46 protein-coding genes (2 of these 46 running past the window's edge) are annotated in these 57,275 nt (G+C 73.4%); 13 read left to right on the forward strand and 33 right to left on the reverse strand.

Translation table 11 applies throughout. The annotated features are described in order from the left end of the window. The 3 genes from ACZ501_RS24500 to ACZ501_RS24510 form a co-directional block, all read left to right on the forward strand. Window positions 1-360, forward strand: the 3' portion of a protein-coding gene (locus ACZ501_RS24500; RefSeq protein WP_468798056.1) for a citrate synthase. It extends 954 nt beyond the left edge of the window; the window shows 360 of its 1,314 coding nt (coding positions 955-1,314); its start codon lies beyond the left edge, outside the window; the stop codon is at window positions 358-360. 141 nt (window positions 361-501) lie between these two features. Next, on the forward strand, window positions 502-2,118 hold the full coding sequence (locus tag ACZ501_RS24505; protein ID WP_468798059.1) for a sensor histidine kinase: 1,617 nt from the start codon (window positions 502-504) through the stop codon (window positions 2,116-2,118). Continuing rightward, window positions 2,115-2,813, forward strand: a complete 699-nt coding sequence (locus ACZ501_RS24510; protein ID WP_361598811.1) for a response regulator — start codon at window positions 2,115-2,117, stop codon at window positions 2,811-2,813. Before ACZ501_RS24505 ends, ACZ501_RS24510 begins: the two co-directional genes overlap by 4 nt. Window positions 2,814-2,835: 22 nt before the next feature. Here the strand turns inward: ACZ501_RS24510 and ACZ501_RS24515 are convergent, their stop codons facing one another. The 3 genes from ACZ501_RS24515 to ACZ501_RS24525 form a co-directional block, all read right to left on the reverse strand. Next, a complete protein-coding gene (locus ACZ501_RS24515) occupies window positions 2,836-4,428 on the reverse strand; it encodes a solute symporter family protein (protein WP_361598808.1) in 1,593 nt (530 codons plus the stop codon). Beyond that, a complete protein-coding gene (locus ACZ501_RS24520; protein ID WP_361598805.1) occupies window positions 4,425-4,985 on the reverse strand; it encodes a DUF485 domain-containing protein in 561 nt (186 codons plus the stop codon). Before ACZ501_RS24520 ends, ACZ501_RS24515 begins: the two co-directional genes overlap by 4 nt. 208 nt (window positions 4,986-5,193) lie before the next feature. Next, window positions 5,194-7,314, reverse strand: coding sequence for a DNA gyrase/topoisomerase IV subunit B (locus ACZ501_RS24525; RefSeq protein WP_361598802.1), 2,121 nt, complete (start codon window positions 7,312-7,314; stop codon window positions 5,194-5,196). A gap of 446 nt (window positions 7,315-7,760) precedes the next feature. Between ACZ501_RS24525 and ACZ501_RS24530 the strand changes: the two genes are divergently transcribed. Further along, window positions 7,761-7,994 carry a DUF7455 domain-containing protein gene (locus ACZ501_RS24530; RefSeq protein WP_361598799.1) on the forward strand — a complete coding sequence of 78 codons (234 nt, stop codon included), beginning with the start codon at window positions 7,761-7,763 and terminating at the stop codon, window positions 7,992-7,994. 200 nt (window positions 7,995-8,194) lie between these two features. Here ACZ501_RS24530 and ACZ501_RS24535 read toward each other — a convergent pair whose 3' ends face one another. From ACZ501_RS24535 to ACZ501_RS24565, 7 genes are all read right to left on the reverse strand, one after another. Further along, complete coding sequence (locus ACZ501_RS24535) at window positions 8,195-9,049, reverse strand: serine protease (protein WP_361598796.1); 855 nt, start codon at window positions 9,047-9,049, stop codon at window positions 8,195-8,197. Between the two features lie 178 nt (window positions 9,050-9,227). Next, window positions 9,228-10,799, reverse strand: a complete 1,572-nt coding sequence (locus tag ACZ501_RS24540; RefSeq protein WP_361598793.1) for an RNA polymerase sigma factor — start codon at window positions 10,797-10,799, stop codon at window positions 9,228-9,230. Window positions 10,800-11,177: 378 nt separating this feature from the next. Next, window positions 11,178-12,119: a FadR/GntR family transcriptional regulator gene (locus ACZ501_RS24545; protein ID WP_361598790.1), complete on the reverse strand. Its 942-nt coding sequence runs from the start codon at window positions 12,117-12,119 to the stop codon at window positions 11,178-11,180. A 147-nt stretch (window positions 12,120-12,266) separates the two neighbouring features. Continuing rightward, window positions 12,267-14,258, reverse strand: a complete 1,992-nt coding sequence (locus ACZ501_RS24550; protein WP_468798062.1) for an ATP-binding cassette domain-containing protein — start codon at window positions 14,256-14,258, stop codon at window positions 12,267-12,269. Between the two features lie 164 nt (window positions 14,259-14,422). Continuing rightward, a complete protein-coding gene (locus ACZ501_RS24555) occupies window positions 14,423-15,169 on the reverse strand; it encodes an NUDIX hydrolase (RefSeq protein WP_361598784.1) in 747 nt (248 codons plus the stop codon). Between the two features lie 117 nt (window positions 15,170-15,286). Further along, complete coding sequence (locus ACZ501_RS24560) at window positions 15,287-17,194, reverse strand: glycogen debranching N-terminal domain-containing protein (protein ID WP_468798172.1); 1,908 nt, start codon at window positions 17,192-17,194, stop codon at window positions 15,287-15,289. Between the two features lie 503 nt (window positions 17,195-17,697). Further along, window positions 17,698-18,957: a DUF4192 domain-containing protein gene (locus ACZ501_RS24565; protein WP_361598778.1), complete on the reverse strand. Its 1,260-nt coding sequence runs from the start codon at window positions 18,955-18,957 to the stop codon at window positions 17,698-17,700. Between the two features lie 134 nt (window positions 18,958-19,091). Between ACZ501_RS24565 and ACZ501_RS24570 the strand changes: the two genes are divergently transcribed. Next, window positions 19,092-21,251 (forward strand): RecQ family ATP-dependent DNA helicase, encoded by a 2,160-nt coding sequence (locus ACZ501_RS24570; protein ID WP_468798065.1) that lies wholly within the window; start codon window positions 19,092-19,094, stop codon window positions 21,249-21,251. A 215-nt stretch (window positions 21,252-21,466) separates the two neighbouring features. Then, complete coding sequence (locus ACZ501_RS24575; protein WP_362466152.1) at window positions 21,467-22,096, forward strand: hypothetical protein; 630 nt, start codon at window positions 21,467-21,469, stop codon at window positions 22,094-22,096. A gap of 65 nt (window positions 22,097-22,161) precedes the next feature. Here ACZ501_RS24575 and ACZ501_RS24580 read toward each other — a convergent pair whose 3' ends face one another. From ACZ501_RS24580 to ACZ501_RS24590, 3 genes are all read right to left on the reverse strand, one after another. After that, a complete protein-coding gene (locus ACZ501_RS24580) occupies window positions 22,162-22,848 on the reverse strand; it encodes a hypothetical protein (protein WP_468798068.1) in 687 nt (228 codons plus the stop codon). 38 nt (window positions 22,849-22,886) lie between these two features. Then, window positions 22,887-23,597 carry a ribonuclease HII gene (locus ACZ501_RS24585; protein ID WP_468798071.1) on the reverse strand — a complete coding sequence of 237 codons (711 nt, stop codon included), beginning with the start codon at window positions 23,595-23,597 and terminating at the stop codon, window positions 22,887-22,889. A gap of 126 nt (window positions 23,598-23,723) precedes the next feature. Further along, window positions 23,724-24,329, reverse strand: a complete 606-nt coding sequence (locus tag ACZ501_RS24590; RefSeq protein ID WP_361598763.1) for a TetR/AcrR family transcriptional regulator — start codon at window positions 24,327-24,329, stop codon at window positions 23,724-23,726. A 139-nt stretch (window positions 24,330-24,468) separates the two neighbouring features. Here ACZ501_RS24590 and ACZ501_RS24595 point away from each other — a divergent pair, with 139 nt between their 5' ends. Next, window positions 24,469-26,022, forward strand: coding sequence for an MFS transporter (locus ACZ501_RS24595; protein ID WP_468798074.1), 1,554 nt, complete (start codon window positions 24,469-24,471; stop codon window positions 26,020-26,022). Between the two features lie 128 nt (window positions 26,023-26,150). Here ACZ501_RS24595 and ACZ501_RS24600 read toward each other — a convergent pair whose 3' ends face one another. The 4 genes from ACZ501_RS24600 to ACZ501_RS24615 all read right to left on the reverse strand — a co-directional run bounded on the left by ACZ501_RS24600 (window position 26,151) and on the right by ACZ501_RS24615 (window position 29,331). Continuing rightward, complete coding sequence (locus ACZ501_RS24600; protein WP_361598757.1) at window positions 26,151-27,065, reverse strand: ADP-ribosylglycohydrolase family protein; 915 nt, start codon at window positions 27,063-27,065, stop codon at window positions 26,151-26,153. 11 nt (window positions 27,066-27,076) lie between these two features. Continuing rightward, window positions 27,077-27,736: a histidine phosphatase family protein gene (locus ACZ501_RS24605; protein WP_468798077.1), complete on the reverse strand. Its 660-nt coding sequence runs from the start codon at window positions 27,734-27,736 to the stop codon at window positions 27,077-27,079. Window positions 27,737-27,808: 72 nt separating this feature from the next. Further along, the gene (locus tag ACZ501_RS24610) at window positions 27,809-28,414 is read right to left on the reverse strand and encodes a YdbC family protein (protein ID WP_361598751.1); all 606 of its coding nucleotides are present in this window, start codon (window positions 28,412-28,414) and stop codon (window positions 27,809-27,811) included. A 32-nt stretch (window positions 28,415-28,446) separates the two neighbouring features. Then, window positions 28,447-29,331: an arylamine N-acetyltransferase family protein gene (locus ACZ501_RS24615; protein ID WP_468798080.1), complete on the reverse strand. Its 885-nt coding sequence runs from the start codon at window positions 29,329-29,331 to the stop codon at window positions 28,447-28,449. A gap of 66 nt (window positions 29,332-29,397) precedes the next feature. Here ACZ501_RS24615 and ACZ501_RS24620 point away from each other — a divergent pair, with 66 nt between their 5' ends. Further along, window positions 29,398-30,357 carry a DUF1152 domain-containing protein gene (locus ACZ501_RS24620; protein WP_362466131.1) on the forward strand — a complete coding sequence of 320 codons (960 nt, stop codon included), beginning with the start codon at window positions 29,398-29,400 and terminating at the stop codon, window positions 30,355-30,357. Here the strand turns inward: ACZ501_RS24620 and ACZ501_RS24625 are convergent. From ACZ501_RS24625 to nrdR, 3 genes are all read right to left on the reverse strand, one after another. Beyond that, window positions 30,326-31,309 carry a hypothetical protein gene (locus tag ACZ501_RS24625; protein WP_468798083.1) on the reverse strand — a complete coding sequence of 328 codons (984 nt, stop codon included), beginning with the start codon at window positions 31,307-31,309 and terminating at the stop codon, window positions 30,326-30,328. The genes ACZ501_RS24620 and ACZ501_RS24625 overlap by 32 nt on opposite strands. 387 nt (window positions 31,310-31,696) lie before the next feature. After that, entirely contained in the window at window positions 31,697-34,594 is a 2,898-nt protein-coding gene (locus ACZ501_RS24630) for a vitamin B12-dependent ribonucleotide reductase (RefSeq protein ID WP_468798086.1), read from the reverse strand. A 137-nt stretch (window positions 34,595-34,731) separates the two neighbouring features. Continuing rightward, entirely contained in the window at window positions 34,732-35,247 is a 516-nt protein-coding gene (nrdR, locus tag ACZ501_RS24635) for a transcriptional regulator NrdR (RefSeq protein ID WP_079431988.1), read from the reverse strand. Window positions 35,248-35,774: 527 nt separating this feature from the next. Between nrdR and lexA the strand changes: the two genes are divergently transcribed. Continuing rightward, entirely contained in the window at window positions 35,775-36,566 is a 792-nt protein-coding gene (lexA, locus tag ACZ501_RS24640) for a transcriptional repressor LexA (protein WP_125602045.1), read from the forward strand. Between the two features lie 78 nt (window positions 36,567-36,644). On the opposite strand, the gene ACZ501_RS24645 is transcribed toward lexA, so the two are convergent. The 4 genes from ACZ501_RS24645 to ACZ501_RS24660 all read right to left on the reverse strand — a co-directional run bounded on the left by ACZ501_RS24645 (window position 36,645) and on the right by ACZ501_RS24660 (window position 43,283). Then, window positions 36,645-38,615 carry an ATP-dependent DNA helicase gene (locus tag ACZ501_RS24645; protein ID WP_468798089.1) on the reverse strand — a complete coding sequence of 657 codons (1,971 nt, stop codon included), beginning with the start codon at window positions 38,613-38,615 and terminating at the stop codon, window positions 36,645-36,647. Window positions 38,616-38,699: 84 nt separating this feature from the next. Next, window positions 38,700-39,374: a GNAT family N-acetyltransferase gene (locus tag ACZ501_RS24650; RefSeq protein WP_468798092.1), complete on the reverse strand. Its 675-nt coding sequence runs from the start codon at window positions 39,372-39,374 to the stop codon at window positions 38,700-38,702. A gap of 31 nt (window positions 39,375-39,405) precedes the next feature. Next, on the reverse strand, window positions 39,406-41,322 hold the full coding sequence (locus ACZ501_RS24655) for an IucA/IucC family protein (protein ID WP_468798095.1): 1,917 nt from the start codon (window positions 41,320-41,322) through the stop codon (window positions 39,406-39,408). Window positions 41,323-42,005: 683 nt separating this feature from the next. Beyond that, the gene (locus ACZ501_RS24660; RefSeq protein WP_361603817.1) at window positions 42,006-43,283 is read right to left on the reverse strand and encodes a diaminobutyrate--2-oxoglutarate transaminase family protein; all 1,278 of its coding nucleotides are present in this window, start codon (window positions 43,281-43,283) and stop codon (window positions 42,006-42,008) included. 394 nt (window positions 43,284-43,677) lie between these two features. Here ACZ501_RS24660 and ACZ501_RS24665 point away from each other — a divergent pair, with 394 nt between their 5' ends. Next, window positions 43,678-44,853 carry a trypsin-like serine peptidase gene (locus ACZ501_RS24665; protein ID WP_361603778.1) on the forward strand — a complete coding sequence of 392 codons (1,176 nt, stop codon included), beginning with the start codon at window positions 43,678-43,680 and terminating at the stop codon, window positions 44,851-44,853. An 85-nt stretch (window positions 44,854-44,938) separates the two neighbouring features. On the opposite strand, the gene hflX is transcribed toward ACZ501_RS24665, so the two are convergent. The 6 genes from hflX to miaA form a co-directional block, all read right to left on the reverse strand. Next, the gene (hflX, locus tag ACZ501_RS24670) at window positions 44,939-46,444 is read right to left on the reverse strand and encodes a GTPase HflX (RefSeq protein WP_361603781.1); all 1,506 of its coding nucleotides are present in this window, start codon (window positions 46,442-46,444) and stop codon (window positions 44,939-44,941) included. Between the two features lie 230 nt (window positions 46,445-46,674). Next, on the reverse strand, window positions 46,675-48,183 hold the full coding sequence (locus ACZ501_RS24675) for a M1 family metallopeptidase (RefSeq protein WP_468798098.1): 1,509 nt from the start codon (window positions 48,181-48,183) through the stop codon (window positions 46,675-46,677). A gap of 165 nt (window positions 48,184-48,348) precedes the next feature. Continuing rightward, a complete protein-coding gene (locus tag ACZ501_RS24680; protein WP_361603787.1) occupies window positions 48,349-50,421 on the reverse strand; it encodes a RelA/SpoT family protein in 2,073 nt (690 codons plus the stop codon). A gap of 140 nt (window positions 50,422-50,561) precedes the next feature. Then, window positions 50,562-51,437: a diaminopimelate epimerase gene (gene dapF, locus ACZ501_RS24685; RefSeq protein ID WP_361603790.1), complete on the reverse strand. Its 876-nt coding sequence runs from the start codon at window positions 51,435-51,437 to the stop codon at window positions 50,562-50,564. A gap of 94 nt (window positions 51,438-51,531) precedes the next feature. After that, window positions 51,532-52,134 (reverse strand): hypothetical protein, encoded by a 603-nt coding sequence (locus ACZ501_RS24690; protein WP_468798175.1) that lies wholly within the window; start codon window positions 52,132-52,134, stop codon window positions 51,532-51,534. 111 nt (window positions 52,135-52,245) lie between these two features. Continuing rightward, window positions 52,246-53,184 carry a tRNA (adenosine(37)-N6)-dimethylallyltransferase MiaA gene (gene miaA, locus ACZ501_RS24695; RefSeq protein WP_361603796.1) on the reverse strand — a complete coding sequence of 313 codons (939 nt, stop codon included), beginning with the start codon at window positions 53,182-53,184 and terminating at the stop codon, window positions 52,246-52,248. A 185-nt stretch (window positions 53,185-53,369) separates the two neighbouring features. Between miaA and ACZ501_RS24700 the strand changes: the two genes are divergently transcribed. Then, a complete protein-coding gene (locus tag ACZ501_RS24700) occupies window positions 53,370-53,612 on the forward strand; it encodes a hypothetical protein (RefSeq protein WP_361603799.1) in 243 nt (80 codons plus the stop codon). A 22-nt stretch (window positions 53,613-53,634) separates the two neighbouring features. After that, on the forward strand, window positions 53,635-53,880 hold the full coding sequence (locus ACZ501_RS24705) for an antitoxin (protein WP_361603802.1): 246 nt from the start codon (window positions 53,635-53,637) through the stop codon (window positions 53,878-53,880). A gap of 88 nt (window positions 53,881-53,968) precedes the next feature. Here the strand turns inward: ACZ501_RS24705 and ACZ501_RS24710 are convergent, their stop codons facing one another. From ACZ501_RS24710 to ACZ501_RS24720, 3 genes are all read right to left on the reverse strand, one after another. Beyond that, window positions 53,969-54,676, reverse strand: coding sequence for a class III extradiol dioxygenase subunit B-like domain-containing protein (locus ACZ501_RS24710; RefSeq protein WP_468798101.1), 708 nt, complete (start codon window positions 54,674-54,676; stop codon window positions 53,969-53,971). A gap of 34 nt (window positions 54,677-54,710) precedes the next feature. Next, entirely contained in the window at window positions 54,711-56,213 is a 1,503-nt protein-coding gene (gene miaB, locus ACZ501_RS24715) for a tRNA (N6-isopentenyl adenosine(37)-C2)-methylthiotransferase MiaB (protein ID WP_468798178.1), read from the reverse strand. A 248-nt stretch (window positions 56,214-56,461) separates the two neighbouring features. Then, window positions 56,462-57,109 carry a maleylpyruvate isomerase family mycothiol-dependent enzyme gene (locus tag ACZ501_RS24720; protein ID WP_361603811.1) on the reverse strand — a complete coding sequence of 216 codons (648 nt, stop codon included), beginning with the start codon at window positions 57,107-57,109 and terminating at the stop codon, window positions 56,462-56,464. A 70-nt stretch (window positions 57,110-57,179) separates the two neighbouring features. Here ACZ501_RS24720 and ACZ501_RS24725 point away from each other — a divergent pair, with 70 nt between their 5' ends. Continuing rightward, a protein-coding gene (locus tag ACZ501_RS24725; RefSeq protein ID WP_468798104.1) for a LysR family transcriptional regulator crosses the window boundary here: on the forward strand, window positions 57,180-57,275 show its 5' portion. The gene runs 831 nt beyond the window's last position; only the first 96 of its 927 coding nucleotides appear in the window; it begins with the start codon at window positions 57,180-57,182; its stop codon lies off the right edge, out of view.

Raw genomic sequence — 57,275 nt, forward strand, 5'->3', positions numbered from 1 at the left:
CTGCGCGCGGGGCGCCGGGTCCCCGGGCTCGGCCACCGGCTGTACCGGGGGGAGGATCCGAGGGCGCGGGCGCTGTTCGGGAGGCTGGAGGCGCTCCCGCAGGCCGCCGCGGCGCTCGGCGCGGCGCGGGACGTGGCCGCGGTGACGGCCCGGCACGGGCTGCACGCCAACGTCGACCTGGCGCTGGCGGTGCTCACGGTGTCCTGCGGGATGACCGCCGAGGCCGGGGAGACGGTCTTCGCGGTGGCCCGGACGGCGGGCTGGATCGCGCACGCGCTGGAGGAGTACCGGGAGCGCCCCCTGCGCATGCGCCCGAGCGGCCACTACACGGGCCCCCGCCCTCCCCGCCCGCTGCCCTGACGGGCGGGTCAGGGCCCGGGGCCGCGCCACCGCTCCTCGATGGCCCGGGCGCAGGCGAAGTGCTCCGCGGGCCCTGGGGGTGGGCCTTCTCATAGACCGGAGAAATTCCGCTTCGGTCCCGGCCGCCCTACGGTGCTGGACATGCGGTTCCTCCCCACGAGCGCTCGGCGCCTCGGGCTGCCCCGACGGGCCGTCTCGCAGATCCTGCTCACCCAGCTGGCCATCGCGGCGGGGGTCGCCGTGCTGGCCACCGGCCTCTTCCTGGCGCCCCTGAGCGGCCAGCTGGACGACCAGGCGATGCGGCGGGCCCTCGCGATCGCCCAGAGCGCGGCGGCGGACCCGTCCCTGGCCGCCGGCCTCCTGCGGTCGGGGCCGACGCCGGACAGCCCCGTCCAGTCGGCTGCCGAGCGGATCCGCCGGGCGACCGGGGCCGAGTACGTGGTCGTCGTCGACCTCGACGGCATACGCCGCTCCCACCCGAGCGCCGAAAGGATCGGGCGGCCGGTCTCCACCGACCCGGGTGACGCACTCGCCGGCCACGAGGTGATGGAGATCGACGAGGGCACCCTGGGCCGCTCCGCCCGCGGCAAGGTCCCCCTGGTCGCCGCCGACGGGGAGATCGTCGGCGCCGTCTCGGTCGGCATCGCCTACGACAGCGTGCGCGACCGGCTACTCGGCGCCATCCCCGGGCTGCTCGCCTACGCGGGCGGCGCCCTCGCGGCCGGGGCGCTCGCCGCCTGGCTCCTCTCCCGCCGGATCCACCGGCAGACCCGCGACCTGGCCTTCTCCGATATCGCGGGCCTCCTCGCGGAGCGCGAGGCGATGCTCCACTCCATCCGCGAGGGCGTGATCGCCCTCGACCGGAATGACCGGGTGCGGCTCGTCAACGACGAGGCCGTCCGGCTGCTGGGCCTCGCCCCGGCCGGCGCGGGCACCCTCGCGGGGCGGCCCCTGGACGAGGTCCTCGGCGCGGGCCGCACCACCGACGTCCTCACCGGGCGCGTCACGGGGCGCGACCTGCTCACCGTCCAGGGCCCGCGGGTGCTGGTCGCCAACCGGGCCCCCACCGCGGACGGCGGAGCCGTCGCCACCCTGCGCGACCGCACCGAGGTGGAGCACCTGAGCCGCGAGCTGGACTCCACCAAGGGGCTGATCGACGCCCTGCGCGCCCAGGACCACGAGCACGCCAACCGCCTCCACACCCTCCTCGGCCTCCTCGAACTGGGCCTGCACGAGGAAGCCACGGCCTTCGTCACCGAGGTCGTCGGCGTCCACCGCACCACCGCCGAGCAGGTCACGGAGAAGGTCCACGACCCGCTGGTGGCGGCCCTCCTGGTGGGCAAGGCCACTGTCGCCGCCGAACGCGGCGTCGCGCTGCGCCTCGCCCCGCCCACCCTCCTGCCCGACCGTCTCGTGGACCCGGGCGGTCTCGTCACGATCCTCGGCAACCTCGTCGACAACGCCCTGGACGCGGCGGCCGGCTCGGCCGCGCCCCTGGTCGAGGTCGACATCCGCGCGCAGGGGCGCACCGCCGTCCTGCGGGTGCGCGACAGCGGACCCGGGATCCCCGCCGGGCGGAGCGAGGAGATCTTCACCGAGGGCTGGTCGACCAAGCAGCCCGCGGCCCACCGCGAGCGAGGGCTGGGCCTGGCCCTCGTACGCCGCCTCGCGGAGCGGCAGGGCGGCAGCGCCCGGGCCGGTGCAGCAGAGGACGGAGGGGCGGAGTTCTCCGTCGTACTCCCGGAGGCCCTGCGATGAACGAGACCCCGATGCACGTATTGGTCGTCGACGACGACATGCGTGTTGCCAGGATCAACGCGGCGTACGTGGCGAAGGTTCCCGGTTTCCAGGTCGTCGGCGAAGTCCACTCGGCGGCCGCGGCCCTGGACTTCCTCACCACCCGCCCGGTGGACCTCGTCCTCCTCGACCACTACCTCCCGGACGGCAACGGCCTGGACCTGGTCCGCCGCCTGCGCCAGCTGGGCCGGCACACCGACGTGATCATGGTCACCGCCGCCCGGGACCTGGCCACCGTCCAGGCGGCCATGCGGCTCGGCGCCCTCCAGTACCTGGTCAAACCGTTCACCTTCGCCGGTCTGCGCGCCAAGCTGGAGGCCTACGCCTCCCTGCGCCGCTCCCTCTCCGGCGGCGGCGAGGCCGAACAGGCCGAGGTCGACCGCATCTTCGGCGCCCTCGCCGCGGCCGGAACCCCGAACGAGCTGCCCAAGGGCCACTCCCCCACCACCGCCGAACTGGTCCGCCGGGTGCTGCGCGCGGCCGAAGGCCCCCTGTCCACCCAGCAGATCGCCGACCGCGCCGGAATCAGCCGCCAGACCGCCCAGCGCTACCTGAAGCTCCTGGACCGGGCGGGGCGCGTCACGCTCGCCCTGCGCTACGGGGAGACCGGCCGCCCGGAACACCGCTACGCCTGGCGCCCCCCGGACGGCGGCTGAACGGCCCGCCGTCCACCCGGGCTCACACCGCGCCGGCCCCCGTCAGGGAGCGGACCTCCGTCTCGGCGTGCTTGCGCTCGTCCGGCTCCTCGGCGGAGGTGACCGTACCCAGCCAGCCCGCCAGGAAGCCGAGCGGGATCGAGACGATCCCCGGGTTCTGCAACGGGAAGTACTGGAAGTCCACGCCGGGGAAGAGCGCTTCGGGACTCCCGGAGACCACGGGAGACAGGACGACCAGCAGCACCGCCGGGAGCAGCCCCCCGTACACGGACCACACCGCCCCCCGCGTCGTGAAGCCCCGCCAGAACAGCGAGTACAGCAGCACCGGCAGGTTGGCCGAGGCCGCCACGGCGAAGGCGAGCCCCACCAGGAAGGCCACGTTCAGGTCCTGGGCGAGCAGCCCGAGGGCGATGGCCACCGCCCCGATGCCCACGGCCGCGGCCCGGGCCACCGCCACCTCGCTGCGCTGACGGGCGTGGCGGCGCTTGAGGGAGGCGTACAGGTCGTGCGCGACGGAGGCCGACGAGGCCAGGGTGATCCCGGCGACCACGGCGAGGATGGTGGCGAAGGCGATGGCGGCCACCACGGCGAACAGCACCGCGCCGCCGGTGGACTCGGCGCCCCCGCCGAGGAAGGCCGCCAGCAGCGGTACGGCCGTGTTCCCCGAGGCGTTCGAGGCCCGCACTTCGTCGGGCCCGACCAGCGCGGCCGCGCCGAAGCCGAGGACGACGGTCATCAGGTAGAAGCCCCCGATCAGCGCGATCGCCCACACCACCGACCGGCGGGCCGCCCGTGCGGTCGGCACGGTGTAGAAGCGCGACAGGATGTGGGGCAGGCCCGCGGTGCCGAGGACCAGCGCGAGGCCGAGGCTCATGAAGTCGGCCCGGGCGGTCCAGCCCCCGCCGTACTTGAGGCCTGGGCCCAGGAAACGGGTCCCGTGCCCGCTGCGCTCGGCGGCGCCGGTGAGGAGCTGGTCGAGGTTCCCGTGGAAGCGGAGGAGGACGAGCACGGTCAGGGTGACGGCCCCGCCCATCAGCAGCACCGCTTTGACGATCTGGATCCAGGTGGTGGCCCGCATCCCGCCGAAGGTCACGTAGACCACCATCAGCGCGCCCACCCCGACCACGGTCAGGGTCCGGGCGGCGGGGCCCGAGTCCGCGAGCAGCAGCCCCACCAGGCTGCCCGCCCCGACCATCTGCGCGACCAGGTAGAGCACGGAGACGACCACCGAGGAGGTCCCGGCGGCGATCCGGACGGGCCGTTCGCTCATCCGGGCGGCCACCACGTCGGCGAGGGTGAACCGCCCGCAGTTGCGCACCAGTTCGGCGACCAGGAACAGGACCACCAGCCAGGCGACGAGGAAGCCGACCGAGTAGAGCAGGCCGTCGTAGCCGAAGAGGGCGATCAGCCCGGAGATCCCCAGGAAGGAGGCGGCGGACATGTAGTCGCCGGCGATGGCGAAACCGTTCTCCATGGGGGAGAAGAGCCGCCCGCCGGCGTAGAACTCCTCGGCCGAGCCGTGCCGGTTGCGGCTGACCCAGGTCGTGATGCCGAGGGTGACCGCGATGAAGGCGCTGAAGAGGATCAGCGCGAGCGTCTGGTGCTCGTGGGTCACGCCCCCTCCCCCCGGACCGTGCGCGGACGCTGCCGGCCGGGCTCCTGCCCGCCCTGGTGCACCCGCTCCTGCTCGCGTTCCTGCGCCCGCTCCTGCTCGCGTTCCTGCTCGAAGACCGTCCAGCGCAGGTCGAGCGCGGCACGGTCCCGGCGCAGCCGCGCGTGCCGGGCGTACGCCCAGGTCAGCAGGAAGGTGCTGAGGAACTGTCCGAGGCCCGCCAGCAGGGCCACGTTGACCGCTCCGGCCACGGGGCGGGCCATGAACCCGGGCGCCGCGGTGGCGGCGGCCACGTAGGCGACGTACCAGAGGAAGAAGCCGGCGGTCGCGGGGACGACGAACCGCCGGTAGCGCCCGCGGACCTCCTGGAAGGCGGCGCTGCGCTGCACTTCGAGGTAGATGTCGGATGCGCGGGGCGCCGGCCGGCCTCCGGGGGACGAGGGGGCCGGGACCGGGTCCGCGCCCTCCCCCTCACCTTCGCCCCAGCCCACGGCCAGTGCGTCGTACCAGGGGTCGTCCAGCCGGATCGTTCCGGCATCACGGCCTTCGTGCTTGTCCACCGAACTCTCCTTGTCCGCTGCCGCATTGGCCGCGTGCCCACAAGGATGTGCCGGATGGTCGGTTTCCGGACTGATGTCCCGGTGCTCTTCACCCCTTCAGGTGATGGAGCACGGGGTACCGGTGTGCCGGGGCACCGTTTCCGGGCGTCCCGTACCGGCGGGTCCGGGCGCGCGGTACCGGCCGCCCCGGCCGGTACCGCCCCCCGGATCAGGCGTCGATGCGCGAGCGGTCCAGGGTCGCCGCGGAGCCGGTGATGAACTCCTTGCGCGGGGCCACCTCGTTGCCCATGAGCAGATCGAAGACCTGCTCGGCGGAGTCCAGGTCGCCGATGTTGATCCGCCGCAGGGTGCGGTGGCGCGGGTCCATGGTGGTCTCCGCCAGCTGGTCCGCGTCCATCTCGCCGAGGCCCTTGTAGCGCTGGATGGCGTCCTTGTACCGGATGTTCTTGCGCTGGTACTCCAGCAGGGTCTGGCGCAGCTCGTTGTCCGAATACGTGTAGACGTACTTGTCCTGGCCCTTCTTCGGCTGGACCAGCTCGATCCGGTGGAGCGGCGGCACGGCCGCGAAGACCCGGCCGGCCTCCACCATCGGGCGCATGTACCGCTGGAAGAGCGTGAGCAGCAGGCAGCGGATGTGGGCGCCGTCGACGTCGGCGTCGACGAGCAGGACGATCTTCCCGTAGCGGGCGGCGTCGATGTCGAAGGTACGGCCCGAGCCGGCTCCTATGACCTGGATGATCGCGCCGCACTCGGCGTTCTTCAGCATGTCCGAGACCGAGGACTTCTGGACGTTGAGGATCTTGCCCCGGATCGGCAGCAGCGCCTGGAACTCGGAGTTCCGCGCGAGCTTGGCCGTACCGAGCGCGGAGTCGCCCTCGACGATGAAGAGCTCGCTGCGGTCCACGTCGTCGCTGCGGCAGTCGGCCAGCTTGGCCGGCAGCGAGGAGGACTCCAGCGCGGTCTTGCGGCGCTGCGCCTCCTTGTGCTGCCGGGCCGCGATGCGGGTCCGGGCGGCCGCGACGATCTTCTCCATCACGGCGCGGGCCTGCTGCTTGTCGTCGCGCTTGGTGGAGGTCAGGAAGGCCTTGAGCTCCTTGGCGACGACGGCGGCCACGATCCGGGTGGCCGCGGAGGTGCCGAGGACCTCCTTGGTCTGGCCCTCGAACTGCGGCTCGGCGAGGCGGACGGTGACGACCGCCGTCATTCCCTCCATCGCGTCGTCCTTGACCACGTCGTCCTCGGCGACGCGCAGGAGCTTCGCCGAGCGCAGCACCTCGTTCACGGTCTTGGTGACCGAACGCTCGAAGCCGGAGACGTGGGTGCCGCCCTTGGGGGTGGCGATGATGTTCACGAAGGACTTGACGCTGCTCTCGTACCCCGTGCCCCAGCGCAGGGCGATGTCCACGCCCAGCTCGCGGGTGACCTCGGTGGGGGTCATGTGGCCGCGGTCGTCGAGGACCGGGACGGTCTCCTTGAAGGTGCCCGTGCCGGTCAGGCGCAGCACGTCGCAGACGGCCTTGTCCTGGGCGAGGTAGTCGCAGAACTCGCTGATGCCCCCGTCGAAGCGGAAGGTCTCCTCGGTCTTGCCGGCGCCGTCGATGCCCCGCTCGTCACGGACGACGATGGTCAGGCCCGGGACGAGGAAGGCGGTCTGGCGGGCGCGCTGGTAGAGGTTCTCCAGGGAGAGCCGGGCGTCCTTGAGGAAGATCTGGCGGTCGGCCCAGTAGCGGATCCGGGTGCCGGTCTTGCCCTTGGCGATGCGCTTGACCTTGCGCAGCCCGCTCGACGGGTCGAAGGGGCTGTCGGGCCCCTGCTCGGTGAACATTCCGGGCACGCCGCGGCGGAAGCTGACGGCGTGCGTGGAGCTGCCGCGGTCCACCTCGACGTCCAGGCGGGCGGAGAGGGCGTTGACGACCGAGGCGCCGACGCCGTGCAGACCGCCGGAGGCGGCGTAGGATCCCCCGCCGAACTTGCCGCCGGCGTGCAGCTTGGTCATGACGACCTCGACGCCGGACAGGCCGGTCTTGGGCTCGACGTCGACCGGGATGCCGCGGCCGTTGTCGCGGACCTCGACCGAGGCGTCCTCGTGGAGGATCACCTCGATGTGGTCGCAGTAGCCGCCCAGGGCCTCGTCGACGGAATTGTCGATGATCTCCCAGAGGCAGTGCATCAGGCCCCGGCTGTCGGTGGAGCCGATATACATGCCGGGGCGCTTGCGAACGGCCTCGAGGCCTTCGAGGACGAGCAGGTGCCGCGCGGTGTAGTTGGAACCGTCCCGGTCTGCTCCGGACAGCAGCGCGCTGGAAGGCACGGACGTGTCGGCGGTCACGCAGTTCGCTCCTCGCTGAATTTCTTTTCTGGCCCGGTAGGGCGCAGGGGTGGCTGGGTCGCCGGTCGAAGGGTACCGAGGCCTGGTAGAGCGGATGCAACGCCACCCTCGCGGCTTCCTCAGCGTAGTGCAGATCCGCACGGATGTTCGATCCCCCGTGGGGGTGAAGCAAACATCACGTTCCCTTCGACGCATGAACCATTTAGGGTTCGGGCACGTCCTCATGAACACCGGCACTCACGCCGGCGAGGACGAGAACTGCTACAAGCGAACGACTGACAACGCGAAACCGTAAAGCAACGCAATACGGCTCCTTCGCCGCCAACCGGCAGCAGCCGGCCAGCTTCGGAAGGAAGTTTCGAGGAAAAGCCGCGAGCGGGAACGTTTTCGGCCTGGTTGGATGTTGACCCTGGTACGACAGCTCGTCGAGCTAGAGAAGAGGCGACGTGACTACTGTTCTGACACCCGCGACCCCGCTGACGGCCGCTGACCGATGCGACCGTTGCGGCGCCCAGGCATATCTGCGCGTCGTCCTCCTGAGCGGTGGTGAACTGCTCTTCTGCGCCCACCACGGGCGCAAGTTCGAGCCGGAACTCAAGAAGATCGCCGCGGAGATACAGGATGAGACCGAGCGGCTCACGTCCGCTCCGGCCGCCGGCGCGGCCGACGAGGACCGCTGACACAAGGCCTGCACCTCGCATCCGACGAGCCAGGACCGGCAAGGCCGGTCGACGGGCGGCATCTCTGAGACCCAGGGACGCCGCCCGTCCTCATGTCCGAGGCACTTCCCGCTCCAGCGCCCCGCCCCCTTCCGGCCCCCGCACCCCTCGCAGGGCCGTACGGGGCACCTGGAGCCCCTCCGGGCGCCCCGCCCACCCCTTTAGACCCCGCCCGGCTCCCCGCCCGTCTCGGAGCCGCTCACGAACCCGACCAACGGGGCGATCCGGGTGTACACCCCCGGGCTGTCGGCCCGCCCGCAGCCGCGGCCCCAGGACACCACCCCGATGAGCCGCCCCTTGGCCACGAGCGGTCCGCCGCTGTCGCCCTGGCAGGCGTCCTTCCCACCCGTGCCGTCGCCCGCGCACACCATGGATTCCTGGCGGTACTGTCCGTCGGCGTCCCCGGGGTACGCGCGGCGGCAGACGTCGTCCGCCAGCACCGTGACCTGCGCCGCCCGGAGCCCGTACGCGTAGTCGCCGAAGCCGCTGGTGTCGCCCCACCCGTAGACCGCCGCCTCGGTGCCCGCCGCGTAGGCCGTGTGGCCGGCCGCCGCCATCGGGAGCACGTGGTCGGCCGGCACCGTTTCGGCCAGCTCCAGTACGGCGAGGTCCCCGGCGTTGGTCTCGGGGTCGTAGGCCGGGTTCACCCGGGCCGCGCGCACCGCGATCTCGCGGCCGTCGGGCGCGCGGAGCTCCGTACGCCCGGTGATCACGCGGAAGTCGGGGACCGATTCGACCGGCCCACCCAGGACCTGCCGGCCGAGGCAGTGGGCCGCCGTCACCACCGTGCTCGGTCCGACGACGACCCCGCCGCAGAACTGGCCGTCCCTGGTACCCCCGAACCGGTCACGACTGGCGAGGGCCACGACCCAGGGACTGTCGGCGACCTTGACCGGCTTCCCGCCTATGACGACGCTGTCCGCGGCTGCCGTGGGCGCCTGGGCGAGCGGCGCCGCGGCCGCTCCCGCCACCAGGGTCAGAGCGCCCGCCAGGGCTCGGGCGAAGGGACGACTCATGAGGCCTCCTGACTCTGAGTGTGCTCGATTACACCCAGAGTGGGATGACCGGGGACCGACCGCACCTGCGGGGCCGGTCGCGGAGCCCTCGACGTCGCGTCGAAGGTCCTTCGGCGGCCGGTGGAGGGCCGGCCGGGAGGGGGAGCCCCGCCCGGGCCGGCTCAGCCGTCGTGCCCGCTCAGTCGAGGTAGTCGCGCAGCACCTGGGACCGCGAGGGGTGGCGCAGCTTCGACATGGTCTTGGACTCGATCTGGCGGATGCGCTCACGGGTGACCCCGTAGACCTTGCCGATCTCGTCGAGGGTCTTGGGCTGTCCGTCGGTCAGTCCGAAGCGCATCGACACGACGCCCGCCTCGCGCTCGCTCAGGGTGTCGAGCACCGAGTGGAGCTGCTCCTGCAGGAGCGTGAAGCTCACGGCGTCGGCCGGGACGACCGCCTCGGAGTCCTCGATGAGGTCACCGAACTCGCTGTCGCCGTCCTCGCCGAGCGGGGTGTGCAGGGAGATCGGCTCGCGGCCGTACTTCTGCACCTCGATGACCTTCTCGGGGGTCATGTCGAGTTCCTTGGCCAGTTCCTCCGGGGTGGGCTCGCGGCCCAGGTCCTGGAGCATCTGGCGCTGCACGCGGGCGAGCTTGTTGATCACTTCGACCATGTGCACCGGGATGCGGATCGTGCGGGCCTGGTCGGCCATGGCACGCGTGATCGCCTGCCGGATCCACCACGTCGCGTACGTGGAGAACTTGTAGCCCTTGGTGTAGTCGAACTTCTCGACCGCGCGGATCAGACCCAGGTTGCCCTCCTGGATCAGGTCGAGGAAGAGCATGCCGCGGCCGGTGTAGCGCTTGGCCAGGGAGACGACGAGGCGGAGGTTGGCCTCCAGCAGGTGGTTCTTGGCGCGGCGGCCGTCCTCGGCGATGATCTCCAGCTCGCGCTTGAGCTTGGGCGCCAGCTTGTCGGAGTTGGCCAGCTTGTCCTCGGCGAACAGGCCCGCCTCGATGCGCTTGGCGAGCTCGACCTCCTGCTCGGCGTTGAGCAGGGGCACCTTGCCGATCTGCTTGAGGTAGTCCTTGACGGGGTCGGCGGTGGCGCCGGCCACGACGACCTGCTGCGCCGGGGCGTCGTCCTCGTCGTCCGAGATGACGAAGCCCTTGTTCTCGCCGCTCTCGTCCTCTTCCTCGGCCTCCGCCTTCACGGCGTCGGGGGCCTCGTCGACGGTCTCCTCGTCGCCCTCGTCGGCGGCCTTCTTGGCGGCGGTCTTCTTCGCCGCCGTCTTCTTCGCGGCGGCCTTCTTGGCGGGGGCGGCCTTCTTGGCCGCGGTCTTCTTCGCCGCCGTCTTCTTCGCGGCGGGCTCGGCTGCGGGCTCCCCGGCCAGCGCGTCGGTGGTCTCCGGGTCCGGCGTCCCCGCCTCCGCGGCGGGGTCGGCCGCCGCCGGGGCGGCCGCCGTCTTGGCCGCGACGGTCTTCGTCGCCGTCCGCTTCGCGGGAGTCTTCGCTGCGACGCTCTTGCGTGGGGTGCGCTTGGGCGACTCCGCGGCACTGACCATCAGCGTCACACCCTCTTCCTCGAGGATCTGGTTGAGGCTGCGCAGGACATTCTTCCACTGGGTCGCCGGAATCTGGTCAGCCTCGAAGGCCCGACGCACGTCATCGCCGGCGATCTGCCCCTCGGCCTTGCCCCGCTCGATGAGCGCCATCACGGACTCGGAATCGGCGATCTCCGGCGGGAGCGTACGGGATGTGCTGGCCGACACGAACAACCTCTCGGAACGATGGGAACGGCTTCCGACCCCGGCCTGGTGCTGGACCGGAGCCGACGACCACCGACTGGGGATGGGCCGGGGGCGCGGGCAGGGGCCGGGGAGCTGCACAGCACCCCAAGGGCTGCTGTCTTCCCTCCGTCGGCCATCACCTCTTAGGTCATCGCGTGACGTCGCGGAGCGTTACGCCCAATCTTCGTGTCCGGAGCACGCCTCCTGGTGGCCTGCGTCACACCGAGTGCTCACTCGCGGTGTTTTTGTAACGGTACGTACCCGTTCGGCCTCGGGTGGGGGCCCTCACGCCGCTGTCGCCGGGCCCGTGAGGGACCCGACGACCGGTGGTGCGCTCCCACGCCCCCGCGCGCCGGAGCGTCAGTGCTCGCGCGGGGCGGGGACCACGCGCTCGACCTCCGGCTGCACCGTCAGGAGCTGGCGCATGGCGCTCTCCGCGCCCGCGGCGTCGCCGGCGGCCAGGGCCTCGGCCATCCGCGCGTGGTGTGCCACGCAGGTTTCGCTGGGGCGGTCGCAGGAGGTGATGGGGCTGCCGGAGACCTGGAGGGCGGCGGAGACGATGCCGGAGAGGTGCTCCAGCATGCGGTTGCCCGCGACCTGGATCAGGAGGGCGTGGAACTCGTTGTCGGCGCGCGCGAAGGTGATCGCGTCGCCCTGGCCGAGGGCGTGGCCCATGATCTCGACCATGTCGGAGAGGCGCTGCTGGACTTCCGGGCGGCCGTGGCCGGCGGCGAGGCGGGCGGCCAGGGGCTCGATCGTCCAGCGGAGCTCGTTGAGCTCGCGGCGCTGGTCGTCGCGCTGGGGGCCGAAGGCGCGCCACTCGATGATGTCGGGGTCGAGCAGGTTCCAGTCGGCGACCGGCCGGACCCGGGTGCCCACGTTGGGGCGGGCGCTGACGAGGCCCTTGGCCTCCAGGACCCGCAGCGATTCGCGGACGACGGTGCGGGAGACCTCGAAGCGCTGGCCGATCTCCTCGGGGACCAGCGGCCGGTCGGCACCGAGGTCGCCCGAGACGATCATCTGGCCGAGCTGCTGGACGAGTTGGCCGTGCAGCCCGCGGCCGCGGCTGCCGGCCGCACGGCGGCCGACGCGGCTCAACTCGACGTCGGCGCCGTCCCAGTGGGGTGGTCCGACCCGGTCGGAGCCGGAGGCCTCCGCGTAGGGGTAGCGGTCGAGGTCGCCCGGGCCGGCGAGGCCGGAGTCGGCATGGCGGGCGGCGGTCATCATGGTGCGCGCAAGGGTACTCACGAATCCTTTGTCGGTCGTGCCTCCATCACCCTTGAGGTCTTTGGTGAAAAGCACACGAAAGGGTGATCGCCGCCACCTACGCAATTGACGCCTTATCGTAAGGAACCGGGCCTTTTGCGGGGAGTTGCGGTCCGCTTCGCGTGATTTCGCGCGAAGCGGACTTCTACGGTCGCTCCAGGGTCGCGTCCCGCCTCGGAACGATCACCAACGGACGCGGGTGCGCAGTCCTGTGAACGCATAGGCGCACAACAGGACCATCAACGACAACAGCAGCGCCGCGCCCACGGGTTGGGCCATCACCCGAAGCGCTCCCAGTACGAAGCGGTCCGCCTCCGGCGGCAAGGGGGCGGAGGCCAGGGCGCGCAGCCGGGAGGCGACCCCGCTCGCGGGGTGGGCCGACGGGCCCTCCAGCACCTTGCGCACCAGCGGTACGACCGCCACCGGTACGGCGAGCACGGCGGCCAGGCCCAGGACGGCGGACCGGAAGGCCCCGGAGGCGAGCACACCGGCCCAGGCGCACCCGACCAGCAGCCCGGCCCAACTCGCGGCCGGGGCCGCCCACTCCGCCGGGGCGCGCAGCGGCGCCGGCCCGAAGACCAGGTGGAGCGCGGCGGCGTCGGCGGTGACCGCGAGGGCCCCGAGCAGGAGGGCGAGGGCGGCGCACACGCCGAGCTTGGCGGTGAGCAGCCCCAGCCGTCGCGGCACGGTGCCCCGGTCGGCCGCGAGGGCGGGGTAGCGGTACTCCTCGCCGAAGGCCAGGGCGCCCAGCAGTCCGGCGCCCAGCGCGGCGGGAGGCAGCGGGAACGGCTCCGGCCAGGCGGCGAGCATCCGGTTCTGCGAGGTGTGGCCGGCCCGGGCGAGGACGAGGGCGGTGGCGGCCGAGACGACGGCGACGAGGACGGCCGTCAGGTAGGGGGTGGCGGTGCCGAAGACGCGGCGCAGCTCGTAGCGCACCGGTCGCAGGGGACCGCCGACGCGGCGCACCGCCGGGGCGGGGCGCACGGCGCGGGCGTCGCGGGCGGGCCGGGCCCGCCGGGGGAAGGCACCGGCGGGAGCGGCCGGCCCCGCGGCGGGGGCGGGCGGGGTGGCCGCGGCGCTGCGGACTCCGGTGGCGGCGGGGCGCGGGTCGGTGATCGCGGGGTCGGTGGCACCGGAGCCGGGGTCGGCGCTACCGGAGCCGGTGGCGCCGGGGCGGGGGCCGGAGGCGGCGGTGCCCGGGTGCGGGCCGGTGCGGACCTGGGCCGCGGCTTCGAGGCGGGCTTCGAGCCGGACCCCGGAGCCGGCCCCGGTGCGCGCCTGCGGCACGGGCGGTACGGGCAGGGCGGTGTCGCCGGTCTCGTCCGCGAGCTGGTGGACCAGTACGCCGTGCCGGAACGCGGCCTCCCCGATCTCGGCGCAGCTGCTCCCGTACACCGAGAGCCGGCTGCCGCTCTCCTCCACGATCTCCACCCCCCGGTGTGCGGCCCTGGCCTCGCGACCCAGTACGTCGGCCAGCCGGGCGGCGTGCGGGGTGCGCACGGCGACCCGCGGACGCAGCCGGGTGCGCGCGAAGTCTGCGGCGTCCTGGTCGGCTACGAGCCGGCCCGAGGCGATGGAGACGACCCGGTCCGCGCTGCGCGCCGCCTCCTTCGCGTCGTCGGTGGTGAACAGCACGGTTCCGCCCAGCGAGGCGTGGCCCCGCAGCAGCCCGTGCAGCCAGGCGCGCTCGCGGGGGGCGAGCCCGGCCGTGGGTTCGTCGAGGAGCAGGGCGCAGGGGTCGGCGAGCATGGCCGCCGCCAGCCCGAGCCGGCGGTCCATGCCGGCCGAGAGCGAGCCGAGCCGCTGGTCGCGCAGGCCGCCGATACCGACGACCTCCATCATCGTGTCGGCCCGGGAGGCCGGGACTCCGACGGCGGCGCAGAGCATCCGCAGCTGGTTGCGGACCGTCCGCGAGGGGTGCCCGGGGACGTCTCCGAGGAGGACCCCGACCTCGCGGGCGGGATGCGGGATCCGGTGCAGCGGCCGGCCGCGGAAGTAGGTGACGCCGCGGCCCGGTGCGAGTTCGAGCATGAGCCGCAGTGCGGTGGTCTTGCCCGAACCCGGCTCTCCGAGCAGGGCGGTCACGCACCCCGGGCGGGCCTCGAAGGTGAGGTCGTCCACGAGGGGCGGGAGATCTCGACGGGGTGTGCTGGTGAGTCCGATGGCCTGGATCATCGCTTCTCTCGCGGGGTGTGAGACCGCTCTGCGGCAGCGTGAGTACCGCATGCAAGGTAACGCGATATGTCCGATTTTCTACGCAACCGGCCCGGGTCCGCACCGATATTGCCGCCGGCCGTGCCCCGGAAGGCGGAGGCCGCGGTCGCAGCGGTTCCCGCGGATCAGACCTCGGGCCGCAGCATCGGCGGGTTGAGCAGGGTCGCCCCGCCGGCCCTGAACAGCTGCGCGGGCCTCCCGCCCTGACGGGTGGTCGTGCCCCCGGCGGGCACCAGGAACCCCGGGGTGCCGGTGACCTTGCGGTGGAAGTTGCGCGGGTCGAGCGCCACGCCCCACACGGCCTCGTACACCCGGCGCAGCTCGCCGACGGTGAACTCGGGCGGGCAGAAGGCGGTGGCCAGGGAGGAGTACTCGATCTTCGAACGGGCCCGCTCGACACCGTCGGCGAGGATCCGCGCGTGGTCGAAGGCGAGCCCGGCAGAGTCCTGCCCGGTGCCTTCCAGGAGTTCGTCGACGGGGGCCCAGCGGGCGCTGTTGGCGTCGCCGCCGGCCCGCGGAGCGGGCAGGTCCGGAGCGAGGACCAGGTGCGCCACGCTGACCACGCGCATCCGCGGGTCGCGCTGCGGGTCCCCGTACGTGGCGAGCTGTTCGAGGTGCGCGCCGTTGTCCACGCCGGGCGCGGCCGGGTCGTGCGCGCACAGCCCCGTCTCCTCGGAGAGTTCCCTGGCCGCGGCACCCGCCAGGTCCTCGTCCCCGCGGACGAAGCCGCCGGGCAACGCCCAGCGCCCCTGGAACGGCTGCTCACCCCGCCGCACGACGAGCGCGCAGAGCGCATGGCGCCGCACGGTGAGGACGACCAGGTCGACGGTGACGGCGAAGGGCGGAAAGGCCGACGGGTCGTAGGGCGACATGCAGCGATCATAGTCGTCTGCCTGACGATAAACAGTCCTTTGGTGATCCCGGAGACGGTGATCTGGACCCCAGTCAGGACCTTCCCGAGCACCCGGACCGGCCAAGTGCCCTTCACCTCAGCCGCCCAGTTGCAGCCCATCGGCCGCCTCCTCCACCATGCCCACGCCGAGGCGGCTGATCCGGACGGTGAACGGTTCCCCCGACACCCGCAGGCCGGAGAGGCGCAGCGCGCCGAGGGGCGCGCCCGCCGGGGGCGCCACGGCGACGGTGCCCGCCGGGGCGTCCGGACGGATGCCGGCGAGGGCGGTGAGCGCGTGGATCCCGGCGGCCGCGGCCACCGCGGCCGGCCGGCAGGCCGCCGGATGCGGCAGGGGGGCGCTGCCCGCGGTGCGCTGCTCGGCAGCGTACATCTCCGGCAGCCGGTATCCGAAGGCCTCCGCCGCGTCGAGCAGGCCCCGCAGCAGACCGGCGGCCTCCTTCTCGAAGCCCGCCTGGGCGAGGCCGGCCACCGCGACGGCGCTCTCATGGGCCCGGACCGCTCCCGACCGGTGGCCGAAGGGGTTGTGTCCCGGCTCGCGGGCCGCCATGCTCCGCAGCCCCCACCCCGAGTCCATGGCGGGGGTTCCCAGCAGCCGGGCGAGCTGTTCCGTGCGGACCGGGTCCAGCAGGCCGGGCGCGAGCCGGCCCCCGCCCAGCAGCCCCGTGTCCAGCAGGTGCGCGGCGGCTCCGGTCAACCGGGGCAGCGGCCGGCCGTCGGGATGCAGGGCGGCGGCGGGGCGGCCCCCGTCGGGGCCGTCGATCCAGAACCGGGCCCGGAACCTCTCCGCCAGGCCGGCCGCCCACTCCCGCCACTCCCCGGCTCCGCTGCGCCCGCACCCGTCCAGCAGGTCGGCGCCGAGCAGCGCGGCCCGGTGCGCGTGGGCCTGGGTCTCGCAGCGCCGCGGCCCCGGATCGGGGTCGGCCAGGAAACCGTCCTGCCCCAGCGCTCCGCGCAGCCAGTCCAGGCAGCGCTCGGCGGCGGGCAGCAGCCGGGCCACGTCCTCCTCGGGCAGGCCCCACCGCCGGGCCTCGGCGAGCACCGCCGGGAAGCCGAGGGTGGCCTCGGTCCCGGTGCACCCCGGCGGCAGCTGCGGTCCGGCGGCGCGCAACGGTCCCGGGATCATGCCCGCGGCGGCGCCCCGCCCCCCGGTCTGGCTGCGGGCCAGGGTCCGCAGCGTGGCGGCGGCCAGTCCGGTGCCGAGCGGCAGCGCCATGCGCGCGGCCCACAGCGACTCCGCCGGTGCCAGCCCGAGCCGCCACGGCACTCCGGCCGCCGCGAAGGCGTCGCCCGGTCCGTCCGGGTCCCGCAGGAGCAGCGCCCGGAGGTCTTCGACGCTGGTGCGGAACCAGGCGTCGGCCCTCGGGTCGTCGCCCTCGGCCCGGGCTGCGGCCAGCGGGTTCGCCACCTGCCCGGCCGCGGCTCTGGCGGCGCGGTCCCGGGTGGTCCGCAGCTCGATGCTGCGGGACTCGCCCGGCTCCAGCCGCAGTTCCCAGCGGAGCAGTCCGGCCGAGGCGAGGGCGTCGTCGGGGGCCGGTTCGGCGGTGGTGACGGCCAGGGCGTCCCCGGTGCTCCAGCGCAGCCCCGCCGCGTGCACCCCGGCGGCGAGCTCCGGCCCGGCGCGGCCCGCGGCCACCGCCGCCAGGTCGGCCAGGTCGGTGCCGAGGGAGACCTCCACGGGCAGGCGCAGGGGGCGGGCGGCGAAGCTGCGCACGGTGATGCGCTCGGTGCCGTCGGCGTGCCGGACGCGTTCCACCCCGACGTCGGGGTCCGGCCCGGCCTCGACGCCGGTGCGGACGGTGGCGGTGAAGGCGGCCCGGTCTGCGCCGAGGCTGCGGCCCTGGACGGCGACCGGTTCCCGCCCGGCGACGCGCAGGACACAGCGGGACAGCAGCCGCCGCCCCGAGCGGTAGATCCCGTCGATCCCCCGCCCGGTCAGCTGGCCGTGCTCGGGCGAGATGACCACGCAGGGCGCGGCGACACAGATCACGGCCCCGTGCACCGGCGGCAACTCGGTGCGCCCGGCCCCGGGGGCGGCCCCGGCCGCGCCACCGGTCCCACCGCCGGCGCCACCGCCACCCACGGGCCCCTGCCCAGGCACCCCTGCCCCGGGCACCCGCCCGGTCGCCTCCGCCCCGCGAGGAGGGCCGGCCGGACGGTCCGCGAGGCCTGCCGCCGGGAGGCCCTCCGCCGGGCGCCCGCGGACGGGTTCGGGCGGACCGGGCGCAGGGGCGGGAGGGGGTCCGGGCGGGCCGGTTTCGGGTACGGGGGGAGCCATGTGCCGCCTTGTCTGCGCGCCGGCCGGTTCTGCGGGGCGGCGGCGCGGCCGGGCCCCCACCACCCCCCAGCTGAACGCCCCCACCCCCGCCAGGGTCACGCACCCCGGGGGCGGCTGCCCCCGCCCCGCGGCGCACCCGCGGCGCAGGGCGGTGCCGTGCGGGCTCAGGAGCCGCCGCAGGCGGGCAGCCGGGCCGCGGGCCTGGCCGGGGCTCACTGCCCGCTCCCTTCGGTGCGTCGGGCGGCGCGGCGGCGCTGTCCGGTGCGGCGGCCGGGCGGACGGGCGGCCCCGGCGGGCCGCTTGCGGCCCGGTTCGCGGCGCCTGCGTTCCTCCCGCAGGCACTGTCGCAGGCCCTCGGGGTCGATGCCCTCGTTGCAGGCGTGGTGGAGGAGCTGCGCGAACCGGTACTCGGCGTCGGCCCGCAGGGCCAGTCCGAACGCGATCCGGGCGGTCGGCTCGTCCCCGGTGGACCACGAGACCCATCCGGCCAGGGTGAGCGGTGCCGCGGCGTGCTCGCTGTACGCCCCGACGCAGCGGCGGGCCAGGGCCCGCCACAGCCTCAGGGCCGGGGCGGCCTCGTCGTCCTCCATCCACTCGGCGGCGATGTCGCGGATCTCCCTGTCCTGGAGGCCCAGGATCACGGCGGCGGCCTCGTCGTGGCCGAGCAGCGCGTCGTCCCAGTCGTCGGCGCGGCAGCCGCCTTCGACGGGCGGGGCGAGGGTCATGCGGCGCATGAGGGTGAGTGCCAGGGCGAGGGTCTCCGCGCCGACCTCCTCCCTGGTCGCCCCGTCGAGGATCCGCGGCACCAGGGCGGTGGCGGCCCGCTCCAGGGCCTCTTCCTGTTCGGCGGCCCAGGGCCCGCCGAGGGGGGTCAGCCGGCTCTCGATCTCCTTCAGGGAGCCCCGGACCTGGAGCCCCGCGAAGGTGGCGGCCGCGGCCATCACCGAGGTGCCCGGCGGGGCCAGTGGGTTGCCCTCGGCGGGGCAGCACGCGTCCTCGGCGCAGGTGTAGGACCAGTAGCGGCCGCCGGAGAGGCACAGGGCCTCCAGGACCGGCACGTCGAGGGCGCCGCAGGCGACCCGCAGCCGCTGGGCGAGTGGCCGAAGCCGGGTCATGACCCGCTGCCCGCTCTCGCCGCCGCGCGGGTCCTGGCAGAGGAAGACCACGACGCCGTCGGGCTTGCCGCCCCGGCGTTCGCTGCCGCGGATCAGGCATTCGGCGACCTGCCGGGCGGTGTCCTCCCACTCGGCCGGCGCCGCGGGGATCCCCACCCGCAGGCGGCCGCCGAAGCGTCCGCCCTCGCCGTGCACGGCGACCATGACGAGGGAGTCGGTGGGATGGAAACCGAGCATGTAGGGCAGCGCGTCGGCCAGTTCGGCCGGGCTGCGCAAGGTGATCTGGGATGCGGCGGGGGCTCCGGAAGGGCTGGAAGGCCGTCCGGACGGGCTGCGGGGTTCGTGGTTCGTCGTCATGCGTCCGACGGTCCCGTGACCGGTCCGATTCGGAAACCCCTGTGGATAACCCGCGAATTTTCGTCCAATGTTCAACATCCACAGGTCCGGTGCCCCATTGGCGTGATGTCAGAGGCATCGGGTTGCATGGGGGCATGAACGCAGACCTGAGGTCCTCGGCCGATTCCGTACTCGCCCGCCTGGTGGGCGACCCCACGGGCACCGCGCGGCTGCGCGAGGACCAGTGGCGGGCGATCGAGGCCCTCGTCGCGGACAAGCGGCGGGCCCTGGTCGTCCAGCGCACGGGCTGGGGCAAGTCCGCGGTCTACTTCGTGGCCACGTCCCTGCTCCGCGCGAGCGGTGCCGGCCCGACCGTCATCGTCTCCCCGCTGCTCGCGCTGATGCGCAATCAGGTCGAGGCCGCCGCGCGGGCCGGCATCCACGCGCGCACCATCAACTCCGCCAACCCGGAGGAATGGGAGGGCATCCAGGCCGAGGTCGCGGCGGGCGAGGTCGACGTGCTGCTGGTCAGCCCGGAGCGGCTCAACAACCCCGACTTCCGCGACCAGGTCCTCCCCAAGCTGGCGGCCGCCACGGGCCTGCTCGTCGTCGACGAGGCGCACTGCATCTCCGACTGGGGGCACGACTTCCGCCCCGACTACCGCCGGCTGCGCACGATGCTGGCCGATCTCCCTCCGGGCGTCCCGGTCCTGGCGACCACCGCCACCGCCAATGCCCGGGTGACGGCCGACGTCGCGGAACAGCTCGGGACCGGGGCCGGTACGGACGCGCTGGTACTGCGCGGCCCCCTGGACCGCGAGAGCCTGAGCCTGGCCGTCCTGACGCTGCCCGACGCCGCGCACCGGCTGGCCTGGCTCGCCGACCACCTCAGCGAGCTGCCCGGTTCCGGGATCGTCTACACCCTGACGGTGGCCGCCGCCGAGGAGGTCACCGCCTACCTGCGCCACCGCGGGCACACGGTCTCCTCGTACACCGGGAAGACGGAGAACGCCGACCGCGAGCAGGCCGAGAGCGACCTCCAGGCCAACCGGGTGAAGGCCCTGGTGGCGACCTCCGCCCTGGGGATGGGATTCGACAAGCCCGACCTCGGCTTCGTGGTCCACCTGGGCTCCCCCTCCTCCCCCATCGCCTACTACCAGCAGGTCGGCCGCGCGGGCCGCGGCGTCGAGCACGCCGAGGTGCTGCTGCTGCCGGGCCGAGAGGACGAGGCGATCTGGCAGTACTTCGCCTCGGTGGCCTTCCCCCCGGAGGAGCAGGTGCGCCGCACCCTCGACGTCCTGGCCGGGGCGGACCGCCCCCTCTCGCTGCCCGCCCTGGAGCCGCTGGTCGACCTGCGCCGCACCCGGCTGGAGACGATGCTCAAGGTGCTCGACGTGGACGGCGCCGTGCACCGCGTCAAGGGGGGCTGGACCGCCACCGGCGAGCCCTGGGCGTACGACGCCGAACGCTACGCCTGGGTCGCCCGGCAGCGGGCCGCCGAACAGCAGGCCATGCGGGACTACGCGGCCACCACCGCGTGCCGCATGGAGTTCCTGCGCCGCCAGCTCGACGACGAGGAAGCCGCCCCCTGCGGCCGCTGCGACAACTGCGCCGGCGCCCGCTTCACCGCGGACGTCTCCAGCGCCGCGCTGGACACCGCCCGGGGTGAACTGGGGCGCCCCGGTGTGGAAGTGGAACCCCGCAGGATGTGGCCGACCGGACTCACGGCGGTGGGCGTGGACCTGAAGGGGCGGATCCCGGCCGGGGAGCAGTCCGCCTCGGGCCGCGCCCTGGGCAGGCTCTCCGACATCGGCTGGGGCAACCGGCTGCGTCCCATGCTGGCCGCGCAGGCACCCGACCAGCCGGTTCCGGACGATGTGGCGCAAGCCGTGGTGGCCGTGCTCGCCGACTGGGCCCGGGGCCCCGGCGGCTGGGCCTCGGGCGCCGCCGACGCTCCCGCCCGGCCCGTGGGCGTGGTCGCGCTGCCGTCGCGCAGCCGACCGCAGCTGGTCGGCTCCCTGGCCGCGCGGATCGCCGAGGTGGGGCGGATCCCCCTGCTGGGGGCACTGGAATACACGGATCAGGCACCGCAGTTCGGCCTGCCGTCCTCGAACAGCGCCCAGCGCGTCCGCGGGCTCCACCAGGCGTTGACCGTGCCGGAGGCCCTGGCGTCCGCGCTGGCCGAGGTGCGGGGTCCGGTGTTCCTCGTCGACGACCGCGCGGAGAGCGGATGGACCCTCGCGGTCGCCGCCCGGCTGCTGCGGCGGGCGGGGGCCGGGGAGGTGTTTCCGCTGGTGCTCGCGCTCCAGCCCTAGCCGAATGCGTCATCTCCGGCGTGGCGGGGCAAGGATATGAACGGCATACCGGCGAATTCCGGTCCGCGGCCGCAAATGCTCATTGCCCCACCCTCACGGGCCACGCGAGAATCGGAGTGCTCCCGCTCGGCTCGTCGGCACCCTCCTGGGCCGTGCTGCGGCGCGCCCACACCCCAGCCGTGCCCGTACGCGGGCGTGTACCCGAAGGGAGGACCGTGACCTTCGGATTCGCCCCGTCCTCGACCACGTCACTGGCGACGGCGGCCGGTGGCGCAAGCCGGCACGGCAGACTGCTCGAACCCTCCGAGTGGACGGCGTCGGGGGTTCCCCTGCTGCGCAATCCGCGCGAGGTGGTCAGCGGGCTGCACTCCCGGCACAGCCCGGTTCCGTCCACCGCCGTCATAGCCGTGCTCGGACCCGAGGAACAGCTCGTCGCGAGCGCCTCGTTCGTGCAGAAGTCCGCCTCGGCGGACGGCTGGGAGTACCGCAACGCCCTGCTGTCGCGGCTGCGCCGGGTCATCCCGCACGACCTGCGGCGGCGCACCCCGGTCCGCACGGCGGTGCTGATGTACTGCCGTGAGGGGGACGAGCGCTGGACCGAGGAGGACGGCGCCTGGATGTGGGGGCTGCGCGACGCCTGCACCCTGCACGGGCTGCGCTGCGGCGCGTACATCACGCTGACCCGCGGGGGCTGGCAGGTGCTGGGCGAGGGCCGGGGCGGGCGGCGGCCCGGCTCGGACTCCCGGCCCGAGCCCCTCGGGTCACTGACCTCCGAGCTCGCACCGCTGACCCTGAGCACGGTGGGCGGAACCTCGGAGGCCCTGCGCCGGACCGCCGCGCGCTGAGGGGCCCGCCGGCGGCAGGCTCCGGGCGCCCGCGCCCTGGAGCCCGCGCCGGCGGATACAGGGCGTCAGACGCCCGCACCCAGAACGGAGTTGATCTGCGCGACGTCGCCGCACACGATCAGCAGCGCGGCCGCCCGGGCGAGCGCCACCGGCAGTGCGCCGGCGGTGGCCCCGGCCGGTCCGCCGTTGGCCGCGAAGACCACGACGGGGCGGCTGCCGGCACGCTGCACGTGCGCGGCGTCCGCGTAGAAGACGTCGTCGCCGGCGTCGTGCTGGGCCCAGTAGGAGGCCTCGCCGAAGGACAGCTCGTGCGCGGCCCACGGGTGCGGGTCGCCGGTGGTGATCACCAGGATGTCACCGGGCGCGCGCCCGGTGTCGAGCAGCAGGTCCACGGCCTCCTCGGCCGCGTCCAGCGCACCTTCGGCCGAGGCCGGGATCAGCTGGACCTGCGGGACCGCCGCCGAGACGGACGGTTCGGCGGGGGCTGCGGGAACGGGTCCGGGGGCGGCCTCTGCCGTGCGCTGCGCGGGCGGCGCGGGCCTGGGGGCGACACCCGCGCGGCTCGCCGCCGCGGGGGAAGGACCGGGGCGCCCGGGCCGGGGAACGGCTACGGGACGCGGACCAGGTACGGGGCGGGGGGTCTGCGCGGTGCGGCTCGCGGCCGGCGTGACGCGGGGACCCTGGGCACTCTCGTGAATCTGAGGCTCCTCGATGGCGGGGGTGAGAGGCGTGAGTTGAGATCTATCAAACACCGGTACGAAACGTACCGGTCGGTGGCACGTGGGTGCGATCAGAAATCGAAGCCGAGTTGGCCTCCGTTTTCCAGCTCCACGGCTTCCTCGCTACGGCGCACCTTCTTCAAGTGCCGCCACCGCGGCAGCGCGTCGAGGTAGGCCCACGAGAGCCGGTGGTACGCGGTGGGACCGCGCTCCTCCAGGGCGGCCCGGTGTACGGGCGAGGGGTAGCCGGCGTTGGCGGCGAAGGCGAAGTCGGCTATGCCGTCGCCCTGTTCGCCGAGTTCGGCCATCATCCGGTCGCGCCTGACCTTGGCGATCACGGAGGCCGCGGCCACGGCGACGCAGGACTGGTCGCCCTTGATGACCGTACGGACCTGCCAGGGCGGGCCGAGGTAGTCGTGCTTGCCGTCGAGGATCACCGCGTCGGGCCGCACCGGGAGTGCGTCGAGCGCGCGCACCGCCGCGAGCCGCAGGGCCGCGGTCATGCCCAGTTCGTCGATCTCCTCCGGGGACGCGTGCCCGAGGGCGTGCGCGGTGACCCAGTCCTCGAGGACCTCCAGGAGCACGTCGCGTCGCTTCGGGGTGAGCAGTTTGGAGTCGGTGAGTCCCGCGGGCGGCCGGCGCAGGCCGGTGATCGCCGCGCAGACGGTGACGGGACCGGCCCAGGCCCCTCGTCCGACCTCGTCGACCCCGGCGATGACCTTGGCGCCGGTGGTGGCACGGAGGGAGCGTTCGACGGTGTGGGTGGGTGCTTCGTACGGCATGGCGCCAGCAAGGTTACGCCGCCCCGGGCCGCCTGCACACCCCGGCCCGGGGCCGGAGGGGGCGGTGCGGGGCCGAGGACCCCGCCGCGGGCGCCCGGGAACCCGCCCGCGGGCCCTCGCGGCGGGTCACGCCCGGAGCATCGGCACCATCAGCCCGTCGATCATCTCCGCGATCTCGGCATCGGGCCATTCGCTCCCGCACACCTTGGCCCGGTACATGAACATCGCCGGGATCACATCGGCGACCAGGGGGCTGGTGGCGTCGGACCGTACGTCTCCACGCTCGATTCCCCGCCGCACCAATGCGCGTATCACCTCGTGCGCCGGCTCGTGCAGGCCCTTCCAGATCACCTCGCGGAACCGGTCGACATGAGCGTGATCGCATTCGTGAAGGACCGCACGCAGCGCGACCCCGGCCGGGGAGCGCATGACGTCCCGCATCCGCACGCACAGCAGGTACAGGTCCTCGCGCACCGATCCGTGGTCCGCGATCTCCCCCAGCCCGGGCAGTCCGTCCCGCAGCACCTCGGCCACCAGGTCGGCCTTGGACGACCAGCGCCGGTAGAGGGCGGCCTTGCCGGTGCGTGCGCCGGCCGCGACCGCCTCCATCGTGAGGGCGTGCCAGCCGACGGTGCTCAGCTGCTCCAGGGCGGCGTCCAGAATCGCCCGTTCGAGCGCCGGTCCCCGTCTGCGCCCCGGCGCCACCCCCGCCGGCCCGCCCGAACCCGCCATGTCCCGTACCTCCGACCCGTTCGCGCGCGCCGCGCGCATGTCCAACTTTAGTGAACGCTTGCGTTCCCTACCTCCGGGCTCCTACCGTGGACCCGCAGTGAACGAACACGTTCACTATTTCACTTCGGGGGAATCCACAGTGACAAGCGCTCAACTCGCCGCGCCCCGGATACCGGGGGCCGCCCGACGGCCCGGCCGTCCAGGGGTGGCGCTCGCCGTCATCGCCGCCAGCCAGCTCATGGTCGTCCTCGACGCGACGATCGTGAACATCGCGCTCCCGCACATCCAGACGGCCCTCTCCTTCTCCACCACCGACCTCTCCTGGGTGATCAGCGCCTACACCCTGGCCTTCGGCGGCCTGCTGCTGCTCGGCGGCCGGGCCGGCGACATCCTGGGCCGGCGCCGCGTCTTCGTGGCCGGAATCCTGCTGTTCACGCTGGCCTCCCTGCTCGGCGGATTCGCCCAGGAGCCCTGGCAGCTGATGGCGGCGCGCGCCCTCCAAGGCGTCGGCGGGGCGATCGCCTCGCCGACCGCGCTCGCCCTGATCACCACCACCTTCTCCGAAGGCCCCGACCGCAACCGCGCCTTCGGCGTCTTCGCCGCCGTCTCCGCGGGCGGCGGCGCGGTGGGCCTGCTGGCCGGCGGGATGCTCACCGAGTGGCTCGACTGGCGCTGGGTGCTCTTCGTCAACGTGCCGATCGGCGTGCTCATCGCGGTGCTCGCCCCGCTCTACATCAACGAGTCCGAACGGCACCCGGGCCGCTTCGACGCGGCCGGCGCGCTCACCTCCACCAGCGGCATGGCCTCGCTCGTCTACGGCTTCATCCGCGCGTCCGAGGACGGCTGGCGCGACTCCCTGACCATCGCCTCCTTCGCCGCCGCCATCGTCCTGCTGGGCCTGTTCGTGCTGATCGAGTCCCGGGCCGCGGAGCCGATCATCCCGCTGCGGATGTTCGCCGACCGCAACCGCGCCGGCACCTACCTGATCATGCTCGGCCTCGCCGCCGCCATGTTCGGCATGTTCTTCTTCATCGTCCAGTTCGTGCAGAACGTGCTGGGCTTCTCGCCCATCCAGTCCGGAGTCGGCTTCCTGCCCGTGACGGCGGCGATCATCGTCGGTGCCGGGCTGTCGCAGCGCTTCCTGCCGCGCCTGGGCCCCAAGCCGTTCATGGTCACCGGTTCGGCGCTCACCGGCATCGGCCTGGCCTGGCTGACCTTCATACGCACCGACAGCACGTACCTGTCGGGCGTGCTCGGCCCGATGCTGCTGTTCGGCTTCGGCATGGGCCTCAACTTCGTCACCCTCACCCTCACCGCCGTGTCGGGCGTGGCGCCGCGGGAGGCGGGCGCGGCCTCCGGGCTGCTGAACGCCAGCCAGCAGGTGGGCGGTTCGCTGGGCCTGTCGATCCTGGTCACCGTCTTCGGGACGGCCGGCCGTGACGAAGCCGCGCGTCAGGTCCCGGACTTCATGGCGCACGCCGAACCGGCCCAGCTCGCCGCGTTCAAGGAGACCGGACGGCTGCCGGACCCCTGGGGGGACCTCGTCCTCACCCAGGGCATCTCGAGCGCCTTCATCGCCGCCGTCGCCATGGCGGGGCTCGCCCTGGCCACCGCGCTGCTGGTGATCCGGGTACGCAAGAGCGACCTGGAGGCCCTGAGCGGAGCCGCCGCGAAGGCCGGCCCCGCGGCCTGAGCACGCGGCCCCCTACGAGGCGTACGGCGGCCGGCCGAGGCAGGTGTACGAGGAGTGCCGCGCGCGGAACCACCCCCGCACGCGGCACCCCGCCGCCCGGCACAGGGCAGGGGGACGCCCGGGCTGCGTCAGGCGGGCAGGCCCGGCAGCCACGCCGGGAGGGCCTCGGTCCGGTCCAGCCACGCCCGCGGCAGCACCGCGTCCCCGCGCCCGCCCAGGACCCCGCCGACGATCGCGCAGGTGGTGTCCACGTCGCCGCCCACCTGGGCGGTGGTCCAGAACGCCCGCTCGTAGTCGTCCAGCGCGCGGGCCGCCGACCACAGCGCGAAGGGCACCGTGTCGTGGGCGCTCGTGCGCCGCCCGCAGCCCAGCACCGCGGCGACCGTCGTCGCGTCGCCGTAGTCCAGCATGTCCCGCGCCCTGCGCACCCCCGCACCCACGGCGCTGCGCGGCACCAGCGCGATCACCCCGTCGAGCAGCTCCTCGGCGGTGGGAGTCCCGGCCGGGGACGCGGCCAGCGCGGCCGCGGCGGCCACGGCCATCGCCCCGCACACCGCCTCGCGGTGCTGGTGGGTGGTGTAGGCGGAGATCTCCGCCTGGTGCGTCGCCTGCTCGGGGTCGTCCGCGTACCAGGCACCGAGCGGGGCGATCCGCATGGCGGCGCCGTTGCCCCAGGAGCCCTGCCCGTTGAAGAGCTCGGCGGCCAGCGTGCGCCAGTCCTCGCCCTCCCGGACCAGCCGCAGCATCCGGTTCACCGCCGGACCGTACCCGCGGTCGAAGTCGTGGTGCCCGGCGAAGGAGGCCGCCAGCGCGTCCTGGTCGATGCGCCCGTGCTCGGCGAGCACGGCCACCACCGAGCAGGCCATCTCGGTGTCGTCGGTCCACTGCCACGGCTCGCTGCCGGCCGGCAGCTCGCGCCGCTTCAGCAGCGGATAGTTCACGGGAACGAAGTACTGGGAGCCCAGGGCGTCCCCCAGGGCCAGCCCGCGGAGGCTGGACAGGGCGCGTGCGTAGCGCGTTTCGGGAGTGGAGTCAGCGGTCATCGCGCGCCACTTTAGCCGTCCAGGTCATAAGGCTCGGGTGTGGTCCACCGCTCAAACGGGCGGTCCAGCCGGTACCGGCCGTCCGGTCCGAGCATCAGGACGCGGTATTCGCCGTTGCCCGGGTTGGAGAGGGCCTCGAACTCGGCGACCGACCAGTGGAACCAGCGCATGCAGAACAGCCGCATCGTCAGTCCGTGGGTGACCAGCAGGACGTTCTCGGGATGGTCGGGGGCCTCGAAGCTGCGGTAGAGGCTTTCCAGGAAGGAACCGACCCGGTCGTAGACGTCGGCGCCCGACTCGCCCTGCGCGAACCGGTAGAAGAAGTGCCCGTACGCGTCCCGGTACGCCTTCTGGAGCTTGACGTCGTCGCGGTCCTGCCAGTTCCCCCAGTCCTGCTCGCGCAGCCGCGGCTCCTCCCGCATCCGGACCCGCGCGGGGTCCAGCCGCAGCTCGCGGAAGGTCTGCAGGGTCCGGCGGTAGGGGGAGACGTACGCGCTGATGTGCTCGTCCCCGAAGAGCTCGCGCAGCCGCGCCCCGGCCTCCGCCGCCTGTTGGCGGCCGGCGCGGGTCAGCCGCAGGGCGTGGTCGGGCTCCCGCTCGTACACCGTGTCATCAACGTTCCCCTCCGATTCCCCGTGCCGGACAAGGACGATGCGCCGTGGTCGAACCATCCCACGACCCTATGCGGCTGCCGGGGCGGCCACGCCCCGGGCACGCCGGGCGGGGTGACGGTCGTCCTACGGTCATACCGTCCAGCCGGGTTCGAGGTCCACGACGTCCCCGGTGAGCGCTTCCACGTCGGCCTCGGTCTGGGCGCGCAGCGACAGCCGCTCCACGCGCTCCTGGCGGTACTTGCCGTGTTCGGCCGCCGCCTTCCACATCGACAGCACCAGGAACTCCCGGCCGGGTGCCTCACCGAACAGGCCCCGGATCATGCCGGGCGACCCCGCCATGGCGGGGTTCCACACCTTCTCCTGCATCAGCGCGAAATGCTCCAGCCGCCCCTCCCGCACCCGGGTGTGGGCGACCCGGACCACGTCGGCGTCGCTGAAACGCGGCTCGAAGCCGGTCTTCACGTCGAAACGGTGGTCGAAGAGCGTGACCCGCGCGTCGGTGTAGGTGCCGTTCTGGGAAGCCGCCAGTCTGTCGTGCGAGCGGGCCATGAAGGAGTCGTAGAAGGAGCGGCTCTCCCAGAACGCGAAGACATGCGCGACCCCCTGCCGGCCTCTGCTCCAGCCGCCGCCCTGCCCCCGGAATCCCGGTTCGCCGGGCAGCCCCGCCCACTTGCGCTGCCCGCGCTCGAACCCGCGTCGGTCCGTCACCGTGCAGCGAATCCACTTGACCAGCACCGCGCCATCGTACGGGCCGGGCGTGGCCCGGGTCAGTCCCCGGAGCGGTGGATCCGTACCAGTTCCGCCGCATCCCGCTCGGGCAGCCGAAGCCCGAACTCCCGGTCGAGGACGCCGAGCAGCCGGTCGGAGGTCACGGGCTCCCGCTCGGTCCGCCCGTCGGGGTGGAGCCGGGTCAGCTCCCGTCCGACGAGCGTCCTGCGCACGGCATCGCCCGGGAGCTGCACGAGGGTCCTGCCCACGAAGGAGGAGCGGGGGTGGGTGGAGCTGTAGTGGTTCAGCACGACGTAGTCGACGGGGTGGTACTGCTGCGGGGAGAAGGCGTACAAGTCCCGCCAGGCGTCCCCGCGGCGGGTGCGCAGTACGAGGACGCCGTCCTCCTCCTCGTGGACGGCGTACGTCCACGGGCCCTGGCGCACCTCGGTGCCGGGCCGCGCGAGCGGGACGGGCTCGCACGGTCCCTGGTAGCCGAATCCGGCGTCGCACAGCCACGGTTCGCCTTCGACGGTGACGACGAGCGTCGCGTGCGTCACCGCCAGGAGGGACTCGCCCCGGGTGCGGTTGCGGGCACCGCGCCCGGAGACCTCGAAGCCGATCCGCTCCAGGGCGGCGGCCAGCAGCGAGTTCTGCTCGTAGCAGTAGCCGCCCCGGCGGCCGTGCACGAGCTTGTCCTCGATGGCCTTGACCTCCAGCGCGACGGGGCGGCCGAGCAGGACGTCCAGGCTCTCGAAGGGGATGGCGGCGGTGTGGGCGCGGTGCACTGCGTACAACGTCGCGAGGTCCGGCCGGAGTTCCCGCACCGCGCCGCGTTCCCCCGCGGCCCCCGCCGGCCCGCTGCCCGGCCCGGCACCGGGCCGGGCACCGAGCCCGATCCGTGCCAGGTACGCGTCCAGGTCCAGTTCGTCACCGCTCCACATGGCTTTCCGCTCCCCCGCCGTGAAATCCCCGTGCCCGCGCACACGCGGGCCTGCACAATGATCGCCATGACCGGCCTGCACACCAACCCGCTCTTCGCCCGGCTGGCCACGGCCGAGCGCATCCTCGTCGCCGGAGCCGGAGGAGGCTTCGACGTCTACTCGGGTCTGCCGGTCGCGCTCTCGCTCCTGCACCAGGGCAAGGAGGTCCACCTGGCGAACCTCTCCTTCAGCACCCTCGCCGGGCTGCCCGCCGAGGACTGGGCGGCCCCGGACCTCGCCGTCGTGCACCCCGACTCCGCGCCCCACCTGTCCTACTTCCCGGAGCGGACCCTCGCGCGGTGGCTCCGGCTGCACCGCTACCCCTCGACCGTGTACGCCTTCCCCCAGGTCGGGGTCCAGCCGCTGCGCGCCGCCTACCGGGCGCTGATCGACCTCCACGACATCGACGCCGTCGTGCTGGTCGACGGGGGTACGGACATCCTGATGCGGGGCGACGAGGCGGGCCTCGGTACGCCGGAGGAGGATCTGACCAGTGTGGCGGCGCTGGCCGCGCTGGACGACGTACCGCAACGGCTCGTGGTGTCGGTCGGGTTCGGCGTGGACGCCTACCACGGGGTCAGCCACGCGCTGGTGCTGGAGAACATCGCGGCGCTCGAGCGGGACGGCGCCTACCTCGGCGCGTTCTCCCTGTCCCGGGCCACGCGTGAGGGGGCGCTGTTCCTGGACGCGGTGGCCTACGCCCAGGACCACACGCCGGACCGTCCGAGCATCGTGGCGGGTTCGATCGCGGCGGCCGTCCGGGGCTCCTTCGGCGACGTCCGGTTCACCGAACGCACCCGCGGCAGCGAGCTCTTCGTGAACCCCCTGATGTCGCTGTGCTTCGCCTTCGAGCTGCGGGGGCTGGCCGACCGCTGCCTCTACCTGGACCGTATCGAGGACACCCACCTGATGCGCCAGGTCCAGTCCCGGATCGCGGAGTTCCGCGAGGACCTGGTCACCCGCCCCGCCCGCGTGATCCCCCACTGACGCGCGCCCCCTCCCCCGCGTCCGGCTCTCGGTCGGGGAACGCGCGCAGCTTCAGCTGGGGCGCTCGGTGGTCGGCGAGCCACCGCATCCGGTGGTCGCCCGCCGCGAACCCGGCCCGTGCGGTGCGGGTCCACTCCTCCCGGTCGAGGACTTCGAGGTAGGCCTTCCGGAGCCCTTCCCGCTGCACCGCCGTGCACCCCGCGGCCTCGGGAGGCTGCGTGGTCAGGAATTCAGCGAGCGCCGCGATCGTGAAGCAGCGCTCGACGGTCGGGCTGAGCGCACCCACATGGCGGGCGTGGGCTTCCAGGACCGCTGCCGCATGGGGGTACCGAGCGAGGGTGAGCCCCATACCCCCGCAGTCGCTCATCAGATGCAGGAGCCGACCGGTGTGGTCGACCATCTCACTGTCGGGGTCGATTTCCGCGAGTGCCTCGTGGAGTCTGCCGACCGTGGCGACCTCGCCGGCGAAGTAACCGTTGAGGAAGTCGCCGTCGCAGGCCCTGCGGAGCAGCCACGGCCGGGCGGACGGGTCGTCGAGCCTGCAGAGGGCTTCGACGACGTAGACGCGTCCCCAGCCGGCGACTCGCTCGGCGAGCCAGAGCAGTGCCTCGGCTCCTCCCGTCCGGCTCTCGAAGGCGTGCGCCGCCAGCGGCCCGAAGTGGTTGGAGAGCAGCCCGATCGTCTGGACCAGCGGGATGTCGTCGGCGGTTCCCACGGCGGCGACCAAGGCGAGCCCCACCGTGACCGAGCATCGATCGGTCCCGTGCCGGACCAGCCAGCGACCCGTTCGACGGGCGCGATCCCGGTCGGCCCGCCGGGCCGCGGCGGCGATGTGCTCGGTGGGGTGAATAGGTACGTGGACGTCGTGGAACGCGTCGGCCAGTTCGTGGGGACGGGCGGAGGTCCGCGCGAAATGCGCGTCCAGGATGAGCGCCACGTCTTTTCCGGCCATGTGCCGGTCCTGAGGGGGGCGCGGCTCTTGCCGATGACGGTGCGAGGCGTCGTCGGGGTACGGCTCCCCGTCGCGGTGCAGCGGCTCTCCAGGAGGCGGCGGTGCAGCCGGAGCGCGTGGTCGAACAGGGTGGTCGGTGATCCGGGCGCTGTCGTCCCGGGCGCTGTCGTCCCGGTCGTCTAGCTCATCGGCGGACGGAGGACTCGATTCTCTTGATCATGGCCCGGAGCATCCCATGCCGGAGCCACTGCCACAAGCCGGATTCCACCGGAACCGGTGCTGCGAAGGGAGGGGCGCCGGCCCAGGGCCGGCGCCCCTCCCTCACAGAGATCGCGCTTCGGGTTCAGCTACGCCGTGATGTGGCATCCGACGCGCTTCCGCCCGGTTTCAGCTGCAGCCGCTGGTGGAGCCGCAGCCCTCGCAGATGTAGCAGGAGCCGGCGCGCTGCATCTTCGTACCGCAGGAGAAGCAGAGCGGGGCGTCGGCGGAGACGCCGAGCTGCATCTCGACCAGTTCGGCGTTGCTGTGCGCCGTCTTGGGAGCCGGGACCGGGGCGACCGCGGCCGGCTTCTGGGCGGAAGCGGCCGGGACCGACGCGAGCGGCGCCGACTGGGCGAGGGTCTCGGTGTCGAGCTCCTCCTCCTCGAGCGGCTCGTAGGAGCCGGTGTCGAGGTGGCGCTGACGCTCCTCGGCCGAGTGGATGCCGAGGGCGGAGCGGGTCTCGAAGGGCAGGAAGTCCAGCGCCACGCGGCGGAAGATGTAGTCGACGATCGACTGGGCCATCCGCACGTCGGGGTCGTCCGTCATACCGGCCGGCTCGAAGCGCATGTTGGTGAACTTCGCGACGTACGTCTCCAGCGGGACGCCGTACTGCAGGCCGACCGAGACGGCGATCGAGAAGGCGTCCATCATGCCCGCGAGGGTCGAGCCCTGCTTGGACATCTTCAGGAAGACCTCGCCCAGGCCGTCGTCCGGGTAGGAGTTCGCCGTCATGTAGCCCTCGGCGCCACCGACCGTGAAGGAGGTGGTGATCCCCGGGCGGCCCTTGGGGAGGCGCTTGCGGACGGGACGGTACTCGATGACCTTCTCGACCGCCGTGCGGATGGTCTCCTCGGCCTTCTCGGTGATCTCGGCCTTCTCCTCCTCCTTCTTCTTGGCGGAGAGGGGCTGGCCGACCTTGCAGTTGTCGCGGTAGATCGCGAGCGCCTTGACGCCCAGCTTCCACGCCTCGAAGTAGATCTCCTCGATCTCCTCGACGGTCGCCGACTCCGGCATGTTGACCGTCTTCGAGATCGCGCCGGAGATCCAGGGCTGGATCGCGGCCATCATGCGGACGTGGCCCATCGGGGAGATGGAGCGCTCGCCCATGGCGCAGTCGAAGACCTCGTAGTGCTCGGACTTCAGGTGCGGGGCGTCGACGACGTTGCCGTGCTCGGCGATGTGGGAGACGATCGCCTCGATCTGCTCTTCCAGGTAGCCCATGCGGCGCAGGGCCTGCGGGACGGTGCCGTTGACGATCTGCATCGAGCCGCCGCCGACGAGCTTCTTGAACTTGACCAGGGCCAGGTCCGGCTCGACACCGGTGGTGTCACAGGACATCGCGAGGCCGATGGTGCCGGTCGGCGCGAGGACGGAGGCCTGGGCGTTGCGGAAGCCGTTCTTCTCGCCGAGGCGCAGGACGTCCTGCCAGGCCTCGGTGGCCGCGGCCCAGATCGCGTTGTCCAGGTCCTCGGTGCGCGGCGCGACGGCGTTGGCGTCGGCGTGCTGCTTCATGACGCGCTTGTGCGAGTCGGCGTTGCGGGCGTAGCCGTCGTACGGGCCGACGATGGCGGCCAGCTCGGCGGAGCGCTTGTACGCGGTGCCGGTCATCAGCGAGGTGATCGAGGCGGCGAGGGTGCGGCCGCCGTCCGAGTCGTAGGCGTGGCCGGTCGCCATCAGCAGGGCGCCGAGGTTGGCGTAGCCGATGCCCAGCTGGCGGAAGGCGCGGGTGTTCTCGCCGATCTTCTGGGTCGGGAAGTCCGCGAAGCAGATGGAGATGTCCATCGCGGTGATGACGAGCTCGACGACCTTGGCGAAGCGCTCGGCGTCGAAGGACTGGTTGCCCTTGCCGTCGTCGTTCAGGAACTTCATCAGGTTCAGCGAGGCGAGGTTGCAGGACGTGTTGTCCAGGTGCATGTACTCGCTGCACGGGTTGGACGCGGTGATGCGGCCGGACTCGGGGCAGGTGTGCCAGTGGTTGATCACACCGTCGTACTGGATGCCCGGGTCGGCGCAGGCCCACGCGGCCTCGGCGAGCTTGCGGAAGAGCGCCTTGGCGTCGACCTTCTCGATGACCTCGCCGGTCATGCGGGCGCGCAGGCCGAACTCGGTGCCGTTCTCGACGGCCGTCATGAACTCGTCGTTCACACGGACGGAGTTGTTGGCGTTCTGGTACTGGACGGACGTGATGTCGTCGCCGCCCAGGTCCATGTCGAAGCCCGCGTCGCGCAGGGCGCGGATCTTCTCCTCCTCCTTCACCTTGGTGGCGATGAAGTCCTCGACGTCCGGGTGGTCCACGTCCAGGACGACCATCTTGGCCGCACGGCGGGTGGCGCCGCCCGACTTGATCGTTCCCGCGGAGGCGTCGGCGCCGCGCATGAAGGAGACGGGGCCGGAGGCGTTGCCGCCGGAGGAGAGGAGCTCCTTGGAGGAGCGGATGCGGGAGAGGTTCAGGCCGGCGCCGGAGCCGCCCTTGAAGATCATGCCCTCTTCCTTGTACCAGTCGAGGATCGACTCCATGGAGTCGTCGACGGCCAGGATGAAGCAGGCGGAGACCTGCTGCGGCTGGGGCGTGCCGACGTTGAACCACACCGGGGAGTTGAAGCTGAAGATCTGGTGCAGGAGGGCGTAGGTCAGCTCGTGCTCGAAGATCTCCGCGTCGGCGGGGGACGCGAAGTAGTCGTAGTCCTCGCCGGCCTTCGTGTACGTCTTCACGATGCGGTCGATGAGCTGCTTCAGACCGGTCTCGCGCTGCGGGGTGCCGACGGCGCCGCGGAAGTACTTGCTGGTGACGATGTTGACCGCGTTCACCGACCAGAAGTCGGGGAACTCGACGCCGCGCTGCTCGAAGTTGACCGAGCCGTCGCGCCAGTTGGTCATGACGACGTCACGGAGCTCCCAGTTCACCTCGTCGTACGGGTGCACGCCGGGGGTGGTGTGGATGCGCTCGATCCGCAGGCCGCCCTTGGCGGCCTTGGTCCCCTTGGTGCGGGAACCACGTGCCGAGCTGCTCGCCGTCTCTGTCATGCCGCCTGCCTCCCATATGCGGGCAAAAACGCCCTAAAGTGCCAGCGCTATTCCGCCGCACAGTGCTGTGTGTCTTGTATCTACGAATCTCGCCGTCCCGGCCGGCGGGGCCGCGCCGCGCTTGCGGCCCCGTGCGGTCAGTCGGCGGCGGAGGCGGGCACGGGGACGACCGGGGGGGTCCCTCCGGGCTCGCACTCATGGGGGTGAGGCCGCGGCTCGCGCAGTTCCGCGATGGCGGTCTCGAAGTCTTCAAGGGTGTCGAACGCTTTGTACACGGATGCGAACCGCAGGTACGCGACCAGGTCGAGCTCCTGCAACGGGCCGAGTATGGCCAGACCCACGTCGTGGGTGGTCAGCTCGGCGCTCCCGGTGGCGCGCACCGCCTCCTCGACCCGCTGGCCGAGCTTGGCGAGGGCGTCCTCGGTGACCGGCCGTCCCTGGCACGCCTTGCGGACGCCGGAGATGACCTTGGTACGGCTGAAGGGTTCGGTGACCCCGCTTCGCTTGATCACCATCAGCGAGGCCGTCTCCACCGTCGTGAAGCGACGGGAGCAGTCGGGGCACTGACGGCGCCGGCGGATCGACGTTCCGTCGTCGGTGGTGCGGCTGTCGACGACGCGGCTGTCGGGGTGCCTGCAGAAGGGGCAGTGCATGGTTCCCTCACCCTCCTCTTGGCACGACTGGATCACCGCACGGAGCCTTGCGACAACGGAGAGCGAGTCTCCGCCGGGGGCTCGTGAAGCAGCCACAAGCATATGCGATGCCGGGCGCCCCGGCGGACCGGGGACCACAACTTCTGGGCGGCTGAGACCATCCAACCACTAGATCTTGGGTTGGACCGGATTTGGGCCACTCCGCGTGTCGCGGCGTCCGATGGCCGGATACGGGGGCTCGCGGTGCCACACTGGGCGCAGCGGCGGACCCGGCCCGGGCACGGCCGATCCAACCGGGAAGGGTACCGTAAGGAGCGGACGCGGAGCCGAACCCGCGTTCGGTCCGGGCGGGCGGCCACAGCCTTCCGGCGGACCGTCGGACCGGCCACCCGTACCGGCCTCCATACACCCACCTATCTAGCCCAGGTGGGGGATCCGCGATTTTTCACTCGAACGTGTGTTTGGCGCAACCTTTCGAAAGCTACTACCGTTGTCCAGCTAGGGAGAACATTTCGAGAGGGGCCGACGTGACCACCACCGCAGACAGCGCCACCATCACTGCCCAGAACCGCTCCCAGAGCCGACTCGAGCCGGTGCACGCCATGAATGACGCAAGTCAGAACCAGGAGGCGGAGGCCGTACGCCCCGCACGCTCGCTGCCAGGGCGACCTCCAGGCATCCGCGCCGACAGCTCCGGGCTCACGGACCGGCAGCGGAGGGTGATCGAGGTCATCCGGGACTCCGTGCAGCGCCGGGGGTACCCGCCGTCGATGCGGGAGATCGGCCAGGCGGTCGGCCTCTCCAGCACCTCGTCCGTGGCACACCAGCTGATGGCCCTGGAGCGCAAGGGCTTCCTGCGGCGTGACCCGCACCGCCCGCGCGCCTACGAGGTGCGCGGCTCGGACCAGCCCAGCTCGCAGCCCACCGACACCACCGGCAAGCCCGCCGCCTCCTACGTTCCCCTGGTCGGCCGGATCGCGGCCGGCGGCCCGATCCTGGCCGAGGAGTCCGTGGAGGACGTGTTCCCGCTGCCCCGCCAGCTCGTCGGCGACGGCGAGCTCTTCGTCCTCAAGGTCGTCGGCGATTCGATGATCGAGGCCGCGATCTGCGACGGCGACTGGGTCACCGTCCGCCGTCAGCCCGTCGCGGAGAACGGCGACATCGTCGCGGCGATGCTGGACGGCGAAGCCACCGTCAAGCGCTTCAAGCGCGAAGACGGGCACGTCTGGCTTCTCCCGCACAACGCCGCCTACCAGCCCATCCCGGGTGACGAGGCGACGATCCTCGGCAAGGTCGTCGCCGTGCTGCGCCGGGTCTGAATCCGCCCGTCGCCCCTCAGCCAGCTCCGGGACCCACTGCGCCGGTCCCGGAGCTGTTGCATGCCCGCAGCCGCGGACCTACGTGCCGTCTGCCTTCGCGCCCGCGTCGATGGCCGCCAGCGAGCGGCGCACCTGGTTGCGGTCCGTGGTGTACCAGAAGTCGGGCAGCGAGGCCCGCAGGAAGCTCCCGTACCGGGCCGTGGCCAGACGGGGGTCCAGGACGGCGACGACACCGCGGTCGCCCGAGGCCCGTACGAGCCGGCCGGCGCCCTGGGCCATCAGCAGGGCCGCGTGGGTGGCGGCGACCGCCATGAAGCCGTTGCCGCCGTTCTCCTCCACCGACTTCTGCCGCGCGCTCATCAGCGGGTCGTCGGGGCGGGGGAACGGGATCCTGTCCATGATCACGAGCTGGCAGCTGGGCCCGGGCACGTCCACGCCCTGCCACAGGGAGAGCGTCCCGAACAGGCAGGTCCGCGGATCCGCCGCGAAGGCCTTGATCAGCTCTCCCAGCGTCTCCTCGCCCTGGAGCAGGATCGGGTTGTCGAGCCGCCCGCGCAGCTCCTCGGCCGCGGCCTTGGCTCCGCGCATGGAGGAGAAGAGGCCGAGGGTGCGGCCGCCGGCCGCCTCGATCAGCTCCGCCAGCTCGTCCATCATGTCGCCGCGGGTGCCCTCCCGGCCCGGGGTGGCCAGGTGCTTGGCGACGTACAGGATGCCCTGCTTGGGATAGTCGAACGGGGACCCCACGTCCAGGCCCCGCCAGAGCGGCACGTCCTCCCCCTCCACCCCTTCCGGGGAGAGGCCGAGCGAGGCCGCGACCCCGTTGAAGTCACCGCCCAGCTTGAGGGTGGCGGAGGTGAGGACCACCGAGCGGTCCTCGAAGAGCTTCTCCCGCAGCAGCCCGGACACCGAGAGCGGGGCGACCCGCAGGGTCGCGCCGAACCGGTCGTGCCGTTCGTACCAGACCACGTCGTACTCGGAGCCGTTCGTGATCCGCTCCGCGACCGCGTGGACGCTCTCCACCGCGGCCAGGGCCTGCTTGCGGACCGCGTCCTCGTCCTGGACGGACTTGTCGCGGGTGGAGCCGATCGCGGAGATCACGCTGCGCGCGGAGTCGCGCAGCGACATCAGCGCGTAGCCGAGGTCCTCGGGAATCTGCTCCAGACGGCCGGGGAGCGCCAGCTCCATGACCCGCTCGAAGGTCTCCGAGGCGGTCTGCAGGGAGTCCGCGACCTTCTCGTCTACGAGCTTGGCGGCCCGCTTCACGGCCCGGTTGACCTGGCCCGGGCTGAGCTCGCCGGTGGCGACGCCCGTGACACGGGAGACCAGCTCGTGGGCTTCGTCCACGATCAGCACCTCGTGCTGGGGCAGCACCGGGGCGCCTTCGATGGCGTCGATGGCGAGCAGCGCGTGGTTGGTGACGACCACGTCGGCGAGCTTGGCCCGCTCACGGGCCGCCTCCGCGAAGCACTCGGCGCCGTACGCGCACTTCGTGGCGCCCAGGCACTCCCGGGAGGAGACCGAGATCTGGCTCCAGGCCTTGTCGGAGACGCCCGGGGTGAGGTCGTCGCGGTCGCCGGTCTCCGTCTCGTCCGCCCAGTCGCGCAGGCGCAGCAGGTCCTTGCCGAGCTTGCTGCTCGGGGCGGCCGCTTCGAACTGGTCGAAGAGGCCCTCTTCCTCGTCCTGCGGGGCGCCCTCGTGCAGCCGGTGCAGGCACAGGTAGTTCGACCGGCCCTTGAGCATGGCGAACTGCGGCCGCCGGCGCAGCTGCGGGTGCAGCGCCTCGACCGTGCGCGGCAGGTCGCGCTCGACGAGCTGGCGCTGGAGCGCCAGCGTCGCCGTGGCGACGACCACGCGCTCGCCGTGGGCGAGGGCCGGCACCAGGTAGCCGAGGGACTTGCCGGTGCCGGTACCGGCCTGGATCAGCCGATGGGAGTTGTCGTCGATCGCTTCGGCGACGGCTTCGGCCATGGCCACCTGGCCGGGCCGCTCCGTGCCGCCGACGGCGGAGACGGCGGCGTGCAGCAGGTCGGAGAGGGAGGGCTTCGTCATAGCACTGCCAACCCTACGGGGCGCCACCGACAGCGGCCGCATCGATCACTCTTCAGGGCGGTGCAGGGGAAGCCGGGGCGGTGATCAGAGCAGGTGGCGCAGCGCCCGCTCACGGATCATCAGGGCGGCTCGTTTGCCGGGGAGGTCGATTTCCCTGGAATAGCGGAAACCGGCGCTCATGAAGGCCGCGACGGAGGGGGTGTTGCGCACGTCCGGTTCCGCGATGACGCGTGTGCAGCGGGGGCGGTTGTCGAAGACGAGCTCCGCGACGGCGCGCAGCAGCGTCTTGCCCAGGCCCCGGCCGCGGTTCGTGCCGGCTCCGATGAGCAGGTGGATGCCCGTGTCGTGGGAGCGCGCCGGGTAGTGGCGGGAGAACGGGTCGAGGTCGGCCCGGTAGATCTCCCAATAGCTCATGGGGCTGCCGTCCAGGAGGCCGAGGCAGGGGATGCTGTGGCCGTGGCCGTCGAGCTGGGCCCGCAGGTGGGCCCTGGTGACGGCGGCCGGGCCGTCCAGTTCCCAGTAGGCGGCCACTTCGGGATCGTTCATCCAGCCCGTGAGCAGGTCCACGTCCCGGCTCGGGCGTACGGGTTCGAGGCGGAAGGCCCCGACCGGTGTCGCGACCGCGCCCCAGCCCGCGGGTGAGTCGAGGAGGTCCGCCTCGGCGAGCAGCGGCAGCAATCCGGCGGTGAAGCGGTGCGCGGTGGCCTCCTGCGAGACGAGGCTGCCGGCGGAGCCGGTGGTCGTGTCCGTGGGAAACATCGGGGCTCTTCTCGGTGTCGGCGGGAGCGCGTCAGTCGTGCAGGGGGTTGGCGATGGTGACGTAGACGGACTGGGTGTCGACGGGGCCCACGAGCTCGTCGAGGCCGCCCAGGCGGGTGAGCAGGTTCGCCTTGCAGCGGAGGGTGGGCGAGTCGAGCAGCTGCCCGGGGACCGGGCCGAGGCCCGCGGCCTTGCCGAGGAAGCGGCGGAAGGCGGCGAGGAGCACGCGCTCGTCCGCGAGCCGCTGGGATCCGAAGGCGCCGATGAGGCCGATCACGTTGTTGATGCCGAGGTAGTAGGCGAAGCGTTCGTCGGTGACGGAGTCCGGGACGAAGGTGTCGCTGGTGCTGCCGATGCCGGGGAGGCGGCGTTCCAGTTCGGCGCGCCGGGAGTCGCGGAAGTAGTAGCCCTGGTTGTCGCGGAAGCGGCCGCCGACGGGCCAGCCTGCCCGGTCGAGGATCACCAGGGTGTTCTGCTGGTGCGCTTCGAGGGCGATGCCCGCGAGGGCGTCGAAGGCGAGGACCGGCAGGACGACGTGGTCGAGGTAGCGCAGGAACCACTCCGTGGCGACGGCGGAGACGGGCCGGCCGGTGGTCACGGCGAGCCGGGAGAGGGTGTCGGCGAGCCGGGAGCGCATGGTGGGCCGGCCGGGCCACGGGCGGAGGGAGGTCAGCGCGGCGACGCAGACGGCGTCGTCGTCGGAGCCGAAGGGGTTGTGGCGCAGGACGGCGTCGAATCCCCGGACGGGAGTGCCGTCCAGGGCGTCGACGGCGACCCAGGCGGGGTCGCGCACGATGTCGAAGCCGGGGTGGACGCTCTGCCACTGCTCGGCGAGGCCGGTGCGGAGCAGCCGGTGCACTTCGACACCGCGGTGGAGCTCCTTGCGGAGGTTCTCGCGGCGGGAGTTGGTGATGCGCAGGCCGAGGGAGAGCTTGAGCATCGCCGGGATGCCGGGGCGGTGGACGGTGCGGACGGAGGAGGTGGGGTACCAGGGGTCGCCGTACGGGCCCAGGTCGGTGAGGAGTCCCGCGTCGCGGAGGGCGGTGACGGCGGGGCGCCGGAGGACGTCGCGGGCCTGCCAGGGGTGCAGGGGGAGGGCGGTGGTGCCGGCGGGCAGCGGGAGTCCGGGGGCGAGGCGGGCGAGGAGCCGGGCGGCGGAGACGGGGCGGCCCCGTTCGGTCCAGGCGGAGTCGGTGGCGAGGGCGTCGGGGGCGACGGCCATCCAGTGCAGGGGGAAGGAGCCGTGGAGTTCGGGCGAGTACTGGCGTACTTCGGCTTCGGAGAGTCCTTCGCGGCTCTTGGGGTCCGGCTGGAGGGGGTGGCCGAGGAGGAGTGACTGTTCGGCGGTGAGGAAGCGGTCCCCGGCGACGGGGGCGGGCCCGGTGGGGCGTCGGCGCCGGTCGGCGATGAACTCGGCGGTGCGGCGCACCGAGTCGGCGACCCGGCCCACGAGGTCGGTGCCGCTGCGGCCGTCGCCCTCGCGGGCGAGCAGGGCGGCGAGGGTGACGGCGTCCACGGCCTGCGCGTGGGCGGGGGTGCCTTCGATGCGGGCGGGGGCAAAACGGTGCCAGCCCGCCGGGGACCAGTACCGGACGGGGACGAGCAGGGCGGCCCCGGACGCGGGGAGGGGGATGCGGAGCAGGGTTCCGGCGGGCCCGTCGGGGCGGCCGACACCCCTCTCGCGGACCCAGCACCGCAGGAGGTTCTCCACCGTCGCGGCCTCGGCGGCGATGGCCGGGTCGGCGTGGTCCAGCAGGTCGGGCAGCGCCGCCGGTTCGGGGCCGGCCGGTCCGGTGCCGCCCACCCGGGGGCGGAGGGTGCCGTCCTGCTGCCGGGGCACGGTTCCGGTGCCCGCCGGGGGGTGGGCCGGGCGTGCCTGCCCCGCCGAGGGGGCGGGTCCGGGCGAGGGGGCATGCCCCGGCGAGGGGGCGGGTCCCGGCGCAGGCACCGCTCCGGCGTGGGCGCGCCCGGGCCCGGCCTGCCGAGCCGGGTCCCCGGCCGGGTGCGCCGGGGCCGGGTCGGCCGCCGGGGGCTCTGCCCTGTGGGCCGGAACCGCCGCCGGGTCGGCCGCGGCCGGGTGAACCGGAGCCTCCGTCGGGGTGACCGGGGCTGCCGCCCAGCCGGCCAGGGCCCCTCCGGGGCCGACCGCGGGTCCGGCAGGGTCGGCCGGAGCCGGGTGGGCCGGAGCCGCCGCCGGGGTGGCCGGGGGTACTGCCCGGGGGGCCGGGGTCCCTGCCGGGCCGGCCGGGGGTACTGCCAGGGGGGCCGGGGTCGCTGCCGGGGTGGCCGGGGGCGCTACCCAGGGTGCCGGGTTCCCTGGCGGAACGGGCGGGGATGCTGCCCACGGGGCCGGGGTCCCTGCCGGGGCTGCGGCAGGGGCGGCCGGGTGCGCCGGGTTCCCTGGCGGAACGGGCGGGGATGCTGCCCACGGGGCCGGGGCCCCTGCCGGGGCTGCGGCAGGGGCGGCCGGGGGCGCCGGGGGGTGCGGCGGGTCGTCCGCCGTCCGGGGTGGTGGCCAGGCGGCCGGGGTGCCCGGCGGGCGGGTGGGGGCGGAGGGGGGCGCTTCGTCCGCCGGGGGCGGGGTGGCGGGGCGGGGGGCGGGGTCGGGCATCGGGGGTCCTTCGCGTGCGGTCAGTGGAGCCGGCGGGCGGCGGCGGGGACGGCGTCGGCCAGCCGGTCCAGGACGGCCGCGGCCTGTTCGTCGGTCAGGGTCAGCGGGGGCAGCAGCCGCACGACGCTGGAGTGGCGGCCCCCCAGCTCGACGATCAGCCCGCGGTCCAGGCACTCCTGGCGGACCTCGGCAGCGAGGGCGGGCGCCGCGGCGCCGGTGGCGGGGTCGACCAGTTCGAGGCCGATCATCAGGCCGCGGCCCCGGACGTCGCCGATGCAGGGCTGGTCCGCGGCCAGGCCGCGCAGTGCCGCCAGCATCCGTCCCCCCAGGACCGCCGCACGCTCGGCGAGGCCGTTGCGGCGGACGTAGGCGAGGGTGGCGGTGCCCGCGGCCATGGCGAGCTGGTTCCCGCGGAACGTTCCGGCATGGGCGCCGGGGGCCCAGACGTCCAGTCCGGCCCGGTAGACGATCACGGCGAGCGGCAGGCTGCCGCCGATGGCCTTGGACAGGACCATCACGTCGGGGACCACCCCCGCGTGGTCGACGCCCCAGAAGGCGCCGGTGCGGCCGACCCCGGTCTGCACCTCGTCCGCGATGAGCGGGATGCCGCGGGCCGCGGTGATCTCCCGCATCCGGCGCAGCCAGGCGTCCGGGGCGGGGTGGACCCCGCCCTCGCCCTGCACGGGCTCGACGATCATGGCGGCGGGTGCCGGCACTCCGCCCTTGGGGTCGTCAAGCAGGCTCTCCGTCCAGCGGGCGCCGAGCCGTGCCCCCTCGGCGCCGCCGACCCCGAAGGGGCAGCGGTGGTCCTGCGGGTAGGGCAGCCGGGTCACCCGTACGTCGACGGCGCCGCCCGAGGCCTCCAGCGCTCCGGCGGTCATGCCGTGGTAGGCGCCGGTGAAGGTGAGGAGCCCGCTGCGCCCGGTGGCGGTGCGGACCAGTTTCAGCGCGGCCTCGACGGCGTCGGTCCCGGCGGGGCCGCAGAACTGGATCCGGGCGTCGGCGGCGAGCTCGTCCGGCAGGTTCGCGAAGAGCTCGGTGGTGAAGGCGTCCTTGACCGGGGTGGCGAGGTCGAGGACGTGCAGGGGCGCCCCCGAGTCGAGGACGCCGCGGATGGCTTCGAGCACGACGGGGTGGTTGTGCCCGAGGGCGAGGGTGCCCGCGCCGGACAGGCAGTCGAGGTAGCGACGCCCGTCGGCGCCCTCGATCGTCAGCCCGCGGGCGCGCACCGGCACGATGGGCAGCGAGCGGGCGTAGGTCCGGGCCGCGGATTCGCGCAGCGCCTGCCGGCGCAGGATGCCCTCGGCGGAGGCGGGCCCGCGCCCGCCCTGCGGCGGGACCTGCGCCCCGGGCGACGCCTGCGCCGCGGCGTCCGCCGCGGTCTGCTGGGGGGTTTGCGCCGCGGCTGCGGTCGGCTCGGTCACGGCCACGACTGTCGGTCCTCCCGCACGGCTGCCCTTCCGGATCGCGCCTCGAACACGGGCGCTGCTGCACCATCCCCCGTACGTAGCAACGACGGTGGAGGCGCTCGATCACGGGTCGCCCGAAGATCCTTGCGGTCCCGGCCGGAATGTCTCCCCGAGGAACCGCCGACCCGGGGGCCGCCGTCCTAGGCCACGGCGGCATAGTGGGGTTGCGATCCACCCCGATCGACTCCGTCCAACACCTCGAATCTCCAGGGGGATTTACGACATGCGACCGAACCGACCGGTCACCGCGATACTCAGCGCGGCCGCGCTCGCGCTGACGGCCTCGGCCTGCGGACCCGACGGCGGTGAGGCCGGCGGCGACGCCAAGCCGACCGTGGCTGCGAGCCTGCCGTCCGGCGCGACGGACGGGATCCAGATCCCGGACGAGCTCAAGGACAAGCTCAAGCAGCACGGCTTCGACCTGGAGAAGTGGAGGGGGGGCGCCTGGAAGAACTGGAAGAAGGAGGACTGGCTCCGCGAGGCGGGCGACTACGTCAACCCGATCATCGACGGTCTGTGGGACCCGGACCGGATGCGTGACGCGGAGCAGCCGCAGCGCCCGGCCGTCGACCCGGACGCCGGCAAGGACCAGGGCGTCACCGATCCCACCCCGGCGCCCGTGGCGGCCACGCCGGCGGCTTCGCCGTACCACACGAGCGTTCCCGCGTCCGGCAAGGTCTTCTTCGACGGCCCCGAGGGCTCGATGGTCTGCTCGGCGACGGTCGTGAAGGACCCGGCCCACCCGGGCAAGTCCAACATGGTCTGGACTGCGGGCCATTGCGTGCACGCGGGCAAGGCCGGCGGCTGGTACCGCAACATCGCGTTCGTCCCGTCCTACAACAACGCCGGCAAGCCGGCGGCGGCCCTGAAGGGCGCGCCGCGCGAGCAGGTGGCCCCGTACGGCGTGTGGTGGAGCGACTGGGCGCAGACCTCCGACCAGTGGATCGCCACCGGCGGCCCGACGGGCGGCGCGGGTGCCCCGTACGACTTCGCGGTGCTCCACGTGACGCCGGAGAAGGGCGGCGGCAAGTCGCTGGAGGAGACGGTCGGTACGGCGCTGCCGGTGGAGTTCAACGCCCCGGCGGTGCCGAAGGTCGCGAGCATGACGGCGACGGGCTACCCGGCGGCGGCCCCGTTCGACGGGCAGAAGGCGTACCAGTGCACGGACAAGCCGGGCCGGCTGGCGCTGCGGCAGGCCGACCCGGTGATGTACCGCATCGGGTGCACCATGACGGGCGGTTCCTCCGGTGGCGGCTGGGTCGCCGCGGGTGCCGACGGCAAGCCGGCGCTGGTGTCGAACACCTCGATCGGTCCGGCGAAGGCCGGGTGGCTGGCCGGACCGAAGCTGGGTCCGGAGGCCAAGGGCATCTACGACGCGGTGAGCGCGAAGTTCAAGTAGCCCCGGCGGTCGACCACATGAGGGAGGGCCCCCGCTCGATCCGAGCGGGGGCCCTCCCTCGTGTACTGCTGCCTTGCTCGTGCCGTTACTGCTTGGCGGGCACGTACGGCGTCAGCTCGGCCGCCAGTTCCCGGTGGACCCGGGCCTTGAGCAGGGTGCCCTCCGGGGTGTGCTCCTCGGAGATCACCTCGCCCTCGGCGTGGGCCCGGGCGATCAGCCCGCCGCGGGTGTACGGCACGAGGGCCTCCACCTCGACCGCGGGCCGGGGCAGCTCACTGTCGATGAGCGCGAGGAGTTCCTCGATGCCCTGGCCGGTGCGGGCCGAGACGGCGATGGAGTGCCGCTCGATGCGCAGCAGCCGCTGCAGGACGAGCGGGTCGGCGGCGTCCGCCTTGTTGATCACCACGATCTCGGGCACGTCGACCGCGCCGACCTCGCGGATGACCTCGCGCACCGCCGCCAGCTGCTCCTCCGGTGCCGGGTGCGAGCCGTCCACGATGTGCAGGATGAGGTCGGAGTCGCCGACCTCCTCCATCGTGGAGCGGAACGCCTCGACGAGGTGGTGGGGCAGGTGCCGGACGAAGCCCACGGTGTCGGCCAGGGTGTAGACGCGGCCGGAGGGGGTTTCGGCCCGGCGCACGGTCGGGTCGAGGGTGGCGAACAGTGCGTTCTCCACCAGCACGCCCGCGCCCGTGAGGCGGTTGAGCAGGGAGGACTTGCCGGCGTTGGTGTAGCCGGCGATGGCGACCGAGGGGACCTTGTTGCGGCGGCGTTCCTGCCGCTTGATGTCCCGGCCGGTCTTCATCTCGGCGATCTCCCGGCGCATCTTGGCCATCTTCTCGCGGATGCGGCGCCGGTCGGTTTCGATCTTGGTCTCACCGGGGCCTCGGGTGGCCATGCCGCCACCGCCGCCGCCGCCCATCTGCCGGGAAAGCGACTGGCCCCAGCCGCGCAGGCGCGGCAGCATGTACTGCATCTGCGCGAGTGCGACCTGTGCCTTGCCCTCTCGGGACTTGGCGTGCTGGGCGAAGATGTCGAGGATGAGGGCGGTCCGGTCGACGACCTTGACCTTGACCACGTCCTCGAGCGCGATGAGCTGGCCGGGGCTGAGCTCGCCGTCGCAGACGACGGTGTCGGCCCCGCTCTCGAGCACGATGTCGCGCAGTTCGCGGGCCTTGCCGGAGCCGATGAAGGTGGCCGGGTCGGGCTTGTCGCGGCGCTGCATCACACCGTCGAGCACGAGGGCGCCCGCCGTCTCGGCGAGGGCCGCGAGCTCCGCGAGGGAGTTCTCGGCGTCGCTGACCGTGCCGGAGGTCCAGACACCGACGAGGACCACGCGCTCCAGGCGGAGCTGGCGGTACTCGACCTCGGTGACGTCCTCGAGTTCGGTGGAGAGACCGGCCACGCGGCGCAGTGCCGCGCGGTCGGAGCGGTCGAACTGGTCGCCGTCCCGCTCTCCGTCGACCTCGTGGCTCCAGGCGACGTCCTCTTCCATCAGGGCATCGGCCCGAAGGCTCTCGGTGAAGCTCTGCGCGTCCCGCACGTCCTGCGCGTCCCGCGGGTCCTGGGAAGGGGAAGAAGAGGAGGTCATTGGATCCTTACGTCGATTCGATGGTGTCGCGCCGGGCGGTCCCGGTCCGGCCGGTTCGGCCAGGGCCAAAGGTACCGCTGTGCGTGACATAACACTGTCACGTCCAACGCGTGGGCCGGTCCACTGATTCCCCGGAGCGCGATCCCCCGGGAGGTGGTCCCCCGGAGCGCCCCGTCGGCCTCGTTGATGGTGTCATGCCCGTTCCCCGCCCGTCATACCGTTTTCCGCCCCTACGGCTTCCGCGGGGCGGGGGAGGACGCGGCGGCCCGGGAGGGTGCCGGGGCGGCGGAGGAGGCCGGGGCGGCCCAGTCGGGGTGTCCCGGCATCGCCGGCGTGGTCTCCCCGTACAGCCACGGCCGCAGGAAGGCGGTCAGGTCGCGTCCGGCCTCCCGTGAGGCCAGCCGTACGAAGTCCTCCGTGCCCGCGGTCCCGTCCTTGTGCTCCGCCACCCAGCGCCGCTCGACCCGGTCGAAGGCGTCGGCGCCGATCTCCTGGCGCAGGGCGTAGAGGATCAGTGCGGCCCCGTCGTAGACGACGGGCCGGAACAGGCCGATCTTCTGCCCGGGGGCGGCCGCCTTGGGCGCGGCCGGCGGGCCGCCCTGGGCCCGCCACTGGTCGGAGCGCTGGTAGGCCTCGCGCATACGGCGCTCCAGGGGGTACTTCCCGAGCCCGTCCGCGTACAGGGCCTCGTACCAGGTGGCGTGTCCCTCGTTGAGCCACAGGTCGGACCAGGTCCGCGGGGTCACGCTGTCGCCGAACCACTGGTGGGCGAGCTCGTGGACCATGACGGACTCGACGTACCAGTCCGGGTAGCCGGCCGCCTCCCCGGCGAACAGGCCGTGCTCGAAGAGCGAGAGGGTCTGGGTCTCCAGCTCGAAGCCGGTCTTCGCCCGGGCGATCAGCACCCCGTAGTTCTCGAAGGGGTAGCGCCCGACGCGCTCCTCCATCCACGTGACGTGCCCGGCGGTCTTGGCCAGCCAGGGCTCCAGCCGTTCCCGGTCGGCGGCGGGCACCACGTCGCGCAGCGGCAGGCCGTGCGGTCCGGTGTGGTGGAGGACGGCGGAGCGCCCGATGGAGACCTGGGCCAGCTCGGTGGCCATGGGGTGCAGGGTCCTGTACGTCCACTCGGTGGCGCCGCCGGCGCGGGCGGCCGGGAGGGCGCCGGGCAGCCCGTTGGCGACGGCCCTGTACCCGTCGGGGGCGGTGATCCGGAAGGTGAAGAAGGCCTTGTCGGCGGGGTGGTCGTTGCAGGGGAAGACGCGGTGGGCGGCGTCGGCCTGGTTGGCCATGGCCAGGCCGTCCTCGGTGGTCACCCACCCGCCGTCCGAGGCCCTGCCGCGCGGGTCGCTGGTGTGCCGGACGGTGATGTGCAGCGCTGCGCCGGCGGGCACCGGGTGCGCGGGGGTCAGGACGAGGTCCTCCCCGGCGGCCTCGAAGCGGGCGGGCTGCCCGTTGACCTGGGCGGAGGCCACGGTGCCGTGGGTGAAGTCGAGGTTGACCCGCTCCAGCGGCTCCAGGCTGCGGGCTCGGATGGTGGTGACCGCGTCGAGCGGGCTGCGGTTGTCCTTGTACGTCAGGGACAGGTCGTAGGCGAGGACGTCGTAGCCGGGGTTGCCCAGCTCGGGGAAGAGCCGGTCGCCGATGCCCAGCGGCTTCGGCGGGGGCAGCACGGCGGCGACGAGCGTCAGGGAGGCCGCGGCGAGCAGGGAGGCGCGCAGGCGGGGGGAGGTGAGCTGCATCCACCATCGCTTACCAGCGCGTGTCGCGGGCCCGCGAGCGGCGCGCGACGACTCCACCCGAACGAGGCGCCCGGACGGGCACCGGACCCCGTGCGCCCCGGCGTACTCCCCCGGCGTGGAAACGTCCCCCGCCGTCTTCCGGCCCCCGCCCCCTCCGCCGCCCCGCTAGGCCCGGCTCACGTCGTAGACGCCGGGCACGTCCCGCATCGCCCGCATCAGCGCCGGCAGCACCGACGCGTCGGGCAGGTGCAGGGTGTAGCTGTGCCGGACCCGCTGTTCGACGGGCGGCTCGACGGTGGCGGAGACCACCTCGACCCCGAGCCGGGCGATGGCCTCGGTCAGGTCGGCCAGCAGGTGCGGGCGGCCGAACGATTCGGCGAGCAGGGTGACCCGGCAGTCCGCGGTGGCCCGCCAGTGCACGGCGACGGAGGTGCGGCCCAGGGAGCGCATCTGGGCCACGGCCGGGCAGTGGACGCGGTGGACGGTGACCGCGCCGCCGCGTACGAGGAACCCGGCGACGGCATCCGGCGGCACCGGGGTGCAGCATCCGGCGAGGCGCACGTGGGCGTGGGGCAGGTCGGCGACGGCGTTGCCCCCGCCGCCGCGCAGCCCCGGTACCGACAGCGGCGCCCGGGGCGCGGCGGTGGCGGGGCCGGGGCCGTCCGGGTGGCTCTGGAGCCAGCTGCTGATGGCGATCCGGGCGGCCGGGGTCCTGGCGTGCTCCAGCCAGTCGGCGGCGGGCCCGGAGGAGGCGTCCTGGGCGAGGAGCAGCTGGACGGTGTCCCCGTCGGAGAGCGGGGAGGAGAGGGAGGTGAGGCGCCCGTTGACGCGGGCGCCGATACAGCCGTGGGCCGCCTCGCCGTGCTGCGCGTAGGCGGCGTCGATGCAGCTGGCGCCGGCCGGCAGGCCCAGCGTCCCCCCGTCGGCGCGGAAGACGGTGATCTCCCGGTCCTGGGCCAGCTCGGCGCGCAGCACGCTCCAGAAGGTGTCCGGGTCGGGCGCGGACTGCTGCCAGTCGAGGAGCCGGGAGAGCCAGCCGGGGCGGGTGGGGTCGACGCGTTCCTCGTCGCAGTCGGCGGTCTCCCCCGTGGCGTACGGGTTGCCGAGGGCGACGACCCCGGCCTCGGCGACGCGGTGCATCTGGCGGGTGCGGACGATGACCTCGGCGACGTACCCCTCGGGCACGGCGACGGCGGTGTGCAGCGACTGGTAGAGGTTGAACTTGGGGACGGCGATGAAGTCCTTGAACTCCGAGACGACCGGGGTGAAGCAGGTGTGGAGTTCGCCGAGGACGCCGTAGCAGTCGGCGTTCTCGGCGACGAGGACGAGGATGCGGCCGAAGTCGGAGCCGCGCAGTTCGCCGCGCTGGCGGGAGATGCGGTGCAGGGATACGAAGTGCCGCGGCCTCACCTGGACCTCGGCGGCGATGCCGGCGTCGCGCAGGACGGCGCGTACGGACTCGGCGATGGCGGCGAGGGGGTCGTCGTCGCCTGCGCGGGCGGCGATGAGGGCGCGGGTGTGCTCGTACTCCTCGGGGTGCAGGATCGCGAAGACGAGGTCTTCGAGCTCGGTCTTGAGGGCCTGGACGCCGAGGCGTTCGGCGAGGGGGATCAGGACGTCGCGGGTGACCTTGGCGATGCGCGCCTGTTTCTCGGGGCGCATGACGCCGAGGGTGCGCATGTTGTGGAGCCGGTCGGCGAGTTTGATGGACATGACGCGGACGTCGTTGCCGGTGGCGACGAGCATCTTGCGGAAGGTCTCGGGTTCGGCGGCGGCCCCGTAGTCGATCTTCTCGACCTTGGTGACGCCGTCGACGATGAAGCAGACCTCGTCGCCGAACTCCTCCCGGACCTGTTCGAGCGTCACCTCGGTGTCCTCGACGGTGTCGTGGAGCAGAGAGGCAGTCAGGGTGGTGGTCTCGGCGCCGAGTTCGGCGAGGATGAGGGTGACGGCGAGGGGGTGGGTGATGTACGGCTCGCCGCTCTTGCGCATCTGGCCGCGGTGGGAGTGCTCCGCGAGCAGGTAGGCCTTCCGCAGGATGGACAGGTCGGCGTCCGGATGGTGGGCGCGGTGGGCTTCTGCTACGTGCCCGATGGCGTCCGGCAGGCGGTCGCGGGACGCGGGTCCGAGCAGGGCCGCGCGCCCCAGGCGGCGCAGATCGAGCCGGCTCCGGCCCCGTCTGCGCAGCTCAGGGCGCACATCGGCATGTGCTTCGGGGTTCGTGGCCTCTGCACTCATGGGCACCTCCGGCGGCTTCGACCGGCGGTGGCGGGCATGGGGTGAGCCCTCAGGGCCGGTGCCTGATGTTACCGACCCCACCACGTGGCGCAGTCCACCTCTCGCTCAGCGTGAAACGGATCACCCATGAGAGGGAATCTTCAGGCGAAAGCCGTTTCGGTGAGCCAGTCGGCCTCGAACTCACCGGAGGCCACGATGACGGCCGGCCCGGTCATGTCGACGCTCCCGTCGGGGTGTTCGGTGATGACGAGGGTGCCGCCGGGCAGGTCGACGGTGTACGAGACGGGCCGGCCGGTGGCCGCGGGGTCGGCCCCGTCGCGCCGGATGGCGGCGACGGCGACGGCGCAGGCGCCGGTGCCGCAGGAGCGGGTCTCGCCGGAGCCGCGCTCGTGGACGCGCATGGCGACGTGCCGGGGGCCGCGGTCGACGACGAACTCGACGTTGACCCCGGCCGGGTACGCGGACGCGGGGCTGAACGGCGGGGGGCTGTACAGGTCGCCGGCGTGGTCGAGGCTTTCGACGAACGCGACGGCGTGCGGGTTCCCCATGTTCACGTTCCGCGCGGGCCAGGAGCGCTCGCCGACGGAGACGGTGACCTCGCCCTCCGGGAGCAGGGCCCGGCCCATGGAGACGGTGACGTCCCCGCTCTTGTCGAGGTGGACCTGCTTGACGCCGCCCCGGGTGGCGACGGCGAGGTCGCCGGGCTCGGCGTGGCCGGCGTGCTGGAGGTAGCGGGCGAAGACGCGCACTCCGTTGCCGCACATCTCGGCGATGGAGCCGTCGCTGTTGCGGTAGTCCATGAACCACTCGGCCTCGTCGGCCATGTGCGCGGCCTCCGGGTGGGCCGCGGAGCGCACCACGTGCAGCACACCGTCGGCCCCGATGCCGGCCCGCCGGTCGCACAGGGCGGCGACGGCGGTCGCGGGCAGCTCGATGGCGTTGTCGGGGTCCGGGACGATCACGAAGTCGTTCTCGGTCCCGTGGCCCTTGAGGAAGGAGAGGGTGGTGTGCGTCACGCGCCCATGGTACCGAGCGGCTCGGGGCCGCGGCCTGCGGGATCAGCATGCGGTCAGGCCGCCGCGGGGGCGGTGTCGTGGCCGGTCGGCGCGGTCAGCGCAGCCGGGCCACCCGGTAGACGGCGAGTGCCACGACGGCCAGCGCGACCAGCGTGTACAGCGCGGCCATCCGCCAGTCGGGGCGGCGGCCGCTGCCGCGCGGCGGCAGCCCGGGCCAGGTGTAGCCGACGCGGCGCGCGGCCATCATGCCCCAGCCGCCCGCGCAGGAGCTGATGAGGAAGCCGAGCATGGCGACGACCGCGCCGCCGTCGCCGAACTCGAAGGCGAGGGGGAAGGCGAACATCAGGGAGCCGGCGGCGGCCAGCAGCACGATGGGGGCGATCTGCCAGATGCGCAGGCGGCGCTGCGGGCGCAGCTCGACCTCGAACTCGGGCCCGGCGGCTTCCGTGCCCGGCTCCGGCGCGTCGGGGCCGTCGGTGGTCAGGCGCGCCGGTTCGGCGGGCAGGCCGAGCCCGTCGGGGCCGGTGTCGGGTCCCGCCGCGATGGCGGGGCCGCGGCCGGAGGGCGCCGGGGCGTCCGGCATGCCGGGGCCGGCGGACGTGCCAGGATCGCCGGGTTCTCCGGGCCCGTTGTGAAGCATCGGGTCCGCTTCCTGCCTGGTGTCGTCCCGCCCGGTGTCACGAGGGCCGGCCTCCATAGCCACGCGCCCTCCCCACTCGGACTTCGTACGCCACTGTTCAGAAGTTTGATGATGGCACGGACCCGGCCCCGCGACGGGCACACGGGGCTTCCCGATGCCATCACGTGATCAGGCTGTGACCGCTCGTTCGACCAACGACTGCGCGAGTCCGGGGAGTTCCCCCCGGTCGGCGGCGGCTCCGCTGAGCCAGTGCACGCGGGGGTCGCGGCGGAACCAGGAGTCCTGGCGGCGGGCGAAGCGCTTGGTGGCCCGCACGGTCTCGGCCCTGGCCTCGTCCTCGGTGCACTCCCCCGCGAGGGCGGCCAGTACCTGCTGGTAGCCGAGTGCGCGGGAGGCGGTGACGCCCTCGCGCAGGCCCTGCGCCTCCAGGGCGCGGACCTCCTCGACCAGCCCGTCCTCCCACATGCGGTCCACGCGGCGCGCGATCCGCTCGTCGAGCTCGGGCCGGGCCACGTCGACGCCGATCTGGACGGTGTCGTAGACGGACTCGTGGCCGGGCAGGTTGGCGGTGAAGGGCTTGCCGGTGATCTCGATGACCTCCAGGGCCCGGACGATGCGACGGCCGTTGCTGGGCAGGATCGCGGCGGCCGCGGCCGGGTCGGCGGCGGCCAGGCGGGCGTGCAGGGCGCCGGGGCCGCGCAGGGTGGCCTCCTCCTCCAGCCGGGCCCGCACCTCGGGGTCGGTACCGGGGAACTCCATGGCGTCGAGCGCGCCGCGCACGTAGAGGCCGGATCCGCCGACGAGGACCGGGGTGCGGCCCTGCGCGAGCAGCGCGTCGATCTCGGCGCGGGCCAGGCGCTGGTACTCGGCGACGCTCGCGGTCTCGGTGACGTCCCAGATGTCGAGGAGGTGGTGCGGGACTCCGCCGCGCTCCTCGGTCGTCAGCTTGGCGGTGCCGATGTCCATCCCCCGGTACAGCTGCATGGAGTCGGCGTTGACGACCTCGCCGTCGAAGTGGCGGGCCAGGGCGACGCCCAGGTCGGACTTTCCGGCCGCGGTGGGACCGACGACGGCGATGACCCGCGGGGCGGGGGCTGCATTCCTCACCGACACAGTCTCGCAGCCCCCGGTCAAGACACCGTCATGTACCCGATCGGGTGAGGTGACGGGGTGGGGTCGGCGTCGTTGCCCTGAAGAGGTTCCGGCCCGGCGCGCGTCTGGCGCGCATCGGGTGGAGGCGCGTCCGGCCAGGGCGGAACTTCACCCGCACGAGTAACGTTATGGGAGTAGACATGGGCGTTTTTGACCGGATTTTTCGCCGCAAGGCCGAGGTAGCGACCGAACAGGCCGCCGCCGAGACCGCGACGGCGGAGACGCTGGAGACGGAGACCGACTCGGCCGCGCAGGCCGAGGAGGCCGGCGAAGCCGGGACGGCGGCGGCCGGGGCCCCCGCGGCGGAGGCCGTGGAGATCCCCAAGCAGCAGTCGGCGGAGGCGGCCGCGGACAGCGAGACCGGTGAGGGCGCCCGTACCTAGTCACGCCACTGGAAGGTGCCCCATGGGGTTCATGGACAATCTGAAGGCCAAGCTCGCTCCCGCGAAGGAGAAGGTCGGCGGCCTCGCGCAGCAGCACGAGGGCAGGATCGGCGAGGGCCTCGACAAGGTCGCCAAGGTCGTGGACTCCAAGACCCATGGCAAGTACAGCGAGCGGATCACCACCGGCACGGACAAGGCGAAGGGCGCCCTGGGCAAGATCGCCCACAAGGACACCCCCGGCGGGACGACGCCGCCGGCCGCGACCTGACCCTGAGGCGTCACCGCGCGGGGCGCGGGACCGGACGGTCCCGCGCCCCTTCGCCGTGTGCGCGTAGGGGCACCCCCGCCACGGCTCGCTAGGACCAGGCGGCGACGAAGTACCCGACCCCGTACGGGGCGTCCTCGTACAGCAGCCGGCCGTCCAGGCCCGCGCCTTCCGCGGCCCCGGCGAGCACCTGCCAGGGAGCCCGCCCGGCGGCCAGCAGCTCGGCGGCCAGTACGGGGTCCAGCGCGGCCAGCGCCCCGGTGTCGGCCGCGCCCAGGGCCCGTCCGGCGGCGGCGTCGAAGGCGGCGGCCCGCTCGTCCAGGTAGCCGGGGGCCTTCAGGGTCCGGCAGGCGCTGCCGTCGCCCATGACGAGCAGCGCGACGCGTTCCGCCCGCGCGGCGGTCTCCCGGCCGGCCAGCAGGCACCGCTCGGTCTCCAGCGGCTCGGCCACCGCGAGCCCCTCGACGGGGGCGGCGCCCCACCGGGCCCGGTCCAGCAGCCAGGCGCCCACCGCCAGGGAGGCGGGCAGCGGCCGCGGCACCTCCTCGCCGTCCCCGAGCCGGACCTCGGTGGCGGCCCCGAAGCCGTGGAAGCTCCCGCGGGAGCCCGGCGGGTAGGTGCCCTGCCGGCCGGCGTCGCCGGACCCGACCACGACGAGCAGGTCCGGGCGGGCGGCGGCGAGCACGGCCAGCGCGTCGGAGCAGGCGGTGCGGGCGGCGTCGAGTTCGGCGGCGGCGCCCGCGGCGACCTCCGGCACGAGGAGCGGCGGGGCGGGGCAGACGGCGGCGGCTACGAGCATGATCCGCAGCCTAGCCGCCCCCGGTGGCCCGCGGTCAGTCGATCGCGCAGCCCGAGGCGGCCACCGGCAGCGGCGCCGGGACGCCGAGGGTGGGGATGCCGAGCATGACGCCCGGCGGCTGGGCCGGGGCGGCGTTGCGCTTCTCCCAGGCGTCGCCGGCCCGGGTGCGGCGTACGGCCTGCGTGGGGCCCTCGGCCAGCAGGTGGTGCGGGGCCGCGTAGGTGATCTCGACGGTCACCACGTCGCCGGGACGGACGTCCTCGTCGGGCTTGGTGAAGTGCACGAGGCGGTTGTCGGGGGCGCGGCCGGACAGGCGGGCGGTGGCGCCGTCCTTGCGGCCCTCGCCCTCGGCGACCATCACCTCCAGGGTGCGGCCGACCTGCTTCTTGTTCTCCTCCCAGGAGATCTCCTCCTGGAGGGCTACCAGGCGCATGTAGCGGTCCTGGACGACCTCCTTGGGGATCTGCCCGTCCATCTCCGCGGCCGGGGTGCCGGGGCGCTTGGAGTACTGGAAGGTGAAGGCGTTGGCGAAGCGGGCCTCGCGCACCACGTGCATCGTCTGCTGGAAGTCCTCCTCCGTCTCGCCGGGGAAGCCCACGATGATGTCGGTGGAGATCGCGGCGTGCGGGATCGCGGCGCGGACCTTCTCGATGATGCCGAGGAACCGGTCCTGCCGGTAGGAGCGGCGCATCGCCTTCAGGATCGGGTCCGAACCGGACTGCAGCGGCATGTGCAGCTGGGGCATCACGTTCGGGGTCTCGGCCATGGCGGCGATCACGTCGTCGGTGAAGTCGCGGGGGTGCGGGGAGGTGAAGCGGACCCGCTCCAGGCCCTCGATCCCGCCGCAGGCGCGCAGCAGCTTGCTGAAGGCCTCGCGGTCGCCCAGGTCCGAGCCGTAGGCGTTGACGTTCTGGCCGAGCAGGGTGATCTCCGAGACGCCCTCGGCGACCAGGGCCTCCACCTCGGCGAGGATGTCGCCGGGGCGGCGGTCCTCCTCCTTGCCGCGCAGCGCCGGGACGATGCAGAAGGTGCAGGTGTTGTTGCAGCCGACGGAGATCGAGACCCAGGCGGCGTACGCGGACTCGCGGCGGGTCGGCAGCGTGGAGGGGAAGGCCTCCAGCGACTCGGCGATCTCGATCTGGGCCTCCTCCTGGACGCGGGCGCGCTCCAGGAGGACGGGCAGCTTGCCGATGTTGTGCGTGCCGAAGACGACGTCGACCCAGGGCGCCTTCTTGACGATGGTGTCGCGGTCCTTCTGGGCCAGGCAGCCGCCGACGGCGATCTGCATGCCGGGGCGCTTCGTCTTCATCGGGGCGAGCCGGCCGAGGTTGCCGTACAGCTTGTTGTCGGCGTTCTCGCGGACGGCGCAGGTGTTGAACACGACGACGTCGGCGTCGCCGTCGGAGCCCTCGGGCGCGCGGACGTAGCCCGCGTCCTCCAGCAGACCGGAGAGCCGCTCGGAGTCGTGCACGTTCATCTGGCACCCGTAGGTGCGCACCTCGTAGCTCCTTGGAACGGCTACCTCGTGCTCGTGCATCTCGTCCACTGCTCCACCCTGGCCTGCGCTGCTCATGCAACAAGGGTAAGGGTGCTCTCCGGGGCGTTCCGTCGCGCGGCCGGATCAGGACCGGGGCACATGAGGAGGTGCGTCTGCGTGCCCTTCCGGGCGGCCCCGCCGCGACCTGCGTTCTTGCGGTGGGCGACCAGTGTGTAGACGCCTTCCGTGAGGAGCCGGCGACGGCAGTCCTTTGGGGTCCGCTGCCGGGCTCCGGTCGCTGTTGCTGGTCATGCCACGAGGGTGGGCGGTACCGGAGAGCCCTCCGGTCCCCCGTGCAGCCTGCCCGCCGGGAGGCGGCGGCCGAAGAGCACGAGCAGCAGGTCCTGCGCCTGGCCGTGGACCGGGGTGCCGTTGCCGTAGGACCAGTCGAGGTCGTCGGCGTGGAGCCGGACGCCGGTCAGGTCCGCGCCGAAGAAGCGCAGGCCGCGCGGGGTGACGGCGTCCAGCAGGGGGCGCAGCCGGTCCTCGGGGACGCGTCGCGGGTGGCCGAGGGCGACGGTGATGTCGAGGCCGTGCACGACGTCGTGGCCGAGCCCCGCGGTGGGACCGCCCGCCGGGGGCTTCCAGGAGTGGTGGGCGTTCTCCCGCAGCAGGGCGGCGAGTTCGTTCGGGGTGAAGGCGGCGGCGTCGCGGCGGGCGGCGCGGTCGGTCATCCGGTGCAGGTTCCCGCGGTTCCTGAGCAGCTGGGCGGCGAAGCCGGCCAGGGAGGTGCGGAAGCCGAGGGACATGTGGGCGGCCACCTCGCGGACGCTCCAGCCGGCGCAGAGCGAGGGGGCGTCCCACTGGGCGGGGGTGAGGGAGTCGAGTACGTCGGCCAGCTCGCGGCGCTCGGCGGCGGTGGCGGCGGCCAGGGGCGTGAGGGCGGTTCGGCTCATGCACCCAGCGTCCGGGGACCGCGGGCATAAGTCCAAGAGCGGGACCTTCTGCGATCTAGAATCCGCGGTTATGGAGCTGGCCCAGTTGCGGTACCTCGTGGCGGTGGTGGAGGAGGGCGGGTTCACCCGGGCCGCGGAGCGGCTGCACGTGTCCCAGCCGGGCGTG

This window comes from Streptomyces sp. NPDC034085, assembly GCF_055575555.1.

What these genes read in the sequence shown, in the direction of transcription:
- ACZ501_RS24505 (WP_468798059.1), top strand. Translation starts at nt 502, where the DNA reads ATGCGGTTCCTCCCCACGAGCGCTCGGCGCCTCGGGCTGCCCCGACGG.
- ACZ501_RS24510 (WP_361598811.1), top strand. Translation starts at nt 2,115, where the DNA reads ATGAACGAGACCCCGATGCACGTATTGGTCGTCGACGACGACATGCGT.
- ACZ501_RS24535 (WP_361598796.1), bottom strand. Translation starts at nt 9,049, where the DNA reads ATGAGTCGTCCCTTCGCCCGAGCCCTGGCGGGCGCTCTGACCCTGGTG.
- ACZ501_RS24550 (WP_468798062.1), bottom strand. Translation starts at nt 14,258, where the DNA reads ATGATCCAGGCCATCGGACTCACCAGCACACCCCGTCGAGATCTCCCG.
- ACZ501_RS24555 (WP_361598784.1), bottom strand. Translation starts at nt 15,169, where the DNA reads ATGTCGCCCTACGACCCGTCGGCCTTTCCGCCCTTCGCCGTCACCGTC.
- ACZ501_RS24565 (WP_361598778.1), bottom strand. Translation starts at nt 18,957, where the DNA reads ATGACGACGAACCACGAACCCCGCAGCCCGTCCGGACGGCCTTCCAGC.
- ACZ501_RS24570 (WP_468798065.1), top strand. Translation starts at nt 19,092, where the DNA reads ATGAACGCAGACCTGAGGTCCTCGGCCGATTCCGTACTCGCCCGCCTG.
- ACZ501_RS24585 (WP_468798071.1), bottom strand. Translation starts at nt 23,597, where the DNA reads ATGCCGTACGAAGCACCCACCCACACCGTCGAACGCTCCCTCCGTGCC.
- ACZ501_RS24590 (WP_361598763.1), bottom strand. Translation starts at nt 24,329, where the DNA reads ATGGCGGGTTCGGGCGGGCCGGCGGGGGTGGCGCCGGGGCGCAGACGG.
- ACZ501_RS24600 (WP_361598757.1), bottom strand. Translation starts at nt 27,065, where the DNA reads ATGACCGCTGACTCCACTCCCGAAACGCGCTACGCACGCGCCCTGTCC.
- ACZ501_RS24605 (WP_468798077.1), bottom strand. Translation starts at nt 27,736, where the DNA reads ATGGTTCGACCACGGCGCATCGTCCTTGTCCGGCACGGGGAATCGGAG.
- ACZ501_RS24615 (WP_468798080.1), bottom strand. Translation starts at nt 29,331, where the DNA reads ATGTGGAGCGGTGACGAACTGGACCTGGACGCGTACCTGGCACGGATC.
- ACZ501_RS24620 (WP_362466131.1), top strand. Translation starts at nt 29,398, where the DNA reads ATGACCGGCCTGCACACCAACCCGCTCTTCGCCCGGCTGGCCACGGCC.
- ACZ501_RS24625 (WP_468798083.1), bottom strand. Translation starts at nt 31,309, where the DNA reads ATGGCCGGAAAAGACGTGGCGCTCATCCTGGACGCGCATTTCGCGCGG.
- ACZ501_RS24630 (WP_468798086.1), bottom strand. Translation starts at nt 34,594, where the DNA reads ATGACAGAGACGGCGAGCAGCTCGGCACGTGGTTCCCGCACCAAGGGG.
- nrdR (WP_079431988.1), bottom strand. Translation starts at nt 35,247, where the DNA reads ATGCACTGCCCCTTCTGCAGGCACCCCGACAGCCGCGTCGTCGACAGC.
- ACZ501_RS24645 (WP_468798089.1), bottom strand. Translation starts at nt 38,615, where the DNA reads ATGACGAAGCCCTCCCTCTCCGACCTGCTGCACGCCGCCGTCTCCGCC.
- ACZ501_RS24650 (WP_468798092.1), bottom strand. Translation starts at nt 39,374, where the DNA reads ATGTTTCCCACGGACACGACCACCGGCTCCGCCGGCAGCCTCGTCTCG.
- ACZ501_RS24665 (WP_361603778.1), top strand. Translation starts at nt 43,678, where the DNA reads ATGCGACCGAACCGACCGGTCACCGCGATACTCAGCGCGGCCGCGCTC.
- hflX (WP_361603781.1), bottom strand. Translation starts at nt 46,444, where the DNA reads ATGACCTCCTCTTCTTCCCCTTCCCAGGACCCGCGGGACGCGCAGGAC.
- ACZ501_RS24675 (WP_468798098.1), bottom strand. Translation starts at nt 48,183, where the DNA reads ATGCAGCTCACCTCCCCCCGCCTGCGCGCCTCCCTGCTCGCCGCGGCC.
- ACZ501_RS24680 (WP_361603787.1), bottom strand. Translation starts at nt 50,421, where the DNA reads ATGAGTGCAGAGGCCACGAACCCCGAAGCACATGCCGATGTGCGCCCT.
- ACZ501_RS24690 (WP_468798175.1), bottom strand. Translation starts at nt 52,134, where the DNA reads ATGGAGGCCGGCCCTCGTGACACCGGGCGGGACGACACCAGGCAGGAA.
- ACZ501_RS24700 (WP_361603799.1), top strand. Translation starts at nt 53,370, where the DNA reads ATGGGCGTTTTTGACCGGATTTTTCGCCGCAAGGCCGAGGTAGCGACC.
- ACZ501_RS24705 (WP_361603802.1), top strand. Translation starts at nt 53,635, where the DNA reads ATGGGGTTCATGGACAATCTGAAGGCCAAGCTCGCTCCCGCGAAGGAG.
- ACZ501_RS24710 (WP_468798101.1), bottom strand. Translation starts at nt 54,676, where the DNA reads ATGCTCGTAGCCGCCGCCGTCTGCCCCGCCCCGCCGCTCCTCGTGCCG.
- miaB (WP_468798178.1), bottom strand. Translation starts at nt 56,213, where the DNA reads ATGCACGAGCACGAGGTAGCCGTTCCAAGGAGCTACGAGGTGCGCACC.
- ACZ501_RS24720 (WP_361603811.1), bottom strand. Translation starts at nt 57,109, where the DNA reads ATGAGCCGAACCGCCCTCACGCCCCTGGCCGCCGCCACCGCCGCCGAG.